This window comes from Tenericutes bacterium MZ-XQ, assembly GCA_002838205.1.
Taxonomy (GTDB): Bacteria; Bacillota_I; Bacilli_A; order Acholeplasmatales; family Acholeplasmataceae; genus Mariniplasma.
The window spans coordinates 1,211,098-1,268,768 of record CP017950.1 but is presented as its reverse complement, the minus strand read 5'-3'; the positions used below and the strand labels follow the sequence as shown (position 1 = coordinate 1,268,768).

Here is a 57,671-nt window from a genome sequence, read left to right as displayed (position 1 = left end):
TTTTTGACACAAAACCATTAGAATCATTCGAAAAACTGTTTATAGATCAAGAGTTCACCAAAAAAACGATTGATGAGATTTTTGCTCAAGATGAGATAGACACTTATATTTTAGATATTGATAAAGAAGAGTTCAAGACTTTACTATATGATGGAGTCATAGTTGACGAATAAACTAAAAAATCTATGAAAACTCATAAAAGTTTGACGATAATTCAATTTATTTGTTAAAATAGAGTAAAGGTGAAAGGTGGTATTCATATGAATAAAGATAAAGACTTAACCGCGACAGAAACTTTGCAAGACGATAATCAACAAACTGTAGATGAATCAAAAGTGCAAGCAGTTGAAAAGGCACCTAAAAAACTTTCTAAAGCTGAGAAGAAAGCTCAAAAAGAACAAGAACTCAAAGCATTAGAAGAAGCTGACTTAGCTAAAGAGAAAAACAAGAAAGATCAAAAAGCATTAAAAAAAGAACAAAGAGCACAAAAAAAGGCTGAAAAAGCTGCTTTAAAGAATGATAACCCTAAAAGAATAAAAAATCGATCAAAATGGACACAAAAATATTTTAAGAAATTTTCCGGTAGAGAAAAAGATAGTTTCATAAAGTTTATGCAAGATGACTATAATCAGGCAATTTTAAGAGCTGAAAGATTATTGAGTATAAATCGAAATGCATATCAAAAACCAATTATTATCACAATACCAGATGCATATAGTGAGCATGATACTGTGCATTATAGATTAGATCAAAAACCAGATGGTACATATACGCAAATTTATGACCAAGCGCTTATAACAATGTTATTTTTTGGTAAAGAGACGTTGTTTTACTATCAAGCGAATATTGATCATAGAAACGGTCATATTGCATATGATATTTCTGGAGAGTTTAATTATTTTGATGTTGTTCAAATGGAAACACAAATCAAATATGATCATCCAAATAAACCTAAGTACATTATGCTGGATTTAGAAGTTGGATTATCTAATGGAAAAAATGTTCAGTTTCATTTGAGAAATCATCGCATGCACGACCAATATGATCTGCCTGAAATTTTAACACCAACTGAACAACAAATCCTTGATTTATTTAAAACAAAAGTTAGAAGTGAAAAATCAGCTTAAATTGATATGATTGATAACTATCAATGCTCCTAGTTAGGAGATTATATGATGTTATCATTGACATTTAGAGATTTATTTTGTATAATACTTTCGTTGAGGTGATGTTATGAAAATATTGCTACATGAAATTAAAGAAAAAGCCTCATTAGATTTTACTTATGATTATCAAAAAGAAATAGAAGCGATTGATGATATTTTATCCATAAAACCCGCTAAAATTCATATAGATGTTGATGATCAAGAGGATACACTCATACTTGATATTGATGTAAGTGTTGACATGGAGTTAGCGTGTTCAAAAACGCTAAAGCCAGTTGAATACCACATGGATATTAAAGAAGAAGTTATATTTGGTGATCAAGAAGATGCAGATTTTATTTTAACAAATGAGATTGATTTATCAGATATCATATTTGGATACATCATAAGTGAAAAACCGTATACCATCTATCATCCAGATGCAAAAGAACTCCTTTTTGAAGAGGAAAAGAGTCCACATCCTGCATTTGCTGATCTAGATAAGCTCTTGAAAAAATAGGAGGTGAACAGATGGCTGTTCCATTTAGAAGAACGGGTAAAACTGCGAAGAGAAAACGTCGTACACATTACAAATTGACTGCTCCTGCGTTAGTTGTTTGCCCACAAACTGGTGAATTCACATTACCACACCGTGTAACACCAAACAGTGGTTATTACAAAGGTCAACAAGTATTAACCAAAAAACAATCCAAAGAGGATTAAGGAAGGGTGCCGAAGGCACCTTTTTCTTTAGCTGAATTGACAAACAAAAAAAATTCATATATAGTTGAATTATGCAAATGATATCATAGAAAAGATGTGTATTTATGAAACATGTAACAGTATTACTTAATGAAGCAATAGAATATCTAAATATTAAAAAAAATGGTGTTTATGTTGATGGCACACTCGGTGGTGCTGGACATTCGAAAAAAATACTTGAACATCTAGAAAATGGCTTTTTATACGCATTTGACCAAGACGATTATGCAATTAATTATGCTAAAACAGTACTTCAAGGATTTGAAAATTATAAGATTATCAAAAGTAATTTTAGATACCTAAAAACAAAGTTGAATCATGAAGGTGTAACAAAAATAGATGGATTATTACTAGATTTAGGCATGTCAAGTTTTCAAATTGACGATAATACAAGAGGGTTTACCTATTTGAAAGAAGCACAGTTAGATATGAGAATGGACCAGTCACAAAGCTTAACAGCAGAAGAGATTGTAAATACCTATGACAAAGATGAATTAGCAAAAATATTTTATATCTATGGTGAAGAAAAAAATAGTTATAAAATTGCACAAAGAATTATCGATCAAAGACCGTTAAAAACGACTTCGGATTTAGTAAAAATTACTGACCAAGTGAATTTCAAAGAAAAAGGACATAGTGCAAAAAGAGTTTTTCAAGCATTAAGAATCGCGGTAAATCATGAATTAGGTGTCTTAGAAGAAGTTTTAACACAAGCAGTTGAAATGCTTAATCCAGGGGGAAGAATTGTCATTATTACATTTCACTCATTGGAAGATAGAATAGTCAAACATTTCTTTAAAACAGAAAGCACATCGCAACTCCCTAAAAATTTACCAGTCATGATGGATGACCATGTAAAGTTAAAACTCATAACAAAAAAACCGATATATCCATCAGATGAAGAAATTAAAAACAACTCAAGATCAAAATCAGCAAAAATGAGAGTTGCAGAAAGGACTTCTTATGAAAATAGCACTTATCGCCCATGACAAGAAAAAAGCAGATATGGTTGCGTTTGTCAAAGAACATTTAAATGTATTTAAAGCGCATGAACTTTACGCAACAGGAACTACAGGTTCAATACTCATTAAATATACTGGACTAAAGATTCATTTAAAAAAATCAGGACCTTTAGGTGGTGATCAAGAAATCGGATCTATGGTTGCAAATCAATTGATTGATATGATTATCTTCTTTAGAGATCCATTAACTGCTCAGCCACATGAACCTGATGTCTCAGCGCTATTAAGATTAAGTGATCATTACGAGATACCTTTAGCTACAAATCGTTCTACAGCTGATCTATTTATCAATGCATTAGAAAAATAAAAAGGCACCAAGTGCCTTTTTATTGAGTTCAATTATTTTCTTTTTTTATTTGCAGAGATAATAATCCTGATATATTCTAAATCAAGATCTTTAAATGACTCATGCTTCATAATGTAATCAAAGATTTCAGGACTGTTCACTTCAGTGATTTCATTGGTTTCTTTATTCATTACGTGGATATGACTATCAGCGCTATGCATTGGATTATCCATCGCTAAGTCATAATATTTAACATTATTAATATAAATTTCAACGACCATTTTATGTTCCATTAAGAATTCTAAGTTGTTATAGATCGTAGAAACATTATAAAAACCACGGCTTGCTAAAGCCTTTTGAATCTCCTTAAAGGTAAGATGCTTATCTTGAAGAATCTCGATCATTGCTTTTCTAGACTTGGTAAGTCTTAATCTTTCAGATCTTATTTTATTGAAATATCTTTCTTTTAAATCCATATATATCGCTCTCCTTTGATCGCGTATGATACTTATAATACATCCTTATTATATCAATTCTATTTTTCAATTCAAAATGAAACGCTTTTTAGAATTCTTTTAGATATTATTATATAGTTATATCTAAAATCAACACATATATTATGGTATAATAATAACGGTGGTTTAATGAATATTGTCTATGGTGGATCCTTTAATCCACCGACAAAAGCACATTTGAATATCATTAAAAAACTGTTGGATGAGTTTGAAGGAGCTAAAGTCATCCTTTTACCTGTTGGTAACGACTACAAGAAAAAAGAACTCATCGATTTTAAATATAGATTTGAAATGCTTAATCTATTGATTAAACCTTTTTCTAATAAAGTCATCATTTCAGATTTGGAACAAAAACGAGGTTTTAAAGGTACCATAGAGGCCCTTAATGAATTATCGAAAAAGTATGATAACCTTCATTTTGTGATTGGTTCAGATCATCTTGATAAACTCAACCAATGGATTGATTATAAGAATTTATTAAAAACATATCCGTTTATAGTGATGAATAGAAATCACTATATGACAATAGAACATGCTGAAAAGTTGTTTGAGCATGAGGCGCATCAGTTTATATTTGTCGATTTTAATATGAACATTTCATCTTCAATGATTAGAAAAAATATTGAAAATCACAAAAATCAGCTGACACATGAAGTTTATGATTATATTAAAGAAAATAAATTATATGAGGGATAATTATGTACAAACAAGGAATCATTAAGGTTGCTGCTGTAACACCAAAAATAATGGTTGGTGACATCGACTATAACAAAGTTCAAATACTTAAAGTTCTTAATCAGTCTAAAGCTGCTATTACAGTATTTCCTGAATTAACGATTACAGGATATAGTGCAAGTGATTTGTTTTATCAAGAATCATTTATCAATGATGCAAGTCAAGCAGTAAGAGAAATCATTGAAGAAACGACATATGAAGGTATTTATATGCTAGGAATACCACTAGATATTTATGGTATTCTTTATAATTGTGCAATTGTTGTCTCTAATAAAAAAATACTAGGTGTTGTTCCTAAACACTATTTGCCTAATTATCATGAGTTTTATGAAAAAAGATGGTTTCATTCAGGCATTGAAACGACCTTAAAATCAATTGATGTATTGGGTCAAAAAGTACCTTTTGGATATTTAATTTTCGAGAATCAAGATTTTAATATTAGATTTGGTGTTGAGATTTGTCAGGATGTATGGGCTACATATGCACCAAGTGATGATATGAGTTTAGCCGGTGCTAATTTAATTCTTAATTTATCAGCATCAAGTGAATATGTGGGGAAACAATCACTAAGACGTCATGTCGTGTTGGATCATTCCAGAAAGCAAATGACTGCTTATGTATATACGACAACGGGACATTACGAATCTAGTAGTGAAACAGTTTTTTCAAGCCATAAAGTGATTGCATCTTTAGGTGAGCTTATTGTTGAAAGCTCAGCTTTCACTGATGAAGAAACGCATTTATATGCTGATATTGATATTATGGGTATCAATTATCAAAAGAGACAAGATAGTACATATAGAGATATGCATTTAAAACTTAAAGATACTTATCAATATATTCCGTTTGATCTAAAAGAATCAGAAACATATACATTTGAAAAACCTTTAGATCAAACACCATTTATATCAAAAACAAACACAATAGAAGATATAAAAGTTGCAAACCATTTACAAATATTTGCGCTTGTTAAAAAGCTACAGTCTTTACCAGCATCTGCTAATAAAATTATTTTAGGCATATCTGGTGGACTAGATTCAGCACTAGCATTATTAGTAAGCCATCAAGCGATGCTATATTTGAAAAAAGATCCGAAAGATATTATTGCAGTAACAATGCCAGCTCAAGTCACTTTAGATAAATCTAAGCATACAGCAATCAAGCTCATGGAAGCATTAAATGTTACTAAAATGGAAATACCAATCAGTGAAGCAGTAGATCTTCACTTAAAATCCATTGAACACAAGGATTTAGATGTGACCTATGAAAATACGCAAGCAAGAATGAGAACAATGATTTTAATGAATCTAGCCAATAAATATGGTGGCTTTGTTTTAGGGACTGGAGACTTATCTGAAATTGCATTGGGTTGGATGACATATAACGGTGATCAAATGAGTATGTATGCAATCAATGCTGGACTTCCAAAAACATGGGTAAAAACGCTTGTTGAGTATCATGCAAAACATCAATATAAATATGTTCAAGATGTCTTACAAGACATTATTGATGCACCAATTACACCTGAGCTAACATCAAATCAGGATACAGAAAAGACAATTGGAAGATATGATATCAATGATTTTATCTTATATCATCACCTGCAAATGGGAGCTGATGAACATAAGATCAACTGGTTAGTTAAAAAAGCATTTGATCTTGATGAAGAAACATCAAAAATTTATGTAAATCGATTTTTTAAACGTTTTTACACACAACAATTTAAAAGACAAACATTGCCAGAAGGACCAAAAATTCTTGGTGTAAGTTTATCACCAAGAGGTGAGTATAGAATGCCTAGTGATGTTAAAAAGAAAGTGGTATTATGAGTAAAAAACAAAAAGTAATAATAGGGTTAAGCGGTGGTGTAGATAGCAGTGTTGCAGCATATCTACTCCTAAAAGACGGCTACGATGTAGAAGCCGTTTTTATGCGTAATTGGGATAGTGCAACAAACCAAGATTTAAAAGGTAATCCAACAGCATTTGATGAGGTTTGTGAGCAAGAAAAAGACTATCAAGACGCACTTGCTGTCGCAAACAAATTGGGTATTAAACTTCATAAAGTTGATTTTATAGACGATTATTGGGATCGCGTGTTCTCGTATTTTCTTGATGAGTATAAGAAAAATAGAACACCCAATCCTGATGTTTTGTGTAATAATGAGATTAAGTTTAAAGCGTTCATAGATTATGCTCAAAAGTTCGATTTTGATTATATAGCTATGGGTCATTACGCTCAAGTTGATTTGAGCGGTGATCATCCTAAACTACTAAGAGCCAAAGATCAAAATAAAGATCAAACTTATTTTCTGTCACAGTTAAGATCTGATCAGCTTAAAAATGTTATGTTTCCTATTGGTCATCTAGATAAAAGTGAAGTTAGAAAAATAGCAATCGAACAGGATTTAGCTACAGCAAAGAAAAAAGATTCTACTGGCATTTGTTTTATCGGGGAAAGACATTTTAATGAGTTTTTAAGTAATTATTTACCAGCTCAACCCGGCGAAATGAAAAGACTAGATGGTACCTATATGAAAAAGCATTTTGGTTTGATGAACTATACGATTGGACAAAGAAAAGGGTTAGGTATTGGTGGAACAAAAGAAGAATCTGATGCTTGGTATGTAGTAGGTAAAGACTTAAAAACGAATACTTTATTCGTAGAGCCAGGTTTTCATCACCCATATTTATACTCTGATGAAGCAATCATTACTGATGTTGTTTGGAGAGGTGAAAAAACAAGCGGTGATATGACTGCTAAATTTAGATATAGACAACAAGATCATCATGTGAATGTCGAATGGATTGACGAATCAACCATTCGAGTCAAATATCCACAAAAAGTTAGAGCTGTTACCCCTGGACAAGTTTGTGCATTTTATCAAAATGAAGTCTGTGTAGGCTCTGGATTTATTTCAGAAGTCTTTATGGAAAAAAAGAAAAGACAATATAGTTAAAAGGAACCTAGTTCCTTTTTTTAATCGGAAATACATGTTATAATTTTACATAAGAGAAAGCGGCATGGAGGCATTATGGACACAGTGATTGGAAAAATTAAAAATTATGTCTTTCACAATGAAGAAAATAGTTATTCTATAGCTAGACTCATTACTGAATCTGATGATTTGGTGACCATTGTTGGATATTTTCCAAAAATAAGTGAAGATGTTATTTATGAGTTTGAAGGAGAATGGGTTAAACACCAAACCTATGGTGAACAACTCAAAGTGCAATCCTTTAAAAAAGCTCAAAAACAATCAAAAGCAGGTTTGATTAGTTACTTATCAAGCTCTTTTTTTAATGGTATAGGTCCAAAAACTGCTGAAAAAATTGTGGATACACTAGGTGAAGATGCAATTTCTAAGATAATGAAAGATCCTAATGTGTTAAAACAAGTTGGCCTAAATAACATACGAATTGCTAAGTTTTTCCAACAACTCAAAGAAAATCAAACCAATGAACATATTTTAGTTTCTCTATATGGCTATGAGCTATCTGGCAAGCTAGCAATGAAGTTACTCAATAAATATCAAATGTTAACCATAGAGAAATTAGAAGAAAATCCGTATCGATTGATTGATGATATCGAAGGCATCGGCTTTAAAAAAGCGGATGAGATTGCTAATAAGCTTGGTATTGATAAATCAGATATGAGACGACTTAAAGCATCAATCCTTTATGTATTAGAACATATTGCTTATCAAAATGGCGATATCTATTTGACAATAGAACAACTTAAACAACTTTCTGAACAAGTATTAGGCGAATCTTATCATATAGATGAAGCCATAGAAGCTTTACTTGAAGAGAAACGTATTGTTATTGAAGATGATAGATATTATTTGAATCAATCATACTTCATTGAAGTGAAGCTGGCTGAAAAAATTAAGGAACTCAATGCCGAATCAGATCATCACATGGATCAAACTTATGTAGAGACACTAATCGATGCTGTAGAACAAAAGAAAAATATCACATACACTAAAGTCCAAAAAACAGCCATTTTAAAAGCTTTAACACATAAAATAGCGATTATTACAGGTGGACCTGGAACCGGAAAAACAACCATTATAGATGGGTTGCTTGAGGTCTATAAAATCTATCATAAACTTGATTTTAGTCATCCTGAAATCTATGAGAAGATAGCATGTCTAGCTCCAACAGGACGAGCAGCAAAAAGAATGAAAGAGCTATTGAATATTTCGACATCAACTATTCATAGGCATTTAGGTTATAATTACGAAGGGGTTTTTTCTTATGATGAATCTCATCTATTACCTCAAGAATTAATCATTATTGATGAATCATCAATGATTGATCTATTTTTAGCAAATAGATTATTCGAAGCGATTAAGCCAAGTGCACAAGTGATTATTGTCGGGGACGTTGATCAGTTGCCATCTGTTGGACCTGGTCAAGTTTTAGCAGATTTAATTGACTCAAAGATGATTGAAGTCGTAAGATTAAATGAAATCCATAGACAGGCAAAAGATTCACATATTATATCATTGGCTAGATCAGTCAATATGCAAGAACTATCATACTCAGATTTAGAATCTGGAAATGATGTTTATTTATATCATGCTGATAGTAATAAAATACAAAAGACAATAATCAATCAAGTCAAAGGGGCGATTGATAAAGGTTATTCTTTAATCGATGATATTCAAATACTTGCCCCAATGTATAAAGGTGAGTTAGGTATTGATCGTTTCAATGAGATACTCCAAGAACACTTTAATCCAAATAAAAAGCACAAATTGGTTTTCAAAGATAAAGTTTTTTATGAGGGGGACAAAGTTATTCAACTCGTCAATGATCCGAAAAGATTGATCATGAATGGTGATATTGGTGTGATAAAATCAATAGAGACCAATGAAGAAAATGATACTTATGTCATTGTATCCTATGATGATAATGATGTTTTATATGATAAACAAGATTTAGATGAAATTAACTTAGCATATGCGATTTCGATTCATAAATCTCAAGGCAGTGAATACAAGATCGTCATGATGCCAATGGTAAAAAGTTATATGCATATGCTTAAAAAAGAATTGATCTATACCGCGATTACACGTGCAAAGCAATATTTAATTATACTAGGAGATATGAAGTTGTTGATTTATGCAGCGAATCATTTATCAAATAAACGACAAACAACACTAGCCTTAAGATTGAATGAAGATGTAAAATCATTTGAAGAAGATGATGATCAAATAACACCATATGATTTTATGTAAGACAGCAACCAAACCTAATAATAAATATGTTATAATGGATAGAAAAACAAAGTAGAAGGAAAGTAAGATGAAGATATTAGATTTACTCAGTTTAGAAATGAAAGAGCCTGTAGCTTTTCAATCCCTACAAGAAAGCTGGTTTCATTATTTAGCATTGCTATTAGTCATCATCATGATTATATGGAGTGTAAAGTATTTTAAAAACAATGAAGAAACAGGAATAAAAAAATATTTATTTATTTTTTCAATCATACTTATAGTGTTTGAGATTTATAAACAGATCATTTTCACATATCAAAATGGATGGAATTATATGTGGTATGCTTTTCCATTCCAATTTTGTTCAATACCAATGTATGTATCATTATTAGCAAGTTTAACTAAGAATGAAAAAATATATAAGATGGCATTAGCATTTTTAGCGACTTATGGTTTATTTGCGGGAACAGCAGTCATGTTATATCCAGCAGATGTGTTTGTTCATACGATTGGAATAAACATTCAAACCATGGTTCATCACGGAGGTATTTCAATCATAGGATTTAGTTTAATCATATCTAAGAAAGTTAGTTATCATATAAAAACGATTTTAAGTGCAAGTGTCCTATTTACGATTGTAGTTGTTATAGCAATTATGTTAAATTTCATACACAATACTTGGATTCAAGAAGGTGTATTTAATATGTTTTTCATTAATCCACTATATGAAAACCATATACCTGTTTTATCACTTATACAGCCACTAGTTGGAGATGTTACATTTATTTTTATTTATGATTTTGGATTTACAATAGTAGCATATATAGTATTTATCATGATCACATATATAATAAAAGCTATTGAAAAACAAAGCGGTTTGATTAAAAAACTACATACTAAAAAAAGCATAAAAAAAGGTATCACAATTTTACTTGTGATACCTCTTACTTTATCTTAGTGTAGATCCGCTTTTAACAGTTTTTTCTTTGAAATCATGAGATTTAAAAATTCTACAATTCCTTCCGATTTGTACATTTTCAGGAATAACTGTGCGTTTTTCAATAACAGTTATGCCAGTTGTTAATAAATCCGGTTTTTCTTGGTTTGGTGTTAAATCATCGCCATATCCGATATATGAATTTCTACCGATAACCACTTTTTTATCAATAATACTTTTTTGAATGGTAACACCATCACCAACGATGGCATTGTTTAGAAGAATACTATCTTTAACCACGCTACCCTTACCAACTCTAACACCTGGACTGAGTACCGAATTTATGACTGTGCCTTCAATTACAGATCCATTAGAAACAAGTGATGTTTGGATATGTGCATCTGAACCGACTTTCACCGGAGGCAAATCTTCGCTTTTCGTAAACACTTTCCAAGTCGGATCATATAGGTCTAACGCAGTAAAGTCTTTAGTCATTTGTAAGTTTGTTTCCCAATATGCATCATAAGTTCCTACATCCATCCAATAATCTTTAAATTGGTATGCAAAAACTTCATTTTTGGTTGTTTCTATGAGATAAGGAATAATGTGTTTACCAAAATCTAAATCTTCTCGTTTAATATTAAGTAAAACTTTTTCTAGTAACTCATAATTAAACAAGTAAATACCCATAGAAGCTAAATTCGAATCTGAAGTTTTAGGTTTCTCTTCAAATTTAATAATTTCATCATTTTCATTAATAGACATGATACCAAATCGAGAAACTTCTTTTTGATCAACAGGTTGAGTTGCGATTGTTAGTTTTGCATTTTTTTCTTTATGTGCAGTAATCATTTTACGATAGTCCATTTTATAGATATGATCACCAGAAAGAATAAGAACATATTTAGGTTCTTTTCTTTGAATGAACTCTAGATTTTTTAAGACAGCATCAGCTGTACCTAAGTACCAGTAGTTATGTGGTTGAAGAAGTGTCACACCAGAATCGCGTCTATCTAAATCCCAAGCTTTTCCACTTCCGATATGTTCATTTAAAGATAAGGGTAAATATTGTGTTAAAATGCCAATATCAAATAAATTAGATTGTGTACAGTTTGATAATGTAAAGTCAATGATTCTAAATTTACCAGCAAAAGGCATTGCTGGTTTTGATCTTCTTTGTGATAAAATGTCAAGTCGACTTCCCTTGCCACCTGCTAATATTAATGCTAAAGTTTCCATAAGTTACACTCCTAATATGATTTGGTATAAGTTTTCGTATGATAATGCCATTTGTCTTAGACTATAGTCTTTGTCCATAGCTTGTTTCATAAGTTTTTTAAATATAGAAAGATTATCTTTGTATAATTGAATGCCTTCAAAAAGCTTGTCTTTGAGTTCATAAGCATCGTAATTTCTAAATGTAAATCCTGTGCCTTGATCTGTATATTTATTAAATGGCTCAACAGTATCTTTTAAACCACCCGTTTCCCTAACGATAGGCAATGTTCCATAACGCATAGCAATCATCTGACCCAAACCACATGGTTCAAATCTACTTGGCATCATGAACAAATCACTTGAGGCATAAAGTTTGTGGGCGATTTCTTCGTTAAACCCGATATAATTAGAGACTCTTTTGGGGTATTTATAAGATAGATATCTGAAAAAGTCTTCGTAAGAGTCGTTTCCTGAACCCATCAGTATAAATCTAGCATTTGAGAACTCAACAACTTCTTCAAGCATTTGAGTCATCAGGTTAATACCCTTCTGGGTAGCTAATCTGCCAACATAAGTAACCAAAGGTTCGTTTAAATCTATATCGAGATTAAAATGATTTAATATATGTTCTTTGTTCTTTTGTTTCATCTGGAAGTAATTTCTTTTATCGTAATTAAATTCGATTAAATGATCAGATTTCGGATTGAAAACTTCATCATCAATACCATTTAAAATACCTACAAAATCGCCCTTTCGGTGATTTAAGGCGCCATCCAAAGTGAAACCATATTCTTGAGATAAGACTTCATCTCTATATGTTGGTGAGACTGTGTTGATCTTTGTTGCTCTTTCGATTCCTGATTTTAAAAAGTTCACACGATCAAAATGAATATATGTGTAATTAAAATCGGTATTAAAGAATCTAGCAACATAGGGGTCAAATGAGCCTTGATATTCTAAATTATGGATGGTAAGAAGTGTATGTATAGAAAAATAATGATCATTTCTATAGCGATAATGTTCATCAAGTAAGTAAGGTACCATACCTGTTTGCCAATCATTTAGATGCAAAATTTCTGGATAAAAATCTAAAACCTCTAATGATTCTAAAATAGCATAACTAAAACATGAAAATCTTTCTGCGTCATCATTATATCCATATAGATGATCACGTTCAAAGTAATGCATGTTTTGTACAAAAATAAAACTCATGTCCTGATAAATTAACTCATAAAAATGAACAATAGTTTCAATTCCGCCCATGCTGATTGATTTTGTTCCTTTATAAGTCATATCTTTATGGTGCTTATTGATGTTTTTATAATATGGAGTAATGATTTTGACTTCATGACCTATTCTTTGTAAAGATTTAGGTAAAAATAAAGCCATATCAGCTAAACCACCGGTTTTGCTAAATGGAAAAACTTCTGAACTGCAAAACATGATTTTCATGCGACTTCACCCCTTACTAACCTCTTAATTTCATTATACATGATGAAAGCGTTTTTATCAATGCACTATTCATGTAAAACTCTCGTAAATAATTTATTCTTACCATGTAATATGATATACTTTTTACAGGTGATAATGATGAGAAAAGAAAAGTCTTGTGGTTCAATATTATATCGATATAAAGATGGAAAGAGACAGTTTTTATTAATCCATCAACTTCATGGTGACTTTGTTGGATTCCCGAAAGGACACCAAGAAAAAAATGAGCAAGATATTGAAACTGCAGTTAGAGAGACATATGAAGAAACCAATATTAAATCTTTTTTATATGATAACATAAAAACTTCAATGCGTTATTATATTAGAAATGAAATTGATAAAGAAGTTGTTTTATATCTAGGTATACCGCTATCCAATCAACTCTTAAAACAGGACACTGAAATAAAGCATGCCATTTGGGTCAATGAAGATGATGTCTTAAACTTATTAACACATCAAAATACAAAAGATGCTTTTGTTGATATCTATCAGCAGTTTAAAAATACCATTGAGTATCAAATGCCGATAAAATTAATTGACTACTTATATAATCATGTTTTAGTCAAATATCAAGCGTTTGATCAAGCACATCAATATGATCATGTACACCATGTTCTAAAAACGTCACTTGAGTTGGCAAAACAGTTTGAGGACCTGAAATTGGACTTAGTCTATGTCATTGCTTTTTATCATGATATAGGTAATTTATTTGGAAGAGATCAACATCACATCACAGGAGCGAAGTATTTAGAAGAAGATCAAACGATTCAGAATTATTTTAATAAAGATGATATAAAAATCATGAAAGAAGCTATAGAGGATCACCGTGCTTCGCATGATGACCCACCTAGAAGTATTTATGGAAAGATAATTGCGGAGGCAGACCGTGATATTATTCCCGAAGTTATCGTGAAAAGAACAGTTCAATTTGGATTAAGTCACTATCCATCGATATCAAAAGATCAGCATATAAATCGAGCAATAGAGCATATTAATGAGAAATATGGCAGAAATGGCTACTTAAAACTATGGCTAGACTCCAAGAAGAATGTATCAGGTTTGGAAGCTATTAGAAAGATGCTTGAAAATAAAGAGGAATTATATAAAACCGTAGAAAAATACTATGATAAATACAAAAAATCTTAAAAAGATATTTAAACTGAAAGCGCTTTATGTTATCATGTTAATGTATAACAATCAAAATCAATTTATAGGGAGTATGTCATGATTATTGGAACTGTCAAAGAAATTAAAAATTTAGAATTTCGTGTAGGCTTGACACCAGGTAGTGTTAAAGAGTATGTTTCACATGGGCATCAAGTTTATGTAGAAAAAGACGCTGGCGTAAACTCAGGCTTTAAAGATGAAGATTATGTAAAAGCTGGAGCTTCTATTTTAAAAACAGCTAAAGAAGTATGGGAAAAATCAGATATGATTGTAAAGGTTAAGGAACCGCTTGAACCTGAGTTCAAATTTTTAAGAGAAGGATTAATTCTTTATACATATCTACATTTAGCAGCTAATGAAGACTTAACATATGCATTATTAAAGAGTAAGACTCAATCAGTTGCTTACGAAACAATTACTGAATCAGATGGAACTCTTCCTTGTTTAAAACCAATGAGTGAAGTTGCTGGCCGCTTAAGTGCAATCGAAGGCGCTAAGTATTTAGAAAAACCATTTGGTGGCAGTGGCGTTCTAATCTCTGGTGTTCCAGGTGTTGAGAAAGCTAAAGTAACAATTGTTGGTGCTGGTGTTGTTGGTGAAAATGCACTCAAAATGTTAGTTGGCATGAATGCTGATGTAACTGTTCTTGATGTTAATTTAAGAAAACTAACATACTTAGATGATATTTATGGAAATAAAATCCATACTTTATATAGTTCACAAGCGAATTTAGAAATGGCAATTAAACGTGCTGATCTAGTGATTGGTGCAGTCTTATTACCAGGTGCAAAAGCTCCTAAATTAATCAAACGTGAATACTATAAAGATATGAAACCAGGTAGTGTCATCGTAGATGTTGCAATCGACCAAGGTGGATCAACAGAAGTTAGTAAAGCAACATATCATGATCATCCAACTTATGTCGTTGATGGTATTGTTCATTACACTGTAGCAAACATGCCAGGTGCGGTACCAATGACTTCAACAAATGCACTTAACAATGCAACTTTACCTTATGGATTAATGATTGCTGATTTAGGTCTTGATATGGCTATAAATCGCTCAAGAGCACTTAAATTAGGAGTAAACACATATAACGGTGAAATGACTTGTTTAGGCGTAGCAGAAGCATTTAATTTACCATATATGGAATTATAAGAAAGCCATTTAAATAGGGGGAAGAAATTCCCTCTTTTTATTTGCATTATTTTTGTTGGAAATTCAAAGCATTTATCGTATAATATGTTTAAGGAGATGACATATGAGCTTAAGAGTAGAAATTGCAAGATTGGGATTGAAACTAATTTTTCACTCCAAATATAGGTTTGTGATCTCATATACAGACTTTGATAAAAAAAGGAAAGAACCTTTTTTCTTAATTTCCAATCATGCATCTTTAAATGATCCATTATACGTAGGCATGAATATCAAATATTATCCATACCCTGTTGCAAGTAATATTTTGTACACGCATCCAGTGATGAAATTCGCCTTAAATAAAATTGTTAAATCGATTCCCAAAAGAAAAGGTCAGTCTGATATTCAGACGATAAGACTCATATTAAATGCATTTCAAAAAGACAAAAGAGGTATTATGATCTTTCCTGAAGGGAATTCTTCTTTTTTTGGAGAGCAAACACCGACTGATTATAAAGCTACAGCAAAAATTGTAAAAAAAATAAGTCATGATTTAGTCATGGCTAAGATTGATGGAGGATTTTTCTCTAGTCCTAGGTGGGGTCTAAAAAGAAGAAGACCAGAATTTCATATTCATTATTATACACTCCACAAAAAGGAAGAAATCAATCAAATGTCACTCGAGGAGATTGCAAAATCAATTGAAAATGCAATCAAATATAACGATTATGAGTGGAATAAGAATAAACATATAAAATATCGTTCCTCTAGAAAAGCAGTTGGATTAGAACAATACATATATGCTTGTCCAAAGTGTGGACAACTTCAAACTTTACACACTCATAAAAATGATATACATTGTACTTCTTGTGGAAAAATTGCACATTTTAATGATTACCATTATTTAGAAGGTTTACCATTTGATAATTTAATTGAATGGGATCATATGCAAAAAGATTTACTCAAAAAACAACCTTTAGATCGAGTTTTTGAGTCATCAGGCTTCTTTTATCTCATTGATTTAGTTAAAGGAAAAAGACAATCGCTTGGAAAAGTGACCATTGTTTTAAATCAAAAGCAAATGGTTTTAAATAGTTCAACTATTCAAAAACCTTTTGAAATTGATAAGATTCATGGTCTTACGTTGACACAAAAAAATGTTTTATCTTTCGATTATGGTGATGAATCATATATGATAAAAATCAAAGATCCAATGCTAATCATGGATCGCATAAAAATGCTCAAAGGAGATTTATAACATGGAAGAATGGGGAATTATTGTTTATTTTTTACTCATTGGTGTTTTAATGTTTGTTGCAAAAATACTTAAAACATGGTTGCCAGGTATAAATAAAGTTGTTATCCCAACATCTTTACTGGGCGGTACTATAGGTTTAATTATCTCACTTGTATTTGCACCAATTATCATTGGTGAAGACACATTTATTGATGTAGATTTAATGGGTTACATCGTTTATCATGCGCTTGCTATTGGGTTTATATCATTAGCATTAAAAAGATCAACAAGTAAAATAAAGAAAAAAATATGGTCAACAGGTATGCTCATCACTTCAACATATGCACTTCAAGCTGCAATTGGTATACTACTTGTATTATTCTTATTCAGTGATAAATTCGTAGGTAGTGGTATGTTGGTAGCATTAGGTTTTGGTCAAGGACCAGGACTTGCACTATCGATTGGTAAAATGTGGGATGCAATGCTAAGTGGCAATGGTGCTGCTTTAGGTGTGTCTTATGCCTTTTTGGGATTTGTCTTTGGAGGTACCATAGGCGTTTTAATTATTAATGTCATGAGTAGAAGAAAAGGTTATGCAAAACCTAAGAACTATAATGAAGAAGGCATTGGCAAAGAAACGATTGAAATTGATACTGTCAAAGAAATCAGCTTACTTGATGGTTTAACAACTCAAGTCATTATTATCTCAATCATATATGGATTGGTGTATGTAACTTTATTGTTAGCAAATGTAGGGCTTTCTGGACTAGGAAACATAGGAGATACAATCTTTGGATTGTTAAAAGGCTTCAACTTTATTATCGGTATCATGTATGCTTTATTATATAGACAAATCTTATATTGGCTTGAAAGACGTGGAAAAAATGTTAGATTTATGACAAACAATTATATGCTGTCTAATATTACTTCAATAGCATTTAATATTATGATTGCAGGGTCTGTACTAACAATTACACTTGATTTCTTAGCTACTTATGGAGTTCAACTGATTGTAACAGCAATATTTGCTGGTGCTGCGACAATGTTATATCTAAGATATATGACAAACAAAGTTTATGGCAATTATCAAGATTATTATTTTATTGGGTTATTCGGTATGTTAACTGGAGTTGCATCTACAGGACTTGCGCTTTTAAAGGGTATTGATCCAAATCTTGAAACACCAGTTGCAGAAGAGATGGTTTTAGGTTCTGGAACTGCAATATCGATGGCCTTGCCTTTATTCGCTATACTTTTCATACCGTCTTTGACTTATGGTGGAGAAAATGAATTGTTGTGGAGCATCATTGCACTTGTAGGATGTACTTTATATACATTAATTTTTGCTACAATTCTACTGATTAGAGGCAAAAGAGGCGTAAACGTATAAAAAACAAAGTGAATACACATTAAAAAAAGCACTTAGGTGCTTTTTATTTGCTCAATACACTTTTGATCCTTATGAGTTGATGAGTTCACGTAAGGAGAAACTTTATAACTATACATAAGCTCAGAAGGATAAGATGCAAGTATTTTTATGTGTGATTCTTCAATAAAAGGTGCATTTAACCATGTGTCTATTTGATCATCTCCAAGAATAACTGGCATACGGTCGTGAATATCAGCCATCAGTTTGTTTGCCTTGGTTGTTAAGATGACAGCTGTATAAAGTGATTGACCATCTTTCTTATAATGACTCCATAGTCCAGCAAAAGCGAACATTTTTTTGTCTTTAATCATAATTCGATAGGGAATCTTTCTACCATCCACACTTTTCCATTCATAAAAGCTATCAGCAAAAATAACGCATCGTTTATGAAAGACACTATCTTTGAATAATGCTTTCTCTAGTATTGTTTCACTTCTGGCGTTGATGATGATTTTTTTGGTATCTGATGCAAAACTAGGTATAAAACCCCACTTTAAAGGGCCAACTCTATATGAGTCATTATATTTTATCATGGCTGCAATATTTTCTGTTGGTGCTACATTATAATTAGGCAATGTAATATCATCTATATTTATTTCTAATTGTTTATACTTAGATAAGTATCTAATGAAATCATCCTTAGATAGTGTTATTGTAAATCTACCACACATATGAGCACCTCGAGTGAAAATTAGTTATAAGTATTTTACCATATTTTCAGTTTATGTTGTATTGTTAGAATTTGTGTGAAAAATATGCTATAATTAACATGGCTAAAATATCAAAACACTAAAAATTTAAAGTGCAATTTCGTATCATTGTTGATGCGTATTTTTAGTCGAATACATGATATTACGTAAGGAGTAAATATGAATATACTATTTTGTTTGACACCCAAAGAAAAAGTAGCCTACATTTATAGCGATTCAACGATTAGACAAGCTCTAGAAAAAATGCAGATTTATAAATATAGTGCTATACCCGTATTAGATAGAAATGGTGATTATGTAAATACGATCAGCGAAGGAGATTTGCTTTGGTTTATTAAAGAGCATAAATTGGATTTTAGCAAAACTGAAGATATGAGTATCTCGAATATACCTAGAAGTAAAAATATAGAATCAATTAAGGTGGATTCGAAGATGGGTGATATTATAGATATGTTTACACAACAAAATTTTGTACCTGTTGTTGATGATTTCGGAGCTTTTATAGGCATTGTGACAAGAAAAGAAATATTTAATTATATGGTTCAACAAATGAATATCAAGGAGCAAATCGCTCAAGAAGATTAAAAGTCGCGCAAGCGTCTTTTTTTTTCGAAAAAATTAGATAAACATCTACGTATAAGGGCGATTTCATATATCCGTACATAAAAAATTCATAAAAATAGATAAATATCTAATAAAATGCTTGACATTTGATAATCATCGATATATAATAAGGGTGTCTAATTCAAAAGAATGGCGTTGAAAAGCCAAAAAATCTATTAATTAGATAAACATCTAATTTTGACAATTACATGATAGTTATATGAGAAGGGAGAACAATCATATGAAAACTTATCGTAATGAAAAAAAAATCAAAACATTTAATTGCTACTATCTATCTTTATTACCAATGGCATTAATACAAAACTATAATGATTATAATTCAAAATCGTAAAGGAGCTTATTCATGAACAAAACACTATTAAAAAACAAAAACTACATGCTGCTAGTGATCGGAAACTTTGTATCTTTACTTGGTAGCAACATTCAACAATTTGTATTATCACTTTATGTTTTATCCATTACCGGATCAGCAACAATATTCGCATCAATGTTGGCAATTTCAATTTTGCCTAGACTATTATTATCTCCAGTCGCAGGTGTATTTGGAGATTGGTTCGACAAAAAGAAGGTCATTGTTACTTTAGATATAATGAATGCCTGTCTATTATTTGGCTTTTCTTACTTAATCTTTTTACAAGGAGAAGTGAGCATAGCGTTGATATATGGCGTAGTAGTTATTCTAGAGGTTATTGAGATCTTCTTTGGTTCTTCAATGGCTGCGGTGATGCCAAGTATTGTTGATGAAGACCAATATCTAGAAGCTAACTCACTAAGAATGACACTTGTTTCATTTGGACAGCTTATGGGTCCGGTCATCGGAGCTTTATTGTTTAGTACATTTGGCTTACTTATTGCAGTAATGATTAACGCAACAAGTTTCCTTTTATCAGCAATAAGCGAACTATTTATAGATATTCCTAAAATTAAAAATCAAGTGAAAAAAAGTGTTTCATCATTTAAGAAAGATTTTGTTGAGGGATTAAAAATTATTAAACAATTAAAAACTTTAAAAGTAGTTATAGCACTAGCAATTATCGTTAATTTTAGTGTTGCGCCGTTTTTCAGTGTCGGATTAATATTTCTAGTTAGAGAAGTATTACATCAATCTGACGTTCAATTAGGATTTGTTCAAACGGTTTTATCTGCATCAACAATGATTACACCAATTTTAGTGACTAAAAAACTTAAAAATGTTAAGTTTGGATCAGCTTTAATTGCGTTGTTCATGTCTACTGGACTCGTTATCATGCTTTTTTCAATAACGATTAATCAAAGCATTTATATGGTAAAAGACGGTATATTATCATATGCAATTGTTTTAATCTTATGTTTCTTTGTAGGAGTCTTTATTACTTCAATCAATATTTTGACTCAAACAGTATTTCAAAAATCAGTACCATTAGAGTTTATGGGCAGAGTAGGAACTACACTAACTGTAGTCGCGACAATCGCAATGCCGCTTGGACAAGTGCTTTTTGGTTATCTTTATGATATAATTAATCCAGGATTAGTTGTTATTATCAATGGAGCAATCGTTGTACTTGGTGTGATGATCTATTATCAAAAAATGAAGGCAATTGACGAACCAAGTGATGACAAAGTAGAAAAAGTTTCTATAGAAAGCGGTGCATTAGTTCATGAAGTTTAAGTATATTAAAGAATTTAGTAAAATGTATGATTATTTCTTGTTTCCAAGAGTTTATTATTCATACAACGAGCAAGATGATGATCAAATTTTTGAAGAAATACTAGATAAAGAGATTTTAAACTTTTATAGCAATATGGAACACGAATTAGCAAAATATGAAACAGAAATAAATAAGTACTATCAAAAAGGGACATACGCCGAGTATGAGTTCATCAATATTTTACTTAAAGCATTTCCAATTAATGACTATAAAGATGAACATCAATACCTTAATTATTTAAAAGACATCGATGATGATGTATTTAAAAAGGGTTTAATCAAAGCTATGTTTGCTATACAAGATGAAGATTTTGACCAAGAAGTAACTGAGAGTGATGCATTTAATCACATCAATACACTTAAGTTAGAATCAGCAAACAAGTGGAATTTATTTTTAATGATTCAAAATCCAAAAGAACACTTAAAAGGATTTACTCAATTACTAACTAAAATTGAACATTTTTATTATGATTTTTATGAAAAATATGATACAAAAGCAGAAGAAGTTGCTGATAGATTAATAAAAAGATTATCTTCTCAACCAAATAAAGAGTTTAGTAAAATCACGAAAAATGCTATTGAATTTGATTTTTCAGGATATGATGAATGTCAAGTTTATATATCTATTCTATTTCCATTTACCATGAGATTCTTTAACACTGATGAGTGTCGATTTGTCTGGGGTATTGAAATGGAACAAGCATTTAACAAAGTTGAAGAGATTAATGAGAATAAGTTGATTCAAAGAGTTAAAATATTTAAAGCACTCGGTGATCAAACACGATATGAAACATTAAGATTGCTTGCAAGTGGAGTCACTGCAGTTAAAGATATTGCAAGCACACTTGATGTATCAAGTGCAACGATTTCTTATCATATTAATGAGTTCCTTACAAGTGGAGTCATTATATTTAGCAGAGAAAAGAATAAAAAAGTTGGTTACTTAATCGATTATCAAAGACTTGAAGAAGTCATAGATAATTTGAAGAAAGACTTGAATTTTCCAGAAAAATAGATATAAATAAAAGACATGAGTGAAGTTATCATTCGCATGTCTTTTTTTTAAAAAAAAGTAGACAAAAGTCTACTTAACTTAAATGTGTTCAATTTAAATATGAAATCTACGCTTAAACTCTTCTCTTGAATTCTTAGATGGCAAGAATATCATGCCAAGTAATGTAATTGCAGAATAACTAAAACATACAATAGATGGCCACATTATATCTAAGACATTAAGTAATATCAGTAATCCTGGAACAAGTCCAATGACTGTAATAATAGCAAGAGAAGCAAAGTAATCAAACCATTTTTTTCTGTTTGTAATAATTAATATGGTTAATATGAAAATAGTAGAAGCAATTGCAAGTGGAAACACTACACCAACAGCCCAGCTATGATCTCTAAGAGATAAACCAATTAACACAACAACTAATATAGTAACAATCATGATCTTGGTAAACTTTGAAGCCCAAAAGTTTGGGTTAACAAGAATGGCTAATAATACAATCGTATAGATATTTGTTGAAGATACAATCAGTGACCATGTTAATGGTGTGCCACTGACGAAATCTATCGATAAGGAAACCAAAACACTAATAATATTTAAAAAGATAAATAGGCGATAAAAGAAGTTTGATTTTGGTTTTTTAGAAGCCTCTTTAAATTTATATATGGATTGATTATTATCCTCGATTTCTAAATCACCATCACAAAACATGCAGTGTTCCAAATCTGTATCATAATGAATCTTACAAGTTTTACAATATCTCATCGTATGCCTCCTTGTAATTTGTGTCTGCAATCACAGCCAACCCTTCATCAACTAGCATCTTAGTAAAATAGCTCATTATACTCAAGTCTTTTAAAGGTGAACTTAATAAGATGTTTGTATGCTCTTTAAGAGATATTAATGTCATAGCGATTCCATATCCAGCATTAACAAAGTCAGCATCAATGACTTTTTCTTCAAGATCTTTAGGTAATTTACATATGCCTAAATTTGATATAGAACAGCTGTTAATACTTTCACCTAATAGGTTATAACCAATTTTAAAAGCGATTTGTTTTAGAATGAGTGGTAAAAATCTGATGCCAACATTTTTTTCAAAACCTACAAGAGCATTAATACGTCCATGAAGTTTGTGTTTGTCAAGTTGTTCTTCAAAATATGATTTTGTTAATGCTAACATTTCTTCAAAGGTCCAGTCATTTTTTTCACTTGTATATGTTGATTTAATATAAAGTGTGAAATTACGTAAAGTAATTGAATCAAAGTATGGTCTTAAATTCACGGGAATAAAAATTTTCAATGGTTTTTTATGACCTACAAAATCAACAGTTTCTTTATATATACTATATGCTAAAAGTGCAGTAACGTATTGTGTAACAGTCACATGATATTTATTTTTAACAACATCTATAAAAGCTTTTGTATTAAGTTTTATCTTATATACTAATACCCAATGCTGATGAAATTGCTCACCTGGAAGATGATATGCTTTCTCTTCCTTGAGATTGAGTTTATTATTTTTATCATAGTTTGAGACGAAGTTATCTTCGCTCTCTTTTTTAGAGTATGGTAGTTCGCTTAAAATCAAATGTTCGTGATCAAGTTTAAATCCTCTGAGTTTAAAGTATTGAAAAACAATGGACTTTAAAAACTGTAAAGCGCCAGTTCCATCTGAAATGGCATGGAAAGTTTCTAAAGTTATCTTGTTATTTAGATAATACACTTTAAACATATATCCACTATTTCTTATGGCTTTAAAATATTTACAAACTTGAGCTGGTTCTTCCTCGACCTTAAAATGTCTATGGTTTTCAGAAAAATAGTTCCAGAAAAGCCCGTTTTTTAACTGCACCGCAAAAGTTTCAAAGCGTGGAAGTATTTTATTTACTGCTTGTTCAAGAATTTCTGAATCCACGACTTCATCAATATAAAAAGACAAACGAAAAACATTGCTTCGATCATCTTTTGATACGGCAGGAAATATTTTTGCTGCGTTATCTAATTTGTACCAATATTTTCTTTTTTTCAATATATCACACCCAGTTTCTATGTTTAGTGTCTATTTACATTATACACTTTTTTTCTTATTTATTTCAAAATAACGATATGGATTGCTTAAAAAAAACATGTAGCAAAAATAAAAAAAAGTGGTAAACTATATATAAGTTAAAGACATCCGGAATTTTTATGATCATCGAACTATTAATCTTGTTAGATTAATCTTTTTTCCATAAGGAGGTCAACATGATACATCTGTTTGAAAAAGGAATAAATGACAAAACACTTGTATTGCTTCATGGCGATGGCGGAAATGAACATGATTTACTATCTGTAGCGCATATGATAGATCCAGAAGCCAATATATTGAGTTTAAGAGGTAATATTATAGAATATGGCATGCCTAGATTTTATAGAAGAAAATCGATAGGTGATGTTGATCATGACAGCATGGTTGAACAAACGCACAACATTAGAGATTTTATTGATGATTGTGCTAAAACTTATCGTTTTAATCGTGACTTTGTTACGGTTGTTGGATATTCGCACGGTGCAAATATTGCGACATGTATTTTATTTCATTTTGAAAAAGCTTTCCATAAGGCGATTTTGTTCCATCCAATGGTACCATTAAGACATATACATTTACCTAATCTTAATCACACCAAGGTTTTTATTGGTGCTGGTCACTTTGATTATCTCATGCCTGAACATGAAGTTGAAGAATTAACTCAAATGTTTGAGAGTGCTAATGCAGAAGTAGAAGTGTTTTGGACAGATTATGGGCACCAACTCAGTAAAGAAGAAATAAACGCTGCAAAAAAGTGGTATAAGGAATTAGAGGTATTTGAAGATGATGAGTTTTGAAATAACAGAAAAAGATTTTAAAGAAGCAGAACAAAGATATATAGATACACTAAATCCCCTTGTTTTAAAGGTGTTTCCTGCAAAAGAAAAGAAAAAGTATGTTTTATTGACATATATTATAAAACTATTTAAAAAAGGTATTCAGTATACTGAAAAAGAAATCAATGAAATTTTAAAACCTGTTTATGAAGATTATGTAATCATTAGAAGATATTTAGTGGATTATGATTTTTTAGACAGATTAGATAATGGAAAAGCTTATTGGGTCAAAGAAAAAAAGGGTTAAGTACGATGTACTTAGCCCTCTAGTTTTGGTGGTATTCTATAATTAGTGTGCATCTCATAATGATGTGCTATAGTGATGATGCTCTCATCATCATATTTTTTTCCAAAAAACACTAAAGATAAGGGAGTTAAATCATTAAGTGCTTTTGCTGGTACAGTCACTGTTGGTGTACCAAAGATTGGTGCATAAGAGTTTCGAATCGTTGAAAATGCACCATCCAAATCAAAGTTTTTTAAAGTGTTTTCTAGTTTTGATGCTAACTGCAATTGTTCATTTTTTAACTTTTTGTAATCGGAATCATGAAGATTACCATTTGTTTTTTCTGATGCAATAAAAATGGATTGTCCATATTTTAAACAACGTTCTTTGTATAAATCGTTAAATTCTATAAGTTCTTTCAGTGATTTAAAGGGAGCATCCTCACCTAATGTCTCAAAATAATAATTTATATCATGTTTAAATTCGTGAATCAATGTCTTATCATTTTTTAGATCGTCAAGTTCAAAGTCTATATCAATTACTGTTGCTCCTAAGGAAGTAAACAAATTTTTTGCGTCCTGCATAATTTTTAGTTCTTCATCGCTATATTTGAAGTCTTTATATATATAGTTGAGAAGAGCGATTTTTTTACCTTTGATAGGTTTTTTTGTAGCCTCATAAAAATTGGGTTTATATTGATTGCATATTTCAGTTGAAGGATCTTTTGGATCATAGCCACTGATGACATCTAAAAGCATCGCACAGTCTTCGACTGTTTTACCCATAGGACCAGCTGTATCTTGAAATTGGGAAATCGGAATTATACCATATCTTGAAACAAAGCCTAATGACGGTTTTATGGATGTTATGCTATTTTTATAGGCGGGAGCCATGAGTGAGCCATTGGTCTCAGTTCCAATCGATATAGGAATCATATCAGCAGCAACTGCTACAGCAGATCCTGTTGAAGAGCCAAGAGGATCAATGATTTCATTATAGGGGTTTTTCACTTGGCCATGAAGCGATCCATAACCACTTGGCATATCATCAAAACTCATGAAGTAGGCAAATTCCGAGAGATTTGCTTTACCCAGAAGCACCATGCCAGCATTTCTAATGTTTTTTACAATAGTTGCTTCATACGGGGCATAAAAATCTTTTAATGCATAACTATTTGCAGTCGTATGCATTTGATCCTTTGTATGAATGTTATCTTTGATGACGATTGGTATGCCATGAAGCATACTTTTTTTGTTAGATAGTTCCAAGTTATCTACGATTTTATCTAAATCAGGATTAATTTCTGCGATTGCATTTAACTTTGGATTAAATAGTCTCATACGCTTTAAGTAATAATCGACTAGCTCTTTAATAGATACATCTTTTGATTCTAATTGATGTATCAGTGTTTTCACAGTTCTTTCTTTCATGATAACTCCTTAATTGTTATTTTAATAGCGATATCTAATGCCCGAGTAATTGCGTATAAGTCAGTAGCATAAGTATCAGGTTTTTCAACGACTTGACTGAAAATATATGGGACATGAATAAAACCAGCTGGTATATCTGTGTTTGTTTTTTTCAGAGTATAGAGCAGGTTATACATGAGATGATTACAAACGTAAGTACCTGCTGAATTTGAGACTACAGCTGGTATTCCATCATCTATAAGTGCATTTACTATTTTTTTAATGGGAAGTGTTGAAAAATAAGCTGTTTCCCCATCATTTTTAATGGGCTTATCTTCTGGCTTTACACCTGAATTATCTTGAACTTCGGCATCATCGATGTTAATCGCAATTCTTTCAATACGGATATTTTTTGCACCTCCAGCTTGACCAACTAGAATTACAATAGATGGATTATGATCCTCAAGACATTTCTCAAGTTGACTTGTTGAAGTATCAAATGATGTTTCTATCTCTTTTTTTATAATGTTGTATCCTAAAATACTATCAGGGAGTTGTTTAACTGCCTCATATGAAGGATTAATGGTTTCGCCTGCAAATGGTGAGAATCCAGTAATTAAAACTTTTTTCATAACATTCACCTCTAAGTTCAGTTTATCATAGGTTGCATAATTTTGTATCAAAAAAAGAGCAGTTCATGATGTAAGGGATTTCATTTAAAAAACCAATTATATTAATTAAAAAATAGATAAAAATAAATATAAAATATTGACATTTTCAATCAAAAAGCGTATTATGAATGAGGTTGGAGGTACGAATCATGAAAAAGAAAATCATTATTATTGGCGGCGTTGCAGGCGGCGCGACTACTGCTGCACGCTTAAGAAGACTAGATGAATTTGCAGAAATTGTACTTATTGAACGTGGGGAATATATTTCATTTGCAAATTGTGGATTACCTTACCACATCGGTAAAGTTATTCCTTCTAGGGATAGTTTAGTCGTTCAAACAGTTGAAGATATGCATCATAAGTTTAATATTGATGTTAGAAATCTAACAGAAGTCATTGATATAGATTCTAAAAACAAAAAAATTATCATTAATGACTTAAAAAATGAAAAAACATACGAAGAAACTTATGACAAGTTGGTTATTTCTACTGGAAGTCAGCCTATTATGCCACCTATTCCAGGAATCAAAGAAGCAAAAAACTTATTTACATTAAGAAACATTCCTGATATGGATGAAATCATCAATTACATAAACGAGAATAAACCTAAAAAAGCAATCGTTATTGGTGGTGGCTTTATTGGTGTTGAAATGATGGAAAACCTGCATCATTTGGGCATGCAAGTTACACTCGTTGAGATGGCTCCACAAGTCATGGGCATGTTCGATTATGAAATGGCACAGATGATCCATCAAAAAATTGTAGACCATGGTGTTGGACTAGTACTTAGTGATGGCGTGAAATCCTTTGATATGGAAGGTAAGAGAGTCACATTGGCGTCTGGGTTGTCAATATCTACAGACTTAATCATATTTGCTATTGGTGTAAGACCAGACAACATATTAGCTAAAAAAGCTAATTTAGATTTAACTGAGCGTGGCTTTATTAAAGTGAATGAGCATCTTCAAACATCTAATCAAGATATCTATGCAATAGGGGATGTCATTGAAATTCCTAATATCGTTACAAAACAAAGCATGGCAGCAGCACTTGCTGGACCAGCAAATAAACAAGGACGATATGTAGCAAACCATATTTGTGGTATTAATGATAAATATCATGGAACACTTGCGACATCTGCAGCTAAAATTTTCGATATGACTGTAGCATCAACAGGTGTGAACGAAAAAACATTAAAACAATTAGGATTAAAATATAAAGGCATTCATATACACCCGACAAATCATGCAAGTTATTATCCAGGTTCATCAGTTATTTCTCTTAAAGTTCTTTTTAATCCTGATACAGAAGAAATATATGGTGCACAAGCTATTGGTGGAGAAGATGGTGTTGATAAAAGAATTGATGTATTATCAACTGCTATTTTTGGGAAAATGAAAGTTACGGATTTAAAGCATCTTGATTTAGCATATGCCCCACCTTTTTCTTCAGCTAAAGATCCAGTGAATATGGTAGGCTTTGTTGCAGAAAATATCATATCAGGTTTAGTAAAAACAATAACATGGCAGGACATGCAAGATTTAGCATCTAAAGGAAGCTATATTTTAGATATACGAGAAGAAGCAGAATATGTTTTAGAATATTTACCAGGTTCAGTAAATATCCCACTATCGCAACTAAGAAATCGTATCAACGAAATTCCAAAAGATCAAGAGATATTTGTTTATTGCCACGTAGGAACAAGGGGATATACAGCAACAAGAGTACTCGAACAAAACGGCTATCACGTTAAAAATCTAGATGGAGGGTTCAAGTCATACAGCTGTGTGTTTGATCATGAAGGATCAGAAATCTGCTTCACACTTACCGATGACTTAGGCATTCCTGTTGTTGATAAGCAAAAACAAGAAGAAGCAATTCCTGTTGTAAATGAAGCAAAAGTAACACTTTCAATAGATGCTTGTGGTCTTCAATGTCCAGGTCCAATTGTTCAAGTTTATAAAGCGATGCAAGACATTGAAGAAGGAAATATTCTTCAAGTTAAAGCGACCGATCCAGGATTCCAAAAAGATATAAAAACATGGGCTGAAAAAACTGGAAACACGTTAATCAATATAGAAAAAGAAGATAAAGTCATTTTAGCATATGTTCAAAAAGGAAGATCTAAGAACTTTGATCAAGGTCTTGAAGTAAAAGAGAGCAAAAATGGAACAACTATTGTAGTGTTTAGTCAAGATTTAGATAAGGCCATTGCAGCATTTATTATCGCTAATGGTGCTAAGTCAATGGGCAAAGACGTATCACTATTCTTTACTTTCTGGGGATTAAACATACTAAGAAAGCCTAAAAAAGTAAAATTAAAAAAAGCTTTTATGGAAAAAATGTTTGGTAAAATGATGCCACGAGGAACAGAAAAACTGCCAATTTCAAATATGAATATGGCAGGGATGGGTCCAAAAATGATTAAGAGTATTATGAAGAAAAAGAATGTTGATTCACTTCAAACCCTCATGAAAACAGCAATGGATATGGGTGTTAAAGTGACAGCATGTGCGATGAGTATGGATATTATGGGTATTCATAAAGAAGAACTTATTGATGGTATTGAAATTGCAGGTGTAGCAACTTATTTGGGTGATACACAAGAAGCAAATCACAACTTATTCATATAACGTAAAACGCTCAAATCGAGCGTTTTTTCTTTTTCTTATTTAAATGAACAAGAATTTTATCTAAAGTCATTAGTAAAGCAGGTAAAAATATGAGAACAAATAAATAAGAAATAAGTGTTCCTTTTCCTAATAAATAACCGATATCTTTTACAGCTGATATATTTGAAAATATGCCTTCAATAAAACCAGCACATGCAAGTACAAAGGCAGAAATGGTAATGGTGATGAAACTTTTTTGGAATGAAAAATCCATAGATTCAAAGACATTAAATGTTTTTCTGTTTTCTACATATCGATGTGTCATCAATACTGCATAATCTATGGTTGCGCCTAATTGTATAGCCATAACAACCAAATAACCAATATAAATTGTTTGAATATCTTGTAAATATAAAATAGAAAGATTAAACCAAATAGCTGATTGAATAACTAAAACCAAAATAATAGGGATTAAAAATGATTTAAAAGTAATGAGCAAAATAAAGAAAATTGCAATCATTGACAACAAAGAAATCATGAGTTGATCATCTAATACTAAAGATTTAATTTCAGTTGTTGATTCAGCCATACCTACGATGTAATATGAGTCATAATAACTATTTACTATAGCATTTAAATCATCAGAAAAATTATACAATTTAGTGGTTTCTTCTGTGATATTTGATTTAATGATAAATCTTGTATAGTTTTCACCAATAAATTGAGCAACTAAATCTTCTGGTAGCATTGATCTTGGGATGTTTGGATCGACAGTAGTTACCAATGATGTCACTTCCAAAATGTCAGAGTTTTGAGTCAACGTTGCTGCTAAATTAACTTCCTTAAGTATTTCATTATTTGGCACCAAGATAACAATCGTTTGATAATCACCAAATGTTTCTGATATTTCATCCTTATCAAGCATTACTCTTCGATCTTGACCAAATGAAGTATTATTTCCATATAAATACTCTGTTTGATTTGAATAATAGACACCACCAATTGTGACAATTATAAAAATAATGACGATGACGTATTTCAACATACTTATATATTTGATGTAAGATTTGAAGGGTTTAAGTATATGTTTATGCATCGTTTTTTGAATCCAAGGATACATCAAATAAATCAAAATTGGTGTTAAAATCATCGTGGAAAAATAACTTAGTAATATCCCCTTAGACAATACGATACCTATATCAAATCCGATTCGATAACTCATGAATAACAATGATACAAAACCGGCAATCGTAGTTAATGCAGAAGCAGTAATCGAAGGAAATGATCTTTTAAATGCTGTCTTAATCGCAAAAGAAAGGTCTTCAGTTTTTTCTTTCTCTTCATAAAATCGGTGCATTAAAAACAAGCCATAATCCAGTGATAAAGCAAGCTGTAATGCTAAAGCCATAGTCTGAGTGATGTATGAAACATTTGGTAAAAATATGTTGGTTCCAAGATTTAATACGACTGCAACACCTATACTTATAAGTAATATGAGTGGCTCAATCCAGGATTTCGATGCAATTATCATGATTAAGATAACAATTGGCAATATGAGCAGCATAATCTTTAAGACTTCTTGATTAGCAATATGTCTGTTTTCAATGTTCATAATAGCTTCACCACGAAGGGCAAAATCAAAGGACCTTATTTCATCTTTAATTTGGTCAAGTACATTTTCCAGGTCTAAATCATAAGCATCAAGTCCAATAGATATCTGTAGTAATGCTTTTTGGTCAACGTAAAATGAGTTTACTATGTTTTCATCAATCGCTGAGATTGGAACTGTTGATAAATCAACATAGTCATCTAACCATATGACTTGTTCCACATGTTCTATTTCCATTAGAAAAGTCTTGATAGCAATTACTTCATCGGGATCAACATCATTAATTTGTAATTCGATCAAACTATGTACACCGAACTCATCTTCCAGTGTTTCCATACCTTTAATAATATCTGAGTTGCTAGGAAGGTATGTTGTTAAGTCATAATTTGTTTCAACTTGAGGTATGAAAATGGATGATAAAATAGTCAGTAAGATCATAATTGATAAGATAATGATTCTTTTTTTCATAAAATTCCTCCAAATCCACATTTTAAACGAATATTTTAAATATCTATTTTAATTATATCTATTTTATGGTATAAATAAGATATGAAACCATATTTTAAACAGGATTTGAAATCGTGTTTAGGAGGAAATATAGATGAAAAACCAAGAGATAAAGAGAAAAATCATTGATACAACTAAAAGTCTAATGCGTAATAATACTCATATCACAATAAAGGATATTGCTGATGCTTCATACATCAATATTGCTGCAGTGAATTATCATTTTGGTAGTAAAGAAAATTTACTGATGACAGTCATGAATGAAGTCGTTGAAACACTTAAATCGAATATTATTAATCTAATTGAAAGACAAAAAGACCAAATGCCAATTGAAAACTTTATTGAATCGATTATTGCATATATTTATAATTATGCAATTGATAATGTTGGTATTTTAAATTACTTATTTTTGACTAAAGAGTTACAGAATGAGTCTTCTAATGCTTTAATTAAGACGTTTTTTACTGAAAATGAGTTTACAAAAATGGTATATCAAAACCTAAAACAATCTCTTCAAACTGACAATCAAAAAGAAATCGCATCTAGATACATGATTCTATTTTCATCATTTAGTATCCCACTTTTTATACAACTCTCTGAAATGAATCAAAAATCATCTACACCTATAGAAACATTTAAAGATCCAGAATTTAGAAAGTTGTATATAAAGCAACTTGTGAAAATGGTTGATTTATAAGATGAAAATTATAGAGTTAGATAAAGATCAGTATCAAACATACACTATTGAAGATAAGTATGTTACAAAATATCTTCATATAGTAAAAATAAAAAAATCAAAAGGGATACATGTTTACATAAAGAAAAAAAGGATCTTTCGCAATAAAGAAAGAACCATATCAATGAAACTATTTGAAGATTATGTTGAAAATGCACAAGCATTTGGTATATTTGAAAGAAAAAAATTGATTGCTGTTATTGAAGGTGCATTAGAAACTTGGAATAATACTTATCGCATACTGAACTTATATGTAACAAGAAGACATCGAAAAGAAGGATTTGGTAGTGCACTTTTTGAGCATATGGAGTCAATTGCTAAAACATTAAATGCAAGAGCTATGGTTTTAGAAGTTCAATCATGCAACGACCCAGCAATTAATTTTTATGAAAAACATGGACTTCATTTTGTTGGACTTAACACCATAGCTTATACAAATGAAGATGTGCAAAATAGAGAAGTTCGCTTAGAATATGGAAAAAGACTATAAAAAAATAACCACAGAGATGAAATAATCAGTTCTGTGGTTTTTTCTATTTTACTTTTAGAGTAATGCACTTTAGATATAATGATTCATCAGAACCTAATAAAGCAGGATGATCTTTGCTTTGAATTCTAAAATCTATCATTTGTGTAATCCTTTTTGCGTCATTTGAAGCATCCATTAGCATGTCCAAAAATAATTGTGGTGTCATAAAATGTGAACAAGAACATGAAACCAAATACCCATCCGGATTAATAATTTTTAGTGCCTGTAGATTGATATCCTTATAGCCTTTATAGGCTTTTTTGATATCGTCTCTCTTTTTTGCAAAAGCAGGTGGGTCTAGAATAACTACATCAAATGAATTTTTTTGCTCTTGATATATTCTTAATTCATTAAAGACATCGGCTTTATATGCAATCACTTGATTAAAGTGATTTAGTTCTGCGTTTCTTTTAATCTGATTGACAGCATGCTCAGAGATATCTAAACAAGTTACAGATTTCGCTTGATGATATGCAGCATGCAATCCGAAACCACCTATATGAGAAAAGCAATCCAAAACAGTTTTATTCTTCACATAAGGTTTTAAGGCATTATGGTTTTCTTGTTGATCAAGAAAAGACCCAGTTTTTTGACCATTTTTGATATCGATTTCCATGATTAAATCATTTTCTTTGATTTGAATTAAATCTGGAACAGTACCATAAACAGTATCTTTAAATAATGGAAGACCCTCTTTTTTACGAACTGGAACATCACTGCGCTCATAAATACCTTTCGGATTAAATATTTCTTTCAAGATGTCTATAAACATATCTTTTCTTAAATCAATACCTAACGAAAGAATTTGAATAGAGAGGTATTCAGCATATTTATCTACAATAAATCCAGGAATACCATCGGCTTCACCAAATAGAACTCTATAACTGTTATCAAATCCCATATCTATACGAGCTTGATTTGACTTCTGGATTAAATTTGCAAAGAATCTTTTATCTATGATTTCATTTTCATCACGTGATAGGATGCGAACAAATATCTTAGATGTAGTATTTAAAAAACCTTTACCGATAAAATCGCCTTTTGATGAGTAAACATATGCAATATCACCGCTTTTTATTGGACCTTTTATTTGATCGATTTCATTGCCATAAACCCATGGGTGACCTTGCTCAATTCTAATCTCTTCTTTTGGTTGTAAATATATTTTACAAATATCCATGTTAACTACCTTTTTCTTGTTCTTTTTGATATAAATCTAAGACATAGTTTTTAAACTCAATATGATAATCGCTGTTTATGAGATTTGCAAATTTCTTGACTTTATTTTCATTGCCTTCAAACTCAAGTATATTAAAGCATTTTTTTAAGGAAACCTTGAAATTTTCATCGTCACCTAAAGCATGATATGCTAATGATTTGTAGTAATAAAAGAATTCCATTAAGTAATATGAAAACAATTTAAGATTGCGTTTTATACCTAAATCACAAAACTTAATAACCTGTTCATAGGACTCCAAAATACCTGAATGCTTTGCCAATCTAGCTAAGATTAAAGTGTATACTCGCTCATTTCCTCCACTCAGTATAAGTGACTTATCATTTAAATAGATAGATAACTTATCAATGATTCTATTTTGATCTTCATTTTGCATTACATCTATTAGAAATGTCAAGATTAACATTTCGCTAGTGCTTAGTATACCTTGATCAAGAACTGATGGATAGTTGATAAGTTCTTTATTTATTTCTCTTACCTGTGTAACAGTGATGGCTTTCCTGTAATAATCATTTAATGTAATACTGTGTTTATATAGCAAAAGATTTGACCCTTCGATAATATTATCTGGATTAATCGAGTTAGCTAGATTGAAAAATTCTTTATGTGCATAGTTAACAGCTAAATTATAAAGATTGTTCATGGTCTGTGTTTCATCTAATCGTGCAACTTCAAACTCTCTCAAAATGGTATCAGTTTTTATCCCTAACTTACCTGCTAGCTGAGCCACAACACTAAAAGGGATATCTGACTCTCCTTTAAGATATCTTCGATATTGTTGCAATGATATGACATCATCAACAAAACTGAACTGTGAAATGTGTCTTGCAGAGCGAAGTTGCTCTAAATAAATGCACAAACCATTATTTTTCATCAAAAAATCACCTTTTTCTGCATAATGGGACATATACGCCCTATTCAATATCTAATTTATGACATAAAATGAAGCCAAAAGGGAGGTTCATTATATGAAAAAATTAGTAAAAGTTGTATCTTTAGTAGTTGTTTTGGTTATGGTGTTAGCTTATAGTTTATATTTTAACAGAGGTTCTAATAGAGAAATTAGTTTAGATTTTGAAAATTCAGGATCATTTGAATGGTGTGATGAAGTAGAAATCAAGAATGTCATTGAAAGTATCGTAATGGATTTTGAAAACTCAGGATCATTCGAATGGTGTGATGAAGTAGAAATCAAGAATATCATTGAGAGCACTACTTTAGGATTTGAGAATTCAGGATCATTCGAATGGTGTGATGAAGTAGAGATAAGAGGATTCATTAATAGATTCAGAAGAAATAATGATTTCAAAAACTCTGGATTACCTGAAACGATTGAATTTAGAAGATTTTAATTCACATAAGTTATTATAACATATTTTTATTTAAATTATAGGCTTCATTGTGCAATTTATACAAACAATGGACGGCAGGAAACTGGGCAAGGAGCAGTTATATGATATTTGGAGTTATCTTGATGATTATTACAATTGTACTAACTTTCTATATCTTTTTTAGTGCTGCAAAATTACAAAATCATATCCTTTCTGAAAGTTCATGTGAAACATACAAAAAACAAGAAAAGTTTACAAAAATGTTATCAAATATGACTTTATTGGCTACCATCACTTGGTGGACTTCATATGCGCTAATTAAGTTTGTAATAGAATCATTTGAAGTAATTGATCAGAGATGGCTTCTAAATAGTACGATAAATACTGTCCTCAGTATTATGATCATTCTCATTATGCTTGTTTACCGTAATCATACTTATAAAAAGTTTTTTGAAGATACTGTTGTAAAAGTTTTTTTGTATGAGTACGTCATGATATTCATATTTGGTATCATGTATGCAAGTCTCATTACTTATGTCTTTGAAATCAGTAGTGTACTATTTTAAAAACCCCATGGAGGAATATAACAATGAAAGTTTTCTTTCTTACACAATCAATAAATAGCAAAGCCTTTAATTGGATTCAATATGTTTTTGAAGACCATGCTTTTAAGTCTGAATATCTTTTCTTATTAGAAATAGGTGCATTAATTGGATATATCTTAGGGATAATTTTCATGTTTCTAATGCAGTTTATCCAGTTAGAAAGGATTTCGAAACAAGGCATACATGGTATATATTTACTTATGACAGTAGAATTGTTGATTACTTTTGCTTTCTTAAGTCTAACGATATTTAGTTTATCAATAGAGCTGTTAGCAATTAGTTTTATCATGTATATTTTATTTTCGATCTTCATAGATCGAATGAAAGATCGTTATTTATTTGACGATGATTTTAAACACACACACCCAAAACAAATTCTTTAATATATATAGATGAAGTCAAGCTTCATCTTTTTTTTATGTCTTTAGATTGAGAATTTGATACATTCGTTGTATGATAAAGTAAAGGAGTTGATGATCATGTCATTAAGCGATTTGATTAAAACGAGAGTAAGTCAAAAATCATATTTAACAAAGAAAGTAGACCCATTGGTTTTAGAGGAGATATTAGATGTTAGTGTGTTTGCACCTAATCATAAAATGCGAGAACCATGGAATTTTGTCATTCTTGATGGCGAAAACAAAGACAAATTTAGACAAAAGTACTTAGAGAGACTGCCTAAGGATCAACAAGAAGATGTAGGGAAAAAACTGGACAAAATTTTTGCGGCTCCAACGATTGTTGCTTTTATTATGCCAATCAGCTTGGATTATGATGATGAAATTGAAGATATTCAAGCGAACTCAATGCTTGTTCAAAATTTTTTACTATTAGCCAATGAAAGAGGTCTTTCAACACATGTTAAAACTCCACTTTTCATCAAAACCGATTTGTTTAAGGATGTTTTACAAATCAAAGATAACGAGATTGTGACATGTTTGGTCATGGTTGGATATGCTGATCAAAAAAATGCACCAAAAAGAAGAACACCTGCAAAAGATTTAATTCGTTATTATAAATGAAACTAATAGACAAAAAAAACACATCTTATCATATCACTGATATGAGATGTGTTTTTTCTATTTATTTATGATTAGGTTTAAAAGCTATGGTCGCTTGAACTGCAGTTTGCCATCCTCTGATATTCTTGCTTCTTTTTTCTTCTGACATCTGTGGCTTGAATGTTCTACATAGTTGCCAAGATTTCTTTATTTCATCCAAGTCTTTCCAATATCCAACAGCAAGACCAGCTAAATAAGCTGCACCTAGTGCTGTTGTTTCTGTAACTTTTGGTCGATTGACTTCAATATTGATAATGTCTGACTGAAATTGCATTAAAAAATTATTGATAATTGCTCCACCATCTACTTTAAAAGATTTGATTGGCAATTTTGCATCTTTTTGCATTGCAGTTAATACATCAAGTGATTGATAACATATTGATTCCAAAACAGCTCTAGCAAAATGTTTTTTAGTAGTGCCTCTGGTTAAACCAAACATTGCTCCTTTAACCTCAGAATCCCAGTATGGTGTACCTAAGCCAACAAAAGCTGGAACTATGTAAACACCCTCATTATCTTCAAGTTCATTTGATAATGGTTCTGTTTCTTTAGCATGTTTAATGAGTTCAAGACCATCTCTTAACCACTGAACAGAAGAACCAGCAACAAAAACTGAACCTTCTAAAGCATAAGTGACTTTATCATTTATTTGCCATGCGATAGTAGTTAATAATCCATTTTTGGATTGCACAGGTTTACATCCAGTATTCATAAGCATGAAGCATCCTGTACCATATGTGTTTTTTACTGAACCGTCTTCAAAACAAGTTTGACCAAACAATGCAGATTGTTGATCACCAGCGATTCCACTGATCGGAATTTCTTCTCCATAAAAATGGTAAGGTTTTGTATACCCATATATTTCTGATGAAGGTCTAACTTCGGGTAACATAGAAACTGGGATGTTAAGTTCATTTAAAATATCTTCATCCCATTTGAGCTCGTTGATATTATAAAGCATTGTTCTAGAAGCATTTGTTACGTCTGTTTTATGGACACCACCAGTAAGTTTATATAATAACCAAGAATCAATAGTTCCAAACATCAACTTATTTTGATCTGCAAGTTGTTGTCCATTTGGAATGTGATCTAAGATCCATCTAATTTTTGAGCCTGAAAAATAAGGATCAATGACAAGTCCAGTCTTAGATTTGATCATGCTTTCTAATCCTTTATCTTTTAAAGCATTACAAATGTCTTGTGTTTGTCTTGATTGCCAGACAATGGCATGATAAACAGGATTTCCTGTTTCTCTATCCCAAATAATAGTGGTTTCTCTTTGATTAGTAATACCAATAGATGCAATCTGATTTGCTTTTATATTGGCATCGATTAAAGCTCTCGCAAGTACAGTTAAAACACTGATCCAAATTTCATTTGCATCTTGCTCAACCCAACCTGGTTTTGGGTAGTACTGCTTGATTTCTTCAGCTGCCACTGCAAGTATTTGACTGTTCTTATCAAAAATAATGGCACGTGTAGAAGTTGTCCCCTGATCGATTGCTAAAATATATGAATTCATTACATTTACTCCCTTACAAGTGATTTAGTTGCGATGATGTCGACATCCGTATTTAGAATATGTTTGACAATTACATCTCCTATTTTAACATTTTTTTTGACAGTTATATGATTTAGTTTTTCTAAAGCTTCAAATAACAAAGTTTTTTCAATAGGTTTGTTTGTTTTGACTGATAATCTAGGAAAATCCTTTGAATCTGTTTTTACAGTAGTCGTTAAAATTCTTTTTGGACATATCATTTCTTCAGTTGCATATACTTTTCCTCTTGGACACTTGTTTCCATCAACAACTAAATCTTCATTAATTGTTAAATGACATCCAACTGGACACATGATGCAAATTAATTGTTTATCTTTCATATTTACACCTCTTCAACCATAATTTCTATTGGTAAATCATTGATTAAATCTTCTGGTTTGATTTGTACTTTTTGCATTTCTGCAGGAACTACATACTTCAAAGTTTTCTTCCTAATTACTTGATCACCTTGTTTAATCACTAGCTTTAATACATCATGTTTTTGAGTTGCTCTAAATAATACGTCAAATGGTTCATCAATAAGATGATAATCTACTACTTGAGGAACGACATAACGTATGTGGTGATCAAAACGAATTGGAACTTGTTTTTTATCTATGTCTTTTTGATTTATCACATATGCCTTCGCATATTTTCCAGCTTTTCTACTTTCTATAGTTACATCATCTACTAAATCGTGTACATGAAGGGCATTTCCACAAGCATACAAGCCTTTAACTGAGGTTTCTAATTTTTGATTGACAAGTGCACTTTTTGTGAGTGGATCAGTGTCAATACTTAAAGATTCAAAAAGTTTAACATCAGGGATTAAACCTATAGAAAGAAGTAAAGTGTCAACTTCAAAAGTTTTTTCGGTATTTTCTATAAACTGTCTATTTTCATCGACTTGTTGAATAATGACTTTTTCTAACTTTTCTTTACCAACGACTTCTTTTATAGTATGAGATAGATATAAAGGGATGTCAAAATCATTTAAGCATTGAACAATATTTCTTGTTAATCCGTTTGAATAAGGCATAAGCTCAGCAACACCTAAAACTGTTGCACCTTCAAGTGTCATACGTCTAGCCATGATGAGTCCAATATCTCCACTTCCAAGGATAAAAACTTTTTTACCTACTAAATAACCATCGATATTTAAATATCTTTGTGCAGATCCAGCGGTCATAATCCCTTTTGGTCTATCCCCTGGAATATCAACATGACCTCTTGCACGTTCGTAACAACCAGTCGTTAGAATGACACTTTTAGACTCGATGATAAACTCTCCAGAGGTAATATTGGTAGCTTTGATACTAAAAACTTCATCTTTAGATATATTTAACACGGTTGTGTCGAGTAGATAATCAATCTGTTTTTCCATAACTAAATCAATGAGTTTTTGTGCGTACTCTGGTCCTGTCAATTCTTCCTTAAAAACATGTAAACCAAAGCCATTATGAATGCACTGATTTAAAATGCCTCCAAAGTTTTTTTCACGTTCTATAATGAGTATATCTAATGTGTCATCATAAGCTTCAAGTGCTGCAGATAATCCTGCAGCTCCAGCTCCAATGATTGTAATGTCATATGATTGTTTCATGAGCCCACCTTCGATTCTTTATCAAGTATTTGCGTTTCTTTTTGATCGTAATTTACTTCATGTAAAGGTTTGTGCGTTTCTCTTGCAATAATGCGAAGTACCAATGATTCACAGTATCCACCCTGACATAATCCACTACCAGCTCTTGCTCTTTTTTTGACACCTTTGATGGTATCACTGCCAAGTGGACCATGAATTGCATCTATGATTTCTTGTTCAGTAATATCTTCACATTTACAGATAATTCTTCCGTAAAGTGGTTTATCTTGATGAAGTTCATCTTTTTCTTGTTTGGATAAATCTTTATAAACAATTTTCTTTTGTAAAATTGGATTGAAAGTGTGTTTTACGGGTAGACTAAGTTTAATCACTTCATCAACTAAATATTTAGCAATTGCTGGAGCTGCAGTGATGCCCGGTGAATCAACACCTGCAACATGATAGAACCCTTTTACTGCGTCATCTTCCTGAATATAGAAATCTTCGTAAGTCGAGGTTGATCTCACACCAGCAAACTGTCTAATAATTAAGTGATAAGGTACGTTAATAGCCATATCTTTAATATGTTCTTTAATATAATGTAATCCTTTAAGAGAAGTGCTAATATCATCTTTATCACTGACCCATTCACTTGTTGGACCTAAAAGAATATTGCCATGCACTTGAGGTGTAATGAGAACACCTTTACCTTTTTTAGAAGGCATCGGATATATCACATGTTCCATGTAACCTTTAACACTTTTATCAAGAACGTAATACTCACCTTTACGAGGTTTGATTTGATAAGGAATGTTAGGGTTAATTAATGTTGCAATCTCATCAGTGTAAACACCTGCTGCGTTAATAACATGTTTAGTTTGATATGTTTGATTGTCTTTAGTTTTTATGGTAAACATATGATTTGTATGTGTTATTTCTGTAACTAGAGCATTTCTATGTAATTCGACTCCATTTTTAATCGCATTTTCTAAAGCGAAAAAAGCAACTTCCCAAGGGAAACAAACTTTAGTCGTTGGCAATGATAGTACCTTTTTGATACTTGGATTTAAATTTGGTTCCAGTACTCTTGCTTCTTCAATTGATAAGAACTCCATATCTTTAACTTGATTCAAAAGAGCATTTTCATATAATTTTTTCATATCGTTTACTTCATCTTTATCTTTTGCACAAACAAAAGCCCCAGTGCGTAATAAAGATATGTGAAGTTCTTTTTCAAGATCTTCATAAAGTTTGTTACCTTCAACAGATAATCTTGCTTTTAGAGTTCCGTGTTTTGGATCATGTCCAGAGTGAACAATTGCGCTGTTTGCTCGTGTTTGAACATTAGCCACATCATTTTCCTTTTCTAAAACACAGACCTTTAAGTCATATTTTGATAATTCTCTTGCGATTAAGGAACCAACAATACCTGCTCCTATAATTGTGAAATCATACATAAGAAAGCCTCCTGTAAATATAAAAAGAGAAAAAAATGATATACATCAGTTTTCTCTCTCTTTTTTCTCTATTTTTTGATTAACATGTTATATCCATAATTCTGGATTTGATACGGTTACTGCGATTGCACCTGATTTTAAGCATCTATTAATTTGATTCTTATCATAAATGAGACCACCCATGAGTATTTCTGAATGAACCTGGTCTTTGATTGAACCAATCATATCTGTACACGATGCAGGTAATATTTCGATGTACTCAGGATTTAGTTTTTGGGCAATATTGATGCTTTGCTCTAAAGCAGTAGAATCTTTTAAGAAAAATCGGAATATGCCTGTGACATTTCTTTTTTTGCAAACCTCAATGACTTTTGGTTTGCTTGAGATGATCCCATCAACATTCAATGCTTGAATCAAATAGATTGCACCGTATTCATCACTGGATAATCCTTTGATAAGTTCAGAATGAATAAGAACTTTTTTATGGCTGTTTTTTAATGCTTTAACCAAATCTGGAAGTTGAGCAAGTTGGAAATTCATTAAAATACCATAAGTATAAGAAGAATCTATAAATTTTTTTAATGCCTGGTGATTACTAATTGCTGGTATGATACGTTGATCTATTGGCATGATACATCCTCTCCTTAAAAAAATATGCAAAGTAAAATAGAATCTCTATTTATAACTTTGCTCTCATCTCTTAATTTCTTAACTTATACTCTTATTATAAACTTTATTACTGCTATAGTCAAGATAATATATGAAAGTAATTAAGTAAAATTGTTGACAAATCAACAAAAAAATAGATAATAGATTATGAACTATAAAAATGAGGTGGAGTATGCTAAAAATATTTAAGTTTTTGAAATGGTATCATTATGTCTTCATTCTACTGATATTATTTTTTATCTATATTCAAGTCATGCTTGATTTGATGCTACCAGAATATATGGGTAATATCATTGGTTTTATTGGTAATGCATACCAAACAGGAGAAAGTCAAACAAGTTTAATTTTAAATGAAGGATTATGGATGTTACTTGTAACATTAGGTAGTATTATATCAACTGTTATAGCAAGTTACTTTGCTGCACGTGTTGGTACTCGAGCTGCAAACATCACTAGAAAGAAGTTGTTTGAACATGTGCAAGGTTTTTCATTAGAAGAAGTTAATGAGTTTTCTACACCTTCTTTGATTACACGTTCAACCAATGATATTCAACAAGTTCAAAACGCTTTAATTATTATGCTTAGACTTATCTTTAGAGCACCAATTATGGCGATTGCTACCATTTTGAAAGTCACAAGTTTAAACATTACAATGACTATGGTTATTATTGGTGGTGTTGTCGCAATCATTATGATGGTGACTGTGATCTTTGTGATTGTAGGACCAAAATTTAATCAACTCCAAGAACGTACAGATGATTTAAATGAAGTCACAAGAGAAACTTTAACAGGTCTAAGAGTTATTCGTTCACATAATGCTCAGGACATTCAACAAGAAAAATTCGAAGGTGTAAATACAAGACTTACGAAAACACATGTGTTTGTTAATACTGCTATGAGTTTTTTAAATCCTGGGATGACACTTGTTTTTAATGGACTGAACTTGGCACTTATTGTTGTTGGGGCAACACTAATCAGTCAAAACCTATTAGGATCAACACCTATTGAAGGTTTAGCCATTCAAATTGAGTTTATCTCTTATGGCATGATGATCATGATGAGCTTCATGATGCTTATTATGATGTTTATCTTCTTACCAAGAGCATTTGTATCTGCAAGAAGAATCATGAAAGTTATTGAAACGCCTTATAAGATTGATAACACGCTTGCAAGTGAGTTTGAAGTTCCAACTGATATAGATATTGAATTTAAAAATGTATGCTTTAAATATCCAAATGCTGAAGAGTGTGTGATTAAAAACATTAGCTTTAAAGCCAAAAAAGGTGAAACATTGGCATTTATTGGATCAACAGGATCTGGTAAATCTACCATCATTCAGTTGCTTTTAAGATTCTATGATGTCACTGAAGGTGAGATTTTAATCAATGGTACTAATATTAAAAACTATGCCTTAGATACCCTATATCAAATGATGGGTTATGTACCTCAAAAAGGATTGTTGTTTTCGGGAACTATTCGTGAGAATATGATGATTGGAAATAAAAATGCAACTGATGAAGATATCTTATATGCATTAGAAATCGCACAAATTAAAGACTTTGTAGATGCAAACGAGCAAGGTCTGGATTATCAAATTGACCAGGCCGGTAAGAATGTTTCAGGTGGACAAAAGCAAAGACTTTCCATTGCTAGAGCATTAGTCAAGCAACCGAAAATATTCATATTTGATGATTCATTTAGTGCATTAGACTATAAAACAGACAAACTTTTAAGATCTAATTTAAAATCTCAAGTTAAAGATGCACTTAATGTCATTGTAGGACAAAGAATTGGTACGATTATGGATGCAAATCAGATTATTGTTCTAGATCAAGGAGATATTGTCGGACAAGGTACACATCAAGATTTACTTTCATCATGTAAAGCATATCAAGAAATTGCATATGCACAACTATCTAAGGAGGAACTTGCAAATGGCTAAAGAAAGATCGCAACAAAGACCAACGCATGGTCCTGGACGCATGATGGGCGTAGGCCAAAAACCTAAATCCATGAAAAAAGCATTTAAATTACTCCTTAAATACTTAGCACCATATAAAATTATATTTATTATAGTAATCACATTTGCTTCATTATCTGCTGTTTTCAATATTTTAGGTCCTCGTTTGTTAGGACAAATCACTAATGAAGTACAATTAGGTATATTTAATACAACAGGTATTAATTTTGATCGTATTTATGAAATTGTATTTATTTTAATTACTTTGTACGCATTAAGTTATGTTTTTAACTTATTGCAAGGCATCATTGTTACCCGCACCACTCAAAAAATCACCAAAAAAATGAGAAGCGATTTGTTTGATAAGATGGATAAAGTGCCATTGAAATACTTTGATCAAACGTCTTACGGTGATACTCTAAGTCGAATGAGTAATGATATTGATTTAATCAGTCAAGCTGTTAATTCATCAATCACACAAATATTTACATCAGTTACACTGCTTATTGGTATTTTGGTTATGATGATTATTGTTTCATGGCAACTTGCATTAGTCGCTTTAATTTCATTACCTTTATCAAGTTTTATCATGAGATTTATTATGAAAAAATCACAAAAATACTTTAGGAAGCAACAAAAAACATTAGGCCAACTCAATGGACATATTGAAGAAGCATTTACAGGACAACAAATTCTTAGAGCCTATCAAGCAGAAGATAAATTCTTAAATGTTTTTGAACAACATAATGATGACTTATATGAATCAGCATGGAAGAGTCAATTCTTTTCAGGGTTAATGTTTCCAATTATGAATTTTGTCGGAAATTTAAGCTATATGCTCATTGCAGTCTTTGGTGGTTTATTAGCCGTAAGAAGAACGATTCTTATTGGTGACATCCAAAGTATGCTTCAATATGTTAGAAACTTTAATCAACCATTAGGAAGTATTGCTCAAAGTTTAACACAATTTCAATCAGCACTAGCTGCGACTGAACGTGTATTCGAATTTTTAAATCTTGAAGAAATGAAGCCGGAAGATAAGACAGTTCTACTCAAAAATGTTAAAGGACATGTATCATTTAAAAATGTTAAGTTTGGCTATGAACCTGATAAAGAAATCATTCATGGTTTTAGTTTGGACGTGAAACCTGGTCAGAAAGTTGCTATTGTAGGGCCTACTGGAGCAGGAAAAACGACACTTGTGAACTTACTCATGAAATTCTATGAAGTCAACGAAGGACATATAGAAATCGATGGCATATCGACCAAAGATATGACAAGATATGAAGTACATAAACTATTTAGTATGGTTTTACAAGATACATGGTTATTTCATGGGACAGTCAAAGATAATTTAAAATACGGACACCCAGATGCAACTGATGAGCAAATCATTAGTGCTGCAAAAACTGCAAATGTTCATCATTTTATCAAATCATTATCATTTGGCTATGATCATGAACTCAAAGAAAACAGTTCGATCTCACAAGGGCAACAACAATTGCTTACCATCGCTAGAGCAATGGTTACAGATGCACCTATGCTTATTCTAGATGAAGCGACATCAAGCGTTGACGTGAGAACAGAAATGCTGATTCAAGAAGCTATGGACCGCTTAATGAAGGGTAGAACAACTTTTGTGATTGCCCATCGTTTATCAACCATTAAAAATGCTGATGTGATTTTAGTGCTCAACAACGGTGACATTATTGAAATGGGAACACATCAAGATTTACTTGAAAAACAAGGCTTCTATGCTGACTTATATAACAGTCAGTTTGATATGTAGGTGTTCTTATGGAAGAAAAGTTAGCGATACTACCAGTTTTCTTGCATGTCATAAAAAAGAAAATTATGGATGAGCATTTAAGATTTTTTGAATCTCAAGGACTATCTAAACAACATATTCCATATATGATGTTGTTATCGAATCATAAAAATGGATTATTACAAACTGAGATTATTGATATTGTAAAACACGATAAAGCACATGCCTCAAGAGCACTCAACGACCTGCTTAATCTTGGTTATGCTGTTAAAGACAATGAGAAAGGTTACAAAAACAAATATCATTTAACTGATGTTGGCTTTCATATCGCTGTAGAAGTCAAGCATAAAAATGATGATATATTAAATGATATATTCTCTGTCATCTCAGATGATGAAAAAAAGATGCTAGAAAAAATATTAAAAAAAGTTGTATCACATATTGATAAAGTATAACGAAAAGGGACAATCCTAAAATTGTCCCTTTTAAAATATAATATTTAAGATGGCATTACTATCGATTTTTTCAAATGTAGATAAAATGATTTTTTTGTGAATAAAATCGAGTTTTTTAATCGAACCGTAACTTGTCTTTATGTAGCCATCATAGAAGTATTCGAGTTCAATATCGATTTTGTGATGAAATGCAAAATGAAGCTTGCGATTCAATTCTTCGTACTGATCATCACTTAAAACAGGCTTATGTTTTTTACCTAATTTGTATCTAAGTTCATTGAGCAATGTTGAATAGCCTACAAGTGCATCAAATGGAGCCCACTTTATGATACCACGGTCAACGTATTTATGCATGGTGACCTCCAATCATTTTATTTCTAGCTTTTGCAGTTGATGAATCAAGCTCAGTTGAAGCTCTATTGATAACATTTCTGCCATATTTGAACTTCATTTCATCAACAGTTTGAAATAAGTTGTGCTCTTTGAGTAATCGTTCAGGATCTTCGAACAATGAAAACTGATAGACATGAGCTTTTTGAAGCTGTGATGCACTGACGTGCACACGTCTAATCGGCTCACCTTTATCGTAGTGTTTATGAAATAACATTAAACATGTTTCGTAAATTGTTTTTTCAGAAGAAGTGGGTTGATCTAAGGTAATTTGTCTAGAAAAGCCACCACCAACTTCCTTACTATAAGCGATACCTAAATGGATGGTTTTTGCAACTTTATGAGAAAGTCTAAGCCTTCTAGAAATATCATCGACCATTTCTAGTATGATTTGAAAAACATCAGGAACATAGTAATCAGAGAAAAGTGTTTGCCCAATACCATAACTCTTACTTTTTGATCTTACGTTTTGCTTTTGTTGAATCATACTCATATCAATACCGTGTGTATGATAATAAAGTTCTTCACCCAAGATACCAAATTGTCTTTTAAGCTCTAGTATATTGTAATGCGCAATATCTCCGATTTTAACTAGACCGAGTTTGTTCAACCGTTTTTGCATGTTATATCCTATGCCCCACATTTCACTTAATGGTTCGATTGGCCATAGTTTTTCTTTGATATCATCGTACGTCCACTTTGCAATAAAATCAGGGGCTTTCTTAGACTCAATATCAAGAGCAAGTTTAGAAATCAACATATTTGGACCAATGCCAACGGTTGCAAATAGTTTGGTTTCCTCATAAATCGTTTCTAAGATTTTTTTAGCAAGTTCTACATCAGTCATTTGATAGTAACTTAAGTATTCAGTGACATCTAAAAAAGCTTCATCAACCGAGTAAACATACAAATCTTCTTCGGAAATAAATTTTAAATAAACCTCAATAATCTTTGCGGAATACTCAAGATAAAGGCTCATTCTCGGCTTAGCTACAATCATATCAATGTTCTCAGGGAGCTCATAAAATCTAAGTCTACTAGGAATACCTAGACTTTTAAGATAAGGAGATACAGCTAGCACAATAGAACCACCACCGCGTCCTGCATCAGCGACCACTAAAGGTGTTTTAAAGGGATCAAGTTGTCTTACAGCACATTCAACAGACGCATAGAAACTTTTTAAATCTATGCATAAAATATGCCGATGTAATTTGTATTCGTCCATTGTCTCACCTACCTTGTGCACCTATTATATCAAGTATTTTTTTAAATGAAAGAGGTGGAAGGTATGATTTTACATGAAAGTGTTCTCAGAAAAATATTACATTTATTTACATTCTAAAAAGAAAAAAACACAAGATGATTTCTTGTGTTTTATAGGTATAATTCAGGTTTCGGATAGACTTTATTTTTAAGATCAACAGTGATGCTTTCAATCACAATATCATCATATGGTCTATCTCTGATATCTCTTGGCTGACTAACAATTTTATCAACAACTTCAATACCTTCAGTCACACCACCAAAAGATGCATAAGATCCATCTAAATGTGGCGCAGCTTTATGCATAATGAAGAACTGAGAAGTTGCGGAATTTGGATCATTGGTTCTAGCCATAGATATGACGCCTCGTGTGTGTTTAAGTGGGTTTTGGTGACCATTGATGTCAAACTCACCGATAATTGTCTTGATAGGCGTACCGCCACCACCTTGAATCATAAACTCAGGTATAATTCTATGAAAAATGAGTCCGTCATAGTATTTTTTCTGGATGAGAGAGATAAAATTATAAACGGTGTTGGGTGCCACTTGAGAAAATAGCTCTAATTTGATTGTCCCAAAATTCTTGACTTTAATCGTTACTACAGGATTATCATGACTTAAATAATTTTGATAATGCATATCAATGCCTCGCTTTCAAATTTTTTTGAATATTAAATAAACGTGAGATTCATCGTATGAATAAGGTGAAAAATCAGGTCCACTATAAATCTCAACTTCAAAGCCGTGTTGTCTTCCTAAATCCATTAAATATGTATGTGAATAAGGATATAGCTTAGTTTCACCAAGTTCAAATACATCATCGTTTTCAAAAAGTACGGTTTGAAACATGATGTAATCATTATAATAGGTGTATTTCCGATGAAGTAGTATCTCATCATCTGATAAATCTGGTAACCCATCGGGTTTTTCTTTCAAAATTCGAAAATAATTCAAACATTGAACGATAAAAAACTTATGTTTATGAAGAACCAAGTGAACGTGAATAAAAAGATTATTTAAATCTCTTTCATCCAAATGAACAATTGTATTACCAAAACAAGTAATTAAATCATAGGTCTCAGTAGGGGTTTTAACATAATCAATCATGTCTTCAGTAGAAAAAGAAAGTGTTGGATACTTTTTGGATGCTTTCTGAATCATGAAAGGATCTAAGTCAATGCCTTTGACATGCATACCAAGTGTAGAAATAAGATGAGTCAAGCGACCAGTACCACAGCCTAAATCTAGGGCTTCACCTTTTTTAGTTGCATAGGGAAAAAGAAATGCTTTAAATGAAGGATTGAATTTAAATAACCGATCATAATATTTACTAAGTAAATCATACATAAAACTCACCTTTTAAAAAAACAGCTACACGACACATGTAGCTGTAATTTGATGAATATTTGTGTCATCACCTTAATTGTATTCTATCATTTATTATAATAAATATAAAGCGATAAACGTTAAGATGATACTTTAACTGTAAATGCATATTCAAAATCAGGTAATTTAATATTCACAAAATCATTCGAAACCTTAAATTTGAAACCTAATTCTTCTAAACCTTTAACAAAATGAGATAATGCAATACCCATATCAATCGCTTGAACATCAAATTCTAAAGATTCACCATACGCTGGTGTTCTTTCTAAATAAAAGTGAACATCGTGACCTTTGACAATAACGCGCCATGGTTGTTTATTATCAGCAGATGGTGCAAGTCTAACATAATTTAATGCTTTTGCATATGCATGTGTTTCATCAAGAGGTGTATCAAAATCATTATTAAAGAATAATTGATCAAAAGGTTCTCTGCGATCAGCATGGACATGTTCTCTTACTTCATCTTCCTTTAACGAGTGATGATCTTTGTCTTCATAACCTACAGGTGTTATCGTAGGAACAATCTCATGTTCTTTTTGCATGAAATCAAAAGTATGTCTATCAAAGGTGCCTCCAATCCATACAGTGCCAAGTTTTTGTTCAGTTAAATCAAGGATCATATTTTCAAATATAAATCCATAATCAACCATGCCATAGAATGAGTTATCAACACATCCAGCAATAAAACTTGGTGGATTAGTAATAAATCCATAAGTACCAATTTTAGCTTTTTTCTCTGCATCCACAAATGGTTTTTCAAAAAAATCTAACTTAACTTCATGACCAAAAAATCCTTTAGTTTCATTATGTTTTTTTACGATTTGCTTTACAGCCTTTAAATCTTTTTCAGATAAATCCTTCTTTAAATAAGTTCTAACAGACTTTCTTTCTTTAATCACATTTAACATAAATGACCTCCCATTTCCTAAACATTATGCTTATATGGTTTATCTTTATTATAGAATGTTAAAAATGAAATTACAATGAAAAGGCTTTACTTGAGAAAAATTATATTTTAAAACAAATAAAATACAGTATAAAAATAATCTCATACATTAAAATGAAGAAAATAATATTAATGTATTGACAATAGTGTATGACATACAGTATAATGAAATCGAGGTGAGGTTATGGCGACACAAGATTTGCTCGATAACATGATACAGGAACTTAAAAGAGGAACACAAATCATGATTGTCTTGTCAGCACTAAAAGAAATGCAATATGGATATAGTTTATTACAGGTCCTAAATGAGAAAAATGTAAGCATAGAGGCTGGAACTTTATATCCGTTGCTTAGAAGGCTTGATCAACAAGGATTACTTGACTCCATATGGGACACAACAGAAAGTAGACCTAGAAAGTATTACAAGTTAAGTGAAAATGGTGTTGATATTTTAAAAGCTTTAAAAAAAGCATGGGAAGAGATGGTTACTGATGTTAACCAATCATTGAAGGAGATATAATTATGAAAAAATTTATTGAAAGATACATCTTTGATGTGACTAGAAGATTACCAAAAGAAAACCAAGAAGAAGTAAAAGCTGAACTCAGTGCCAACATTTATGACATGTTGCCTGAAAATCCAAGTGAAGAAGAAATAAGTAAAGTATTGCATGAGCTTGGGCACCCAAGAGAAATTGCAAATAATTATAAAGAACAAAAAAGATATTTGATATCTCCTTTGTATTTTGAAGATTATATTAGAGTTTTGAAGATTGTCTTTATTATCGCGGGTGTTATCTCATTAGTTGTTACATCAATTGATTCAATTATTGATGCAAATCATGAATCAGTTTTTGAAGCAATCGGTTATGTGGTAGGAAGAACCATTGGTGAGTTTATATCTACAATCATTAGTATGTTTGCGATTGTAACAGTCATTTTTTGGCTTATTGAAAAAAATAGTATTGATATTAAACCAAATGAATGGAAACTTAAGGATTTACCAGATCTACCAGAACCAAAGAAAACAAATATATCTAAAACAAACACAATGGTGAGTTTAATATTTCATGTGATATTTTCAGTCATCTTCATCATCGTCTTACTTAGATATATTCCTGTCATTGCATGGTATGAAAATGGCACACTCATAACACCATTATTAAATGAAAATGTAACCGATCAGTTTATTATCTTTTTCATGATTTCTGCTGTTGTTGGTTTGATTTCACACCTTGTTCAACTTTATGTTGGGCAGTGGCAAGTAAAAGTTGCGATATGTTACACAGCTAGCGCAATTATATCCTTAATGATTGGCTTGTTATTTATTAATCATCCTGACTTAATTTCATCTGGTTTTGTTACAAAACTAGCATCAGTCATGGATCAAAGCACAACTTATATATCTAACGGCATTAGAAATATTGTGATTGTTGTAACGGTGATTGCGGTTATCGGCACAATCATTGACTTGATTAGTATTTGGTTAAAAACAATGAAACCTAAAGATGACAAAAAAACGGCTTAATTAAGCCGTTTTTTTCGTACCATTAATCAGATAATTTTTTTCTTCGATTAAATCTAACAGTGCCGTAAACACCAGTGATGATAAATATACTTCCTATGATATGATACAAAGTAATGGTTTCATCTAATAATATAACACCTGCAATGATTGCGACTATTGTTGACAAATTCGCATAAATTGAAGATACATGCGCAGGTACTTTACTGAGCACCAAGTTAACCAAGAAGAAACCACCAATTGATGCAACAATACCTAAGTAAACAATAGGTAATAAAATATCTATATATAAAAGGTTAGTAAAATAATCACCAATTCTTTGCTCAACGATTAATTGAATAACATAAATAATGTTAAATGTAAATGCACCAAATAACATCATAAAATAAGTAACTTCCATAGGCCTTAATGCCTTTTGTGAAGCAGTTCTAGAAGCAATATTAAACATGGCTGCTGAGATAACTGCTAATAGCAGAAGAATAAAGCCTAAAACTTCAGAATTGCTTTCACTACCTAACTTACTTAGTTGAATAATGATTACACCTGTTACACTTAGTAAAATAAATAATACTTGTATAGGTTTTGGTCTTTCTTTAATGATTAGAGAACTTAAGATTGCAACAAAGATAGGGATAAGTGCAATCATCATACCTGCTTCACCACTGGATACTAAGTTTAACCCAAAGGTTTCAAATAAAAAGTATAAAATGGGTTGAAAAAAAGCAACCGCAATTAAGTATTTCATTTGCTCTTTTTTTATGTTGATTTTGATAATCTTAAGTTGTCTTAAAATTTCAAAAGTAATAAATGCAATCAAAAAACGATAAGCTATAAGACCTATAGGGGTAACATATGATAATGCAATTTTTGAAAATAGAAATGAAAATCCGAAAATAGATGCGAATAGTATACCTGCGATGTGTATTTTTTTTGTCATGATAATCTCCTTAGATGTGCTTAAAAAAACACTGAATGAACAGTGTTTTTATGAATCTTAATTAACGTATGGTCGTTTCTCTTCTTCCTCTGGTTCTTCAATAATTGGTCTATTTGGTGCTTGTTTTTCTTTTTTCTTTTGTGGTTGTTCACCTTCATTTAGTTCTTTAGAAAACTCACGATATTTCTTATAACCACCATAGCCGTCAATACCTAGATAACCTGAACCGATTAAAGAAATAATTAGGAAAAAGATACCTACTAATTCATAATCAAAATTCGGATATACTGCAATGATTGCGCCTAATGATAAGACAACGATATGAACCCAGAACTTCGGAACTTCAGTTTTTTCACCTAAAAAGACAACAGAGTTAAAATATACAAGCCCTCTTGCGTAAAAGAAGAATACTAAAGCATATCTATAAACTGCGCTCCATATTGCTTGATCACTTAATGTGTCTTTATAAGTAAAAGCAATATAGATAATCAATATACCAATGAGTGTGTCAAAAATGATCTCTATTAAATTTAATGTTCTTAAAACTTCTTTATTTAATGATTTAATGAGTGGATATACTCTAAACAACGAAAATATAACAATGGTTACCCCAGTAATTGCATATACAACTTCATCAGCAAATACCATATAAATACCAACACCGAGTAAAATAGCTGCTAGTACAAATTTAAGTACCCAACCATATCCATATTTTGCTTTATTCATAGAAAAACCTCCTATACTTTATAAATGCATTATATAGCAATTCTGCAAATAATTCAATTGATTAAAATGAAATCCTATGTTTTATGACAAACATTGAAGAAGTTTAAACCATGATGTTCATTAATCGAAATTTTTTTGTTATAATGACATTGTATGAAATATGAAAGGAGAGATTTAATCACTGGATTAAATCAATAAAAACATGAGAAAAAGAATTATTGCTGCAATGCCGATGATATCTTTAGTATTATTTTTGTTTTCAGGTCTTTATCTGGATAATTGGAAATTAGGATGGGTGTTCTTTTTACTAATACCATTGAGCTGGATATTGTTTTCTAGACATGTATTTAAAAGATTAAATGACATGTTACCAGTTTTAGCTTTGTTTATATTTTTGATTTTAGGATTTGGATTTGATTTATGGCACCCAGGATGGGTAGTATTTTTATTAGTTCCAGTTTTCAATACGATATTAGAAAAAAGAATTACTCCAAAGAAATTGGTCAATATCGTTGTTATTGGTGCATTTATTGGGATAAGTTTTTATTTAGATGAATGGCATCCTACTTGGTTAATTTTATTTTTGATACCAATTATAAACACGATCTTTTTCCCATATGACGGGTTTAAGGTTAAAACCAATTATACAAATAATTGGGAAGAAAAGATTAAGAAGTTTGTGAATGATAAAGTTGTTGTAAATCATGAAAAAGACGACGAAGACGAGGATTTTTAAGCAAAACTCACATCTTTGGTTAGCTCTTGTTTTCTTGATGACATCAATCATTTGGATTAATTCAACTCTAAATGCTACTATTTCATCTAGTCAATCAGGCTTTATCACGAATGTTGCTCTTTATGTTCTTGACATATTTAAGATCAATATATCAGAGTCCTTTTTGACTTCATGGATAAGAACAGGTGCCCATTTCAGTCAGTTCTTTGTTTTAGGTATATTCTGGGGATATTATTTGCTATCAATCAAAAAGCCAATGAAATACTTATTATTTGCGGTAATTATAACTGCGATTTTAGATGAGAGCATTCAGATTTTTTCAGAGGGTAGAGCGTTTGAAATATTCGATATTGGCATTGATGGATTAGGTGGACTATTTTCGCTATTATTCTTTAAAACGATTAATAAATTAGAAAAAATATAGTGTACTAGTTTTATTTGATATTGCCCTTTATATTTATATAGTATTTATGTATAATAAGTAGGGGAAATTAAGAAAAGGGGTTTTTGGGTATGCGTATTGAAGACGATCAAAAATTAGATTTTAGTGATGTATTAATTAGACCAAAAAGATCGACACTTAAAAGTAGAAAAGATGTAGATTTAAATAGAGTCTATACGTTTAAACACAGCAAAAAGACATGGACTGGGGTACCAATTATGGCATCTAATATGGATGGTGTTGGTATGATTAATATGGCTTTAACACTACAAGAACATGAGTTATTTACTTGTTTAGTCAAAACATATACTAAAGAAGACATCGACAAAGTGAAAGCAAAAATCAATCCTAAATATTTTGCTGTAAGTACTGGAACAAATGCTAAGGACTATCAAAACCTAGTTGATATTTTAAAAGCTCATCCAGACATAGAGTTTATTTGTATAGATGTTGCGAATGGATATTCTGAACATTTTGGAGATTTTGTTGAGAAAGTTAGAAAGAATTACCCAGATCATACAATTATTGCTGGTAACGTTGTTACGGCTGATATGACTCAAGAATTAATATTAAGAGGTGCAGATATTGTTAAAGTAGGTATTGGACCTGGTAGCGTTTGTACAACACGCATTCAAACTGGTGTTGGCTATCCACAATTGTCTGCAATCATTGAGTGTGCTGATGCAGCTCATGGATTAGGTGCTCACATCATTAGTGATGGTGGTTGTACATGTCCTGGAGATGTAGCAAAAGCTTTTGGTGGTGGGGCAGACTTTGTTATGCTTGGTGGCTTACTAGCTGGTCACGATCAAGGTGGCGGAGAAGTCATTACTGAATACGTATTAAACGGTAAGATCAATATTGAAACTGGAAAACCACTTATCGATGAGAAAAAATATGTTAGATTTTATGGTATGAGTTCTGAGACTGCAATGAAGAAGAACTACGGTGAAGTTGCAGAATATCGTTCAAGTGAAGGTAAGACAGTTCGCATTCCATATCGTGGTGATTTGAATCATACTGTAAAAGATATTTTGGGTGGGATAAGATCGACATGTACATATGTAGGTGCACCTACCTTAAAGCATTTACCAAGATCCACAACATTTGTTAGAGTTCATCGTCAATTCAATCAAATTTTCGGTGATGGAAGAGAAAATAATTCTTAAAAAATATATATGAAACACAGGAATAATTTATTAAAAATTACCTGTGTTTTTATTTTTAAATAAAAAGCATAAAAGCGCTTTCATTTTTAAAAATGATATGTTACAATGTTAGTGGATAAGATAAAGCGTAAACTTATAAACATAAATAGAGATTAACTATCTCTTTTTAAACACGATATTTATGAGTTCGCATTTATTGATAACGATGTAGGCTTAAAAAATAGACAAGGGAGAACATGCTGTGAAAGATCAAAATTACAATGCGTTTTTAATTGCTCAAAAACAATTCGACAGTGTTGCTGACAATATCAACTTAGAACCAGCAGCAAAAGCACTACTTAGAGAACCAGGAAAAGAAATTCATATTACCATTCCTGTGAAAATGGATGATGGAACGACTAAAGTGTTCAAAGGATTTAGAATACATCACAATGATGCTAGAGGTCCTGCAAAAGGTGGGATTAGATTCCATCCTGAAGAAACTGTTGATACAGTAAGAGCATTATCGATGTGGATGACATGGAAATGTGCTGTAGTGGACATACCACTTGGTGGTGGTAAAGGTGGCGTTATTTGTGACCCAAGAGAAATGTCTGAAGGAGAGCAAGAAAGATTATGTCGTGGATATGTACGTGAGTTATCTAAAAATGTTGGTCCAGTGATTGATGTTGCTGCACCGGATGTGATGACAAACTCGCAACATATGCTTTGGATGCTTGATGAATTAGAAACGATATACGGAGGACATTATCCAGGAGCTATTACTGGTAAGCCAGTAGGTATGGGTGGTTCTTTAGGGCGTAATGAAGCGACTGGTTATGGTGTTATTTATACAGTGAGAGAAGCATTAAAGGTTTTAGGGATAGATATTAAAAACACAACTGCATCTTTACAAGGTTTTGGTAAAGTTGGTAAATATGCGGCAATCTTGTATCAAGAACTTGGTGGT

The 57,671-nt window shown here is 31.4% G+C and carries 59 protein-coding genes (2 of these 59 only partly in view); 36 read left to right on the top strand and 23 right to left on the bottom strand.

Going from position 1 to position 57,671, the window contains the following annotated elements; genetic code table 11:
• The 6 genes from BK011_06235 to BK011_06210 form a co-directional block, all read left to right on the top strand.
• Positions 1-173: the 3' portion of a lipoate--protein ligase gene (locus tag BK011_06235; GenBank protein AUD65304.1), read on the top strand. Its footprint begins 820 nt before the window's first position; 173 of the gene's 993 nt are visible here — the last part of the coding sequence; the start codon falls outside the window, past its left edge; its stop codon occupies positions 171-173.
• A gap of 87 nt (positions 174-260) precedes the next feature.
• Positions 261-1,127, top strand: a complete 867-nt coding sequence (locus BK011_06230; protein AUD65303.1) for a hypothetical protein — start codon at positions 261-263, stop codon at positions 1,125-1,127.
• Between the two features lie 106 nt (positions 1,128-1,233).
• The gene (locus BK011_06225; protein ID AUD65302.1) at positions 1,234-1,665 is read left to right on the top strand and encodes a hypothetical protein; all 432 of its coding nucleotides are present in this window, start codon (positions 1,234-1,236) and stop codon (positions 1,663-1,665) included.
• A gap of 11 nt (positions 1,666-1,676) precedes the next feature.
• Entirely contained in the window at positions 1,677-1,868 is a 192-nt protein-coding gene (locus BK011_06220; GenBank protein AUD65301.1) for a 50S ribosomal protein L32, read from the top strand.
• A 104-nt stretch (positions 1,869-1,972) separates the two neighbouring features.
• Positions 1,973-2,896: a 16S rRNA (cytosine(1402)-N(4))-methyltransferase gene (locus BK011_06215; GenBank protein ID AUD65300.1), complete on the top strand. Its 924-nt coding sequence runs from the start codon at positions 1,973-1,975 to the stop codon at positions 2,894-2,896.
• Complete coding sequence (locus tag BK011_06210) at positions 2,871-3,236, top strand: methylglyoxal synthase (protein AUD65299.1); 366 nt, start codon at positions 2,871-2,873, stop codon at positions 3,234-3,236. Before BK011_06215 ends, BK011_06210 begins: the two co-directional genes overlap by 26 nt.
• 32 nt (positions 3,237-3,268) lie before the next feature.
• Here BK011_06210 and BK011_06205 read toward each other — a convergent pair whose 3' ends face one another.
• Positions 3,269-3,691 (bottom strand): hypothetical protein, encoded by a 423-nt coding sequence (locus BK011_06205; GenBank protein AUD65298.1) that lies wholly within the window; start codon positions 3,689-3,691, stop codon positions 3,269-3,271.
• Between the two features lie 168 nt (positions 3,692-3,859).
• On the opposite strand from BK011_06205, the gene BK011_06200 reads away from it, so the two are divergent.
• The 5 genes from BK011_06200 (at position 3,860) to BK011_06180 (ending at position 10,647) form a co-directional block, all read left to right on the top strand.
• The gene (locus BK011_06200) at positions 3,860-4,426 is read left to right on the top strand and encodes a nicotinate (nicotinamide) nucleotide adenylyltransferase (protein AUD65297.1); all 567 of its coding nucleotides are present in this window, start codon (positions 3,860-3,862) and stop codon (positions 4,424-4,426) included.
• A gap of 2 nt (positions 4,427-4,428) precedes the next feature.
• Entirely contained in the window at positions 4,429-6,294 is a 1,866-nt protein-coding gene (locus tag BK011_06195; GenBank protein ID AUD65296.1) for an NAD(+) synthase, read from the top strand.
• Positions 6,291-7,424, top strand: coding sequence for a tRNA 2-thiouridine(34) synthase MnmA (locus BK011_06190; GenBank protein ID AUD65295.1), 1,134 nt, complete (start codon positions 6,291-6,293; stop codon positions 7,422-7,424). Before BK011_06195 ends, BK011_06190 begins: the two co-directional genes overlap by 4 nt.
• Before the next feature lie 75 nt (positions 7,425-7,499).
• A complete protein-coding gene (locus tag BK011_06185; protein ID AUD65294.1) occupies positions 7,500-9,710 on the top strand; it encodes a hypothetical protein in 2,211 nt (736 codons plus the stop codon).
• 67 nt (positions 9,711-9,777) lie between these two features.
• Positions 9,778-10,647 (top strand): hypothetical protein, encoded by an 870-nt coding sequence (locus BK011_06180; GenBank protein AUD65293.1) that lies wholly within the window; start codon positions 9,778-9,780, stop codon positions 10,645-10,647.
• Here BK011_06180 and BK011_06175 read toward each other — a convergent pair.
• Positions 10,639-11,865: a glucose-1-phosphate adenylyltransferase gene (locus BK011_06175; protein ID AUD65292.1), complete on the bottom strand. Its 1,227-nt coding sequence runs from the start codon at positions 11,863-11,865 to the stop codon at positions 10,639-10,641. The two genes, BK011_06180 and BK011_06175, sit on opposite strands and share 9 nt — an antisense overlap.
• Before the next feature lie 3 nt (positions 11,866-11,868).
• Positions 11,869-13,296: a starch synthase gene (locus BK011_06170; protein ID AUD65291.1), complete on the bottom strand. Its 1,428-nt coding sequence runs from the start codon at positions 13,294-13,296 to the stop codon at positions 11,869-11,871.
• 558 nt (positions 13,297-13,854) lie between these two features.
• Here BK011_06170 and BK011_06165 point away from each other — a divergent pair.
• The 4 genes from BK011_06165 (at position 13,855) to BK011_06150 (ending at position 18,266) form a co-directional block, all read left to right on the top strand.
• The gene (locus BK011_06165; GenBank protein ID AUD66158.1) at positions 13,855-14,481 is read left to right on the top strand and encodes a hypothetical protein; all 627 of its coding nucleotides are present in this window, start codon (positions 13,855-13,857) and stop codon (positions 14,479-14,481) included.
• Positions 14,482-14,559: 78 nt separating this feature from the next.
• The gene (locus BK011_06160; protein AUD65290.1) at positions 14,560-15,660 is read left to right on the top strand and encodes an alanine dehydrogenase; all 1,101 of its coding nucleotides are present in this window, start codon (positions 14,560-14,562) and stop codon (positions 15,658-15,660) included.
• Positions 15,661-15,763: 103 nt separating this feature from the next.
• A complete protein-coding gene (locus BK011_06155) occupies positions 15,764-16,897 on the top strand; it encodes a hypothetical protein (protein ID AUD65289.1) in 1,134 nt (377 codons plus the stop codon).
• A gap of 1 nt (position 16,898) precedes the next feature.
• Positions 16,899-18,266, top strand: coding sequence for a hypothetical protein (locus BK011_06150; GenBank protein AUD65288.1), 1,368 nt, complete (start codon positions 16,899-16,901; stop codon positions 18,264-18,266).
• A 32-nt stretch (positions 18,267-18,298) separates the two neighbouring features.
• Here the strand turns inward: BK011_06150 and BK011_06145 are convergent, their stop codons facing one another.
• On the bottom strand, positions 18,299-18,976 hold the full coding sequence (locus BK011_06145) for a hypothetical protein (GenBank protein ID AUD65287.1): 678 nt from the start codon (positions 18,974-18,976) through the stop codon (positions 18,299-18,301).
• A 198-nt stretch (positions 18,977-19,174) separates the two neighbouring features.
• On the opposite strand from BK011_06145, the gene BK011_06140 reads away from it, so the two are divergent.
• The 3 genes from BK011_06140 (at position 19,175) to BK011_06130 (ending at position 22,341) form a co-directional block, all read left to right on the top strand.
• Positions 19,175-19,600 (top strand): hypothetical protein, encoded by a 426-nt coding sequence (locus BK011_06140; protein ID AUD65286.1) that lies wholly within the window; start codon positions 19,175-19,177, stop codon positions 19,598-19,600.
• A gap of 382 nt (positions 19,601-19,982) precedes the next feature.
• Positions 19,983-21,287: a hypothetical protein gene (locus BK011_06135; GenBank protein ID AUD65285.1), complete on the top strand. Its 1,305-nt coding sequence runs from the start codon at positions 19,983-19,985 to the stop codon at positions 21,285-21,287.
• Positions 21,277-22,341 (top strand): hypothetical protein, encoded by a 1,065-nt coding sequence (locus BK011_06130; protein AUD65284.1) that lies wholly within the window; start codon positions 21,277-21,279, stop codon positions 22,339-22,341. The genes BK011_06135 and BK011_06130 overlap by 11 nt, the downstream gene beginning before the upstream one ends.
• 93 nt (positions 22,342-22,434) lie before the next feature.
• Here the strand turns inward: BK011_06130 and BK011_06125 are convergent, their stop codons facing one another.
• A complete protein-coding gene (locus BK011_06125; protein AUD65283.1) occupies positions 22,435-23,097 on the bottom strand; it encodes a hypothetical protein in 663 nt (220 codons plus the stop codon).
• The gene (locus tag BK011_06120; GenBank protein AUD65282.1) at positions 23,084-24,364 is read right to left on the bottom strand and encodes a hypothetical protein; all 1,281 of its coding nucleotides are present in this window, start codon (positions 24,362-24,364) and stop codon (positions 23,084-23,086) included. Before BK011_06120 ends, BK011_06125 begins: the two co-directional genes overlap by 14 nt.
• A gap of 215 nt (positions 24,365-24,579) precedes the next feature.
• Here BK011_06120 and BK011_06115 point away from each other — a divergent pair, with 215 nt between their 5' ends.
• Both BK011_06115 and BK011_06110 read left to right on the top strand, forming a co-directional pair.
• Positions 24,580-25,200, top strand: coding sequence for a hypothetical protein (locus tag BK011_06115; protein AUD65281.1), 621 nt, complete (start codon positions 24,580-24,582; stop codon positions 25,198-25,200).
• Complete coding sequence (locus BK011_06110) at positions 25,187-25,486, top strand: hypothetical protein (protein AUD65280.1); 300 nt, start codon at positions 25,187-25,189, stop codon at positions 25,484-25,486. Before BK011_06115 ends, BK011_06110 begins: the two co-directional genes overlap by 14 nt.
• An 11-nt stretch (positions 25,487-25,497) precedes the next feature.
• On the opposite strand, the gene BK011_06105 is transcribed toward BK011_06110, so the two are convergent.
• Both BK011_06105 and BK011_06100 read right to left on the bottom strand, forming a co-directional pair.
• Positions 25,498-26,895 carry a hypothetical protein gene (locus BK011_06105; GenBank protein ID AUD65279.1) on the bottom strand — a complete coding sequence of 466 codons (1,398 nt, stop codon included), beginning with the start codon at positions 26,893-26,895 and terminating at the stop codon, positions 25,498-25,500.
• Positions 26,892-27,506: a pyroglutamyl-peptidase I gene (locus BK011_06100; GenBank protein AUD65278.1), complete on the bottom strand. Its 615-nt coding sequence runs from the start codon at positions 27,504-27,506 to the stop codon at positions 26,892-26,894. Before BK011_06100 ends, BK011_06105 begins: the two co-directional genes overlap by 4 nt.
• A gap of 188 nt (positions 27,507-27,694) precedes the next feature.
• Between BK011_06100 and BK011_06095 the strand changes: the two genes are divergently transcribed.
• Positions 27,695-30,178 (top strand): pyridine nucleotide-disulfide oxidoreductase, encoded by a 2,484-nt coding sequence (locus BK011_06095; GenBank protein ID AUD65277.1) that lies wholly within the window; start codon positions 27,695-27,697, stop codon positions 30,176-30,178.
• Between the two features lie 10 nt (positions 30,179-30,188).
• Here the strand turns inward: BK011_06095 and BK011_06090 are convergent, their stop codons facing one another.
• Entirely contained in the window at positions 30,189-32,234 is a 2,046-nt protein-coding gene (locus BK011_06090; GenBank protein AUD65276.1) for a hypothetical protein, read from the bottom strand.
• Between the two features lie 133 nt (positions 32,235-32,367).
• Between BK011_06090 and BK011_06085 the strand changes: the two genes are divergently transcribed.
• Entirely contained in the window at positions 32,368-32,970 is a 603-nt protein-coding gene (locus BK011_06085) for a hypothetical protein (protein AUD65275.1), read from the top strand.
• A gap of 1 nt (position 32,971) precedes the next feature.
• Positions 32,972-33,499, top strand: a complete 528-nt coding sequence (locus tag BK011_06080) for a hypothetical protein (GenBank protein AUD65274.1) — start codon at positions 32,972-32,974, stop codon at positions 33,497-33,499.
• 43 nt (positions 33,500-33,542) lie between these two features.
• Here BK011_06080 and BK011_06075 read toward each other — a convergent pair whose 3' ends face one another.
• Complete coding sequence (locus BK011_06075) at positions 33,543-34,718, bottom strand: hypothetical protein (GenBank protein AUD65273.1); 1,176 nt, start codon at positions 34,716-34,718, stop codon at positions 33,543-33,545.
• 1 nt (position 34,719) lies between these two features.
• Positions 34,720-35,649 carry a hypothetical protein gene (locus BK011_06070; protein ID AUD65272.1) on the bottom strand — a complete coding sequence of 310 codons (930 nt, stop codon included), beginning with the start codon at positions 35,647-35,649 and terminating at the stop codon, positions 34,720-34,722.
• 94 nt (positions 35,650-35,743) lie between these two features.
• Between BK011_06070 and BK011_06065 the strand changes: the two genes are divergently transcribed.
• The 4 genes from BK011_06065 (at position 35,744) to BK011_06050 (ending at position 37,733) form a co-directional block, all read left to right on the top strand.
• Positions 35,744-36,127 carry a hypothetical protein gene (locus BK011_06065; protein ID AUD65271.1) on the top strand — a complete coding sequence of 128 codons (384 nt, stop codon included), beginning with the start codon at positions 35,744-35,746 and terminating at the stop codon, positions 36,125-36,127.
• A 101-nt stretch (positions 36,128-36,228) separates the two neighbouring features.
• The gene (locus tag BK011_06060; GenBank protein ID AUD65270.1) at positions 36,229-36,672 is read left to right on the top strand and encodes a hypothetical protein; all 444 of its coding nucleotides are present in this window, start codon (positions 36,229-36,231) and stop codon (positions 36,670-36,672) included.
• Between the two features lie 23 nt (positions 36,673-36,695).
• Positions 36,696-37,094, top strand: a complete 399-nt coding sequence (locus tag BK011_06055; GenBank protein ID AUD65269.1) for a hypothetical protein — start codon at positions 36,696-36,698, stop codon at positions 37,092-37,094.
• Positions 37,095-37,190: 96 nt separating this feature from the next.
• Positions 37,191-37,733, top strand: coding sequence for a hypothetical protein (locus BK011_06050; protein AUD65268.1), 543 nt, complete (start codon positions 37,191-37,193; stop codon positions 37,731-37,733).
• 61 nt (positions 37,734-37,794) lie between these two features.
• Here the strand turns inward: BK011_06050 and BK011_06045 are convergent, their stop codons facing one another.
• The 5 genes from BK011_06045 to BK011_06025 form a co-directional block, all read right to left on the bottom strand.
• Entirely contained in the window at positions 37,795-39,294 is a 1,500-nt protein-coding gene (locus BK011_06045) for a glycerol kinase (GenBank protein AUD65267.1), read from the bottom strand.
• Between the two features lie 5 nt (positions 39,295-39,299).
• Complete coding sequence (locus tag BK011_06040) at positions 39,300-39,653, bottom strand: hypothetical protein (GenBank protein AUD65266.1); 354 nt, start codon at positions 39,651-39,653, stop codon at positions 39,300-39,302.
• Between the two features lie 2 nt (positions 39,654-39,655).
• Entirely contained in the window at positions 39,656-40,915 is a 1,260-nt protein-coding gene (locus BK011_06035; GenBank protein ID AUD65265.1) for a pyridine nucleotide-disulfide oxidoreductase, read from the bottom strand.
• The gene (locus BK011_06030; protein ID AUD65264.1) at positions 40,912-42,351 is read right to left on the bottom strand and encodes a hypothetical protein; all 1,440 of its coding nucleotides are present in this window, start codon (positions 42,349-42,351) and stop codon (positions 40,912-40,914) included. The genes BK011_06035 and BK011_06030 overlap by 4 nt, the downstream gene beginning before the upstream one ends.
• A gap of 87 nt (positions 42,352-42,438) precedes the next feature.
• Positions 42,439-42,981, bottom strand: coding sequence for a hypothetical protein (locus tag BK011_06025; protein AUD65263.1), 543 nt, complete (start codon positions 42,979-42,981; stop codon positions 42,439-42,441).
• Positions 42,982-43,192: 211 nt separating this feature from the next.
• On the opposite strand from BK011_06025, the gene BK011_06020 reads away from it, so the two are divergent.
• The 3 genes from BK011_06020 to BK011_06010 are packed head-to-tail and all read left to right on the top strand — an operon-like array spanning position 43,193 to position 47,203.
• A complete protein-coding gene (locus tag BK011_06020) occupies positions 43,193-44,962 on the top strand; it encodes a hypothetical protein (protein AUD65262.1) in 1,770 nt (589 codons plus the stop codon).
• Positions 44,955-46,769, top strand: a complete 1,815-nt coding sequence (locus tag BK011_06015) for a multidrug ABC transporter ATP-binding protein (GenBank protein ID AUD65261.1) — start codon at positions 44,955-44,957, stop codon at positions 46,767-46,769. Before BK011_06020 ends, BK011_06015 begins: the two co-directional genes overlap by 8 nt.
• An 8-nt stretch (positions 46,770-46,777) precedes the next feature.
• The gene (locus BK011_06010; GenBank protein AUD65260.1) at positions 46,778-47,203 is read left to right on the top strand and encodes a hypothetical protein; all 426 of its coding nucleotides are present in this window, start codon (positions 46,778-46,780) and stop codon (positions 47,201-47,203) included.
• 30 nt (positions 47,204-47,233) lie between these two features.
• Here the strand turns inward: BK011_06010 and BK011_06005 are convergent, their stop codons facing one another.
• The 5 genes from BK011_06005 to BK011_05985 all read right to left on the bottom strand — a co-directional run bounded on the left by BK011_06005 (position 47,234) and on the right by BK011_05985 (position 51,150).
• Positions 47,234-47,557: a hypothetical protein gene (locus tag BK011_06005; protein ID AUD65259.1), complete on the bottom strand. Its 324-nt coding sequence runs from the start codon at positions 47,555-47,557 to the stop codon at positions 47,234-47,236.
• A complete protein-coding gene (locus tag BK011_06000; GenBank protein ID AUD65258.1) occupies positions 47,550-48,818 on the bottom strand; it encodes a hypothetical protein in 1,269 nt (422 codons plus the stop codon). Before BK011_06000 ends, BK011_06005 begins: the two co-directional genes overlap by 8 nt.
• Before the next feature lie 149 nt (positions 48,819-48,967).
• The gene (locus BK011_05995) at positions 48,968-49,495 is read right to left on the bottom strand and encodes a peptidylprolyl isomerase (protein AUD65257.1); all 528 of its coding nucleotides are present in this window, start codon (positions 49,493-49,495) and stop codon (positions 48,968-48,970) included.
• A gap of 15 nt (positions 49,496-49,510) precedes the next feature.
• A complete protein-coding gene (locus tag BK011_05990) occupies positions 49,511-50,203 on the bottom strand; it encodes a hypothetical protein (GenBank protein ID AUD65256.1) in 693 nt (230 codons plus the stop codon).
• A 119-nt stretch (positions 50,204-50,322) separates the two neighbouring features.
• Entirely contained in the window at positions 50,323-51,150 is an 828-nt protein-coding gene (locus BK011_05985) for a hypothetical protein (GenBank protein AUD65255.1), read from the bottom strand.
• A 222-nt stretch (positions 51,151-51,372) separates the two neighbouring features.
• Between BK011_05985 and BK011_05980 the strand changes: the two genes are divergently transcribed.
• Both BK011_05980 and BK011_05975 read left to right on the top strand, forming a co-directional pair.
• Positions 51,373-51,708, top strand: a complete 336-nt coding sequence (locus BK011_05980) for a PadR family transcriptional regulator (protein AUD65254.1) — start codon at positions 51,373-51,375, stop codon at positions 51,706-51,708.
• A gap of 2 nt (positions 51,709-51,710) precedes the next feature.
• The gene (locus tag BK011_05975; GenBank protein AUD65253.1) at positions 51,711-52,715 is read left to right on the top strand and encodes a hypothetical protein; all 1,005 of its coding nucleotides are present in this window, start codon (positions 51,711-51,713) and stop codon (positions 52,713-52,715) included.
• A 22-nt stretch (positions 52,716-52,737) separates the two neighbouring features.
• Here the strand turns inward: BK011_05975 and BK011_05970 are convergent, their stop codons facing one another.
• Both BK011_05970 and BK011_05965 read right to left on the bottom strand, forming a co-directional pair.
• On the bottom strand, positions 52,738-53,649 hold the full coding sequence (locus BK011_05970) for a hypothetical protein (protein ID AUD65252.1): 912 nt from the start codon (positions 53,647-53,649) through the stop codon (positions 52,738-52,740).
• Positions 53,650-53,706: 57 nt separating this feature from the next.
• Positions 53,707-54,375 (bottom strand): hypothetical protein, encoded by a 669-nt coding sequence (locus tag BK011_05965; protein AUD65251.1) that lies wholly within the window; start codon positions 54,373-54,375, stop codon positions 53,707-53,709.
• A gap of 202 nt (positions 54,376-54,577) precedes the next feature.
• On the opposite strand from BK011_05965, the gene BK011_05960 reads away from it, so the two are divergent.
• From BK011_05960 to BK011_05945, 4 genes are all read left to right on the top strand, one after another.
• The gene (locus BK011_05960; GenBank protein AUD65250.1) at positions 54,578-55,111 is read left to right on the top strand and encodes a hypothetical protein; all 534 of its coding nucleotides are present in this window, start codon (positions 54,578-54,580) and stop codon (positions 55,109-55,111) included.
• Positions 55,080-55,535, top strand: coding sequence for a hypothetical protein (locus BK011_05955; protein AUD65249.1), 456 nt, complete (start codon positions 55,080-55,082; stop codon positions 55,533-55,535). The genes BK011_05960 and BK011_05955 overlap by 32 nt, the downstream gene beginning before the upstream one ends.
• 89 nt (positions 55,536-55,624) lie before the next feature.
• On the top strand, positions 55,625-56,722 hold the full coding sequence (locus BK011_05950; GenBank protein ID AUD65248.1) for a GMP reductase: 1,098 nt from the start codon (positions 55,625-55,627) through the stop codon (positions 56,720-56,722).
• Between the two features lie 241 nt (positions 56,723-56,963).
• A protein-coding gene (locus BK011_05945; protein ID AUD65247.1) for a glutamate dehydrogenase crosses the window boundary here: on the top strand, positions 56,964-57,671 show its 5' portion. Its footprint extends 582 nt past the window's final position; only the first 708 of its 1,290 coding nucleotides appear in the window; its start codon is at positions 56,964-56,966; its stop codon lies beyond the right edge, outside the window.

What these genes read in the sequence shown, in the direction of transcription:
- BK011_06230 (AUD65303.1), top strand. Translation starts at nt 261, where the DNA reads ATGAATAAAGATAAAGACTTAACCGCGACAGAAACTTTGCAAGACGAT.
- BK011_06225 (AUD65302.1), top strand. Translation starts at nt 1,234, where the DNA reads ATGAAAATATTGCTACATGAAATTAAAGAAAAAGCCTCATTAGATTTT.
- BK011_06220 (AUD65301.1), top strand. Translation starts at nt 1,677, where the DNA reads ATGGCTGTTCCATTTAGAAGAACGGGTAAAACTGCGAAGAGAAAACGT.
- BK011_06215 (AUD65300.1), top strand. Translation starts at nt 1,973, where the DNA reads ATGAAACATGTAACAGTATTACTTAATGAAGCAATAGAATATCTAAAT.
- BK011_06210 (AUD65299.1), top strand. Translation starts at nt 2,871, where the DNA reads ATGAAAATAGCACTTATCGCCCATGACAAGAAAAAAGCAGATATGGTT.
- BK011_06205 (AUD65298.1), bottom strand. Translation starts at nt 3,691, where the DNA reads ATGGATTTAAAAGAAAGATATTTCAATAAAATAAGATCTGAAAGATTA.
- BK011_06200 (AUD65297.1), top strand. Translation starts at nt 3,860, where the DNA reads ATGAATATTGTCTATGGTGGATCCTTTAATCCACCGACAAAAGCACAT.
- BK011_06195 (AUD65296.1), top strand. Translation starts at nt 4,429, where the DNA reads ATGTACAAACAAGGAATCATTAAGGTTGCTGCTGTAACACCAAAAATA.
- BK011_06190 (AUD65295.1), top strand. Translation starts at nt 6,291, where the DNA reads ATGAGTAAAAAACAAAAAGTAATAATAGGGTTAAGCGGTGGTGTAGAT.
- BK011_06185 (AUD65294.1), top strand. Translation starts at nt 7,500, where the DNA reads ATGGACACAGTGATTGGAAAAATTAAAAATTATGTCTTTCACAATGAA.
- BK011_06180 (AUD65293.1), top strand. Translation starts at nt 9,778, where the DNA reads ATGAAGATATTAGATTTACTCAGTTTAGAAATGAAAGAGCCTGTAGCT.
- BK011_06175 (AUD65292.1), bottom strand. Translation starts at nt 11,865, where the DNA reads ATGGAAACTTTAGCATTAATATTAGCAGGTGGCAAGGGAAGTCGACTT.
- BK011_06170 (AUD65291.1), bottom strand. Translation starts at nt 13,296, where the DNA reads ATGAAAATCATGTTTTGCAGTTCAGAAGTTTTTCCATTTAGCAAAACC.
- BK011_06165 (AUD66158.1), top strand. Translation starts at nt 13,855, where the DNA reads ATGCCGATAAAATTAATTGACTACTTATATAATCATGTTTTAGTCAAA.
- BK011_06160 (AUD65290.1), top strand. Translation starts at nt 14,560, where the DNA reads ATGATTATTGGAACTGTCAAAGAAATTAAAAATTTAGAATTTCGTGTA.
- BK011_06155 (AUD65289.1), top strand. Translation starts at nt 15,764, where the DNA reads ATGAGCTTAAGAGTAGAAATTGCAAGATTGGGATTGAAACTAATTTTT.
- BK011_06150 (AUD65288.1), top strand. Translation starts at nt 16,899, where the DNA reads ATGGAAGAATGGGGAATTATTGTTTATTTTTTACTCATTGGTGTTTTA.
- BK011_06145 (AUD65287.1), bottom strand. Translation starts at nt 18,976, where the DNA reads ATGTGTGGTAGATTTACAATAACACTATCTAAGGATGATTTCATTAGA.
- BK011_06140 (AUD65286.1), top strand. Translation starts at nt 19,175, where the DNA reads ATGAATATACTATTTTGTTTGACACCCAAAGAAAAAGTAGCCTACATT.
- BK011_06135 (AUD65285.1), top strand. Translation starts at nt 19,983, where the DNA reads ATGAACAAAACACTATTAAAAAACAAAAACTACATGCTGCTAGTGATC.
- BK011_06130 (AUD65284.1), top strand. Translation starts at nt 21,277, where the DNA reads ATGAAGTTTAAGTATATTAAAGAATTTAGTAAAATGTATGATTATTTC.
- BK011_06125 (AUD65283.1), bottom strand. Translation starts at nt 23,097, where the DNA reads ATGAGATATTGTAAAACTTGTAAGATTCATTATGATACAGATTTGGAA.
- BK011_06115 (AUD65281.1), top strand. Translation starts at nt 24,580, where the DNA reads ATGATACATCTGTTTGAAAAAGGAATAAATGACAAAACACTTGTATTG.
- BK011_06110 (AUD65280.1), top strand. Translation starts at nt 25,187, where the DNA reads ATGATGAGTTTTGAAATAACAGAAAAAGATTTTAAAGAAGCAGAACAA.
- BK011_06105 (AUD65279.1), bottom strand. Translation starts at nt 26,895, where the DNA reads ATGAAAGAAAGAACTGTGAAAACACTGATACATCAATTAGAATCAAAA.
- BK011_06100 (AUD65278.1), bottom strand. Translation starts at nt 27,506, where the DNA reads ATGAAAAAAGTTTTAATTACTGGATTCTCACCATTTGCAGGCGAAACC.
- BK011_06095 (AUD65277.1), top strand. Translation starts at nt 27,695, where the DNA reads ATGAAAAAGAAAATCATTATTATTGGCGGCGTTGCAGGCGGCGCGACT.
- BK011_06090 (AUD65276.1), bottom strand. Translation starts at nt 32,234, where the DNA reads ATGAAAAAAAGAATCATTATCTTATCAATTATGATCTTACTGACTATT.
- BK011_06085 (AUD65275.1), top strand. Translation starts at nt 32,368, where the DNA reads ATGAAAAACCAAGAGATAAAGAGAAAAATCATTGATACAACTAAAAGT.
- BK011_06080 (AUD65274.1), top strand. Translation starts at nt 32,972, where the DNA reads ATGAAAATTATAGAGTTAGATAAAGATCAGTATCAAACATACACTATT.
- BK011_06075 (AUD65273.1), bottom strand. Translation starts at nt 34,718, where the DNA reads ATGGATATTTGTAAAATATATTTACAACCAAAAGAAGAGATTAGAATT.
- BK011_06070 (AUD65272.1), bottom strand. Translation starts at nt 35,649, where the DNA reads ATGAAAAATAATGGTTTGTGCATTTATTTAGAGCAACTTCGCTCTGCA.
- BK011_06065 (AUD65271.1), top strand. Translation starts at nt 35,744, where the DNA reads ATGAAAAAATTAGTAAAAGTTGTATCTTTAGTAGTTGTTTTGGTTATG.
- BK011_06060 (AUD65270.1), top strand. Translation starts at nt 36,229, where the DNA reads ATGATATTTGGAGTTATCTTGATGATTATTACAATTGTACTAACTTTC.
- BK011_06055 (AUD65269.1), top strand. Translation starts at nt 36,696, where the DNA reads ATGAAAGTTTTCTTTCTTACACAATCAATAAATAGCAAAGCCTTTAAT.
- BK011_06050 (AUD65268.1), top strand. Translation starts at nt 37,191, where the DNA reads ATGTCATTAAGCGATTTGATTAAAACGAGAGTAAGTCAAAAATCATAT.
- BK011_06045 (AUD65267.1), bottom strand. Translation starts at nt 39,294, where the DNA reads ATGAATTCATATATTTTAGCAATCGATCAGGGGACAACTTCTACACGT.
- BK011_06040 (AUD65266.1), bottom strand. Translation starts at nt 39,653, where the DNA reads ATGAAAGATAAACAATTAATTTGCATCATGTGTCCAGTTGGATGTCAT.
- BK011_06035 (AUD65265.1), bottom strand. Translation starts at nt 40,915, where the DNA reads ATGAAACAATCATATGACATTACAATCATTGGAGCTGGAGCTGCAGGA.
- BK011_06030 (AUD65264.1), bottom strand. Translation starts at nt 42,351, where the DNA reads ATGTATGATTTCACAATTATAGGAGCAGGTATTGTTGGTTCCTTAATC.
- BK011_06025 (AUD65263.1), bottom strand. Translation starts at nt 42,981, where the DNA reads ATGCCAATAGATCAACGTATCATACCAGCAATTAGTAATCACCAGGCA.
- BK011_06020 (AUD65262.1), top strand. Translation starts at nt 43,193, where the DNA reads ATGCTAAAAATATTTAAGTTTTTGAAATGGTATCATTATGTCTTCATT.
- BK011_06015 (AUD65261.1), top strand. Translation starts at nt 44,955, where the DNA reads ATGGCTAAAGAAAGATCGCAACAAAGACCAACGCATGGTCCTGGACGC.
- BK011_06010 (AUD65260.1), top strand. Translation starts at nt 46,778, where the DNA reads ATGGAAGAAAAGTTAGCGATACTACCAGTTTTCTTGCATGTCATAAAA.
- BK011_06005 (AUD65259.1), bottom strand. Translation starts at nt 47,557, where the DNA reads ATGCATAAATACGTTGACCGTGGTATCATAAAGTGGGCTCCATTTGAT.
- BK011_06000 (AUD65258.1), bottom strand. Translation starts at nt 48,818, where the DNA reads ATGGACGAATACAAATTACATCGGCATATTTTATGCATAGATTTAAAA.
- BK011_05995 (AUD65257.1), bottom strand. Translation starts at nt 49,495, where the DNA reads ATGCATTATCAAAATTATTTAAGTCATGATAATCCTGTAGTAACGATT.
- BK011_05990 (AUD65256.1), bottom strand. Translation starts at nt 50,203, where the DNA reads ATGTATGATTTACTTAGTAAATATTATGATCGGTTATTTAAATTCAAT.
- BK011_05985 (AUD65255.1), bottom strand. Translation starts at nt 51,150, where the DNA reads ATGTTAAATGTGATTAAAGAAAGAAAGTCTGTTAGAACTTATTTAAAG.
- BK011_05980 (AUD65254.1), top strand. Translation starts at nt 51,373, where the DNA reads ATGGCGACACAAGATTTGCTCGATAACATGATACAGGAACTTAAAAGA.
- BK011_05975 (AUD65253.1), top strand. Translation starts at nt 51,711, where the DNA reads ATGAAAAAATTTATTGAAAGATACATCTTTGATGTGACTAGAAGATTA.
- BK011_05970 (AUD65252.1), bottom strand. Translation starts at nt 53,649, where the DNA reads ATGACAAAAAAAATACACATCGCAGGTATACTATTCGCATCTATTTTC.
- BK011_05965 (AUD65251.1), bottom strand. Translation starts at nt 54,375, where the DNA reads ATGAATAAAGCAAAATATGGATATGGTTGGGTACTTAAATTTGTACTA.
- BK011_05960 (AUD65250.1), top strand. Translation starts at nt 54,578, where the DNA reads ATGAGAAAAAGAATTATTGCTGCAATGCCGATGATATCTTTAGTATTA.
- BK011_05955 (AUD65249.1), top strand. Translation starts at nt 55,080, where the DNA reads ATGAAAAAGACGACGAAGACGAGGATTTTTAAGCAAAACTCACATCTT.
- BK011_05950 (AUD65248.1), top strand. Translation starts at nt 55,625, where the DNA reads ATGCGTATTGAAGACGATCAAAAATTAGATTTTAGTGATGTATTAATT.